49 protein-coding genes are annotated in these 54,835 nt (G+C 40.8%); 40 read left to right on the top strand and 9 right to left on the bottom strand.

The annotated features are described in order from the left end of the window. Positions 1-480: 480 nt before the first annotated feature. On the top strand, positions 481-978 hold the full coding sequence (locus AX663_RS08610) for a sigma factor (RefSeq protein ID WP_060973245.1): 498 nt from the start codon (positions 481-483) through the stop codon (positions 976-978). A 107-nt stretch (positions 979-1,085) separates the two neighbouring features. Here the strand turns inward: AX663_RS08610 and AX663_RS08605 are convergent, their stop codons facing one another. Next, the gene (locus AX663_RS08605) at positions 1,086-1,928 is read right to left on the bottom strand and encodes a mechanosensitive ion channel family protein (protein WP_060973244.1); all 843 of its coding nucleotides are present in this window, start codon (positions 1,926-1,928) and stop codon (positions 1,086-1,088) included. A 142-nt stretch (positions 1,929-2,070) separates the two neighbouring features. Here AX663_RS08605 and tig point away from each other — a divergent pair, with 142 nt between their 5' ends. From tig to AX663_RS08565, 8 genes are all read left to right on the top strand, one after another. Further along, entirely contained in the window at positions 2,071-3,354 is a 1,284-nt protein-coding gene (gene tig / locus AX663_RS08600; RefSeq protein ID WP_002889721.1) for a trigger factor, read from the top strand. Positions 3,355-3,511: 157 nt separating this feature from the next. Then, positions 3,512-4,087, top strand: coding sequence for a DNA-directed RNA polymerase subunit delta (rpoE, locus tag AX663_RS08595; protein ID WP_002885605.1), 576 nt, complete (start codon positions 3,512-3,514; stop codon positions 4,085-4,087). Positions 4,088-4,339: 252 nt separating this feature from the next. After that, positions 4,340-5,944: a CTP synthase gene (locus tag AX663_RS08590; RefSeq protein WP_060973243.1), complete on the top strand. Its 1,605-nt coding sequence runs from the start codon at positions 4,340-4,342 to the stop codon at positions 5,942-5,944. Positions 5,945-6,038: 94 nt separating this feature from the next. Next, positions 6,039-6,509, top strand: a complete 471-nt coding sequence (locus AX663_RS08585) for a DUF3013 family protein (RefSeq protein WP_060973242.1) — start codon at positions 6,039-6,041, stop codon at positions 6,507-6,509. 15 nt (positions 6,510-6,524) lie between these two features. After that, positions 6,525-6,971, top strand: coding sequence for an NUDIX hydrolase (locus tag AX663_RS08580; RefSeq protein WP_060973241.1), 447 nt, complete (start codon positions 6,525-6,527; stop codon positions 6,969-6,971). Continuing rightward, on the top strand, positions 6,972-7,925 hold the full coding sequence (prmA, locus tag AX663_RS08575; RefSeq protein WP_049546098.1) for a 50S ribosomal protein L11 methyltransferase: 954 nt from the start codon (positions 6,972-6,974) through the stop codon (positions 7,923-7,925). Further along, on the top strand, positions 7,926-8,669 hold the full coding sequence (locus AX663_RS08570) for a 16S rRNA (uracil(1498)-N(3))-methyltransferase (RefSeq protein WP_060973240.1): 744 nt from the start codon (positions 7,926-7,928) through the stop codon (positions 8,667-8,669). It begins immediately after the preceding gene. Positions 8,670-8,834: 165 nt separating this feature from the next. Further along, positions 8,835-11,375 carry a bifunctional 2',3'-cyclic-nucleotide 2'-phosphodiesterase/3'-nucleotidase gene (locus tag AX663_RS08565; RefSeq protein WP_060973239.1) on the top strand — a complete coding sequence of 847 codons (2,541 nt, stop codon included), beginning with the start codon at positions 8,835-8,837 and terminating at the stop codon, positions 11,373-11,375. Between the two features lie 41 nt (positions 11,376-11,416). Here AX663_RS08565 and nrdI read toward each other — a convergent pair whose 3' ends face one another. After that, entirely contained in the window at positions 11,417-11,875 is a 459-nt protein-coding gene (gene nrdI, locus AX663_RS08560; RefSeq protein WP_060973238.1) for a class Ib ribonucleoside-diphosphate reductase assembly flavoprotein NrdI, read from the bottom strand. Between the two features lie 167 nt (positions 11,876-12,042). Between nrdI and AX663_RS08555 the strand changes: the two genes are divergently transcribed. The 4 genes from AX663_RS08555 (at position 12,043) to ilvA (ending at position 20,223) form a co-directional block, all read left to right on the top strand. Continuing rightward, positions 12,043-14,262 (top strand): RelA/SpoT family protein, encoded by a 2,220-nt coding sequence (locus AX663_RS08555; RefSeq protein ID WP_060973237.1) that lies wholly within the window; start codon positions 12,043-12,045, stop codon positions 14,260-14,262. 12 nt (positions 14,263-14,274) lie between these two features. After that, positions 14,275-14,718, top strand: coding sequence for a D-aminoacyl-tRNA deacylase (gene dtd / locus AX663_RS08550; protein ID WP_037598894.1), 444 nt, complete (start codon positions 14,275-14,277; stop codon positions 14,716-14,718). A gap of 381 nt (positions 14,719-15,099) precedes the next feature. Next, entirely contained in the window at positions 15,100-18,861 is a 3,762-nt protein-coding gene (locus tag AX663_RS08545; protein ID WP_060973236.1) for a glycoside hydrolase family 66 protein, read from the top strand. A 111-nt stretch (positions 18,862-18,972) separates the two neighbouring features. Further along, a complete protein-coding gene (ilvA, locus tag AX663_RS08540; RefSeq protein WP_048673985.1) occupies positions 18,973-20,223 on the top strand; it encodes a threonine ammonia-lyase IlvA in 1,251 nt (416 codons plus the stop codon). A gap of 126 nt (positions 20,224-20,349) precedes the next feature. Here the strand turns inward: ilvA and def are convergent, their stop codons facing one another. Both def and AX663_RS08530 read right to left on the bottom strand, forming a co-directional pair. Continuing rightward, the gene (gene def, locus AX663_RS08535; RefSeq protein WP_003095026.1) at positions 20,350-20,964 is read right to left on the bottom strand and encodes a peptide deformylase; all 615 of its coding nucleotides are present in this window, start codon (positions 20,962-20,964) and stop codon (positions 20,350-20,352) included. A gap of 93 nt (positions 20,965-21,057) precedes the next feature. Further along, on the bottom strand, positions 21,058-21,696 hold the full coding sequence (locus AX663_RS08530; protein ID WP_037600128.1) for a Crp/Fnr family transcriptional regulator: 639 nt from the start codon (positions 21,694-21,696) through the stop codon (positions 21,058-21,060). Positions 21,697-21,803: 107 nt separating this feature from the next. Here AX663_RS08530 and AX663_RS08525 point away from each other — a divergent pair, with 107 nt between their 5' ends. Further along, the gene (locus AX663_RS08525; protein ID WP_060973235.1) at positions 21,804-22,961 is read left to right on the top strand and encodes an MFS transporter; all 1,158 of its coding nucleotides are present in this window, start codon (positions 21,804-21,806) and stop codon (positions 22,959-22,961) included. A gap of 148 nt (positions 22,962-23,109) precedes the next feature. After that, positions 23,110-23,379 (top strand): 30S ribosomal protein S15, encoded by a 270-nt coding sequence (gene rpsO, locus AX663_RS08520; RefSeq protein WP_008535715.1) that lies wholly within the window; start codon positions 23,110-23,112, stop codon positions 23,377-23,379. A gap of 299 nt (positions 23,380-23,678) precedes the next feature. Here rpsO and AX663_RS08515 read toward each other — a convergent pair whose 3' ends face one another. Further along, positions 23,679-24,269, bottom strand: coding sequence for a VanZ family protein (locus AX663_RS08515; RefSeq protein ID WP_002889749.1), 591 nt, complete (start codon positions 24,267-24,269; stop codon positions 23,679-23,681). 298 nt (positions 24,270-24,567) lie between these two features. On the opposite strand from AX663_RS08515, the gene AX663_RS08510 reads away from it, so the two are divergent. Continuing rightward, positions 24,568-27,135, top strand: a complete 2,568-nt coding sequence (locus AX663_RS08510; RefSeq protein ID WP_060973234.1) for an SEC10/PgrA surface exclusion domain-containing protein — start codon at positions 24,568-24,570, stop codon at positions 27,133-27,135. An 87-nt stretch (positions 27,136-27,222) separates the two neighbouring features. Here the strand turns inward: AX663_RS08510 and AX663_RS08505 are convergent, their stop codons facing one another. Beyond that, positions 27,223-27,963, bottom strand: a complete 741-nt coding sequence (locus AX663_RS08505; RefSeq protein ID WP_002886432.1) for an amino acid ABC transporter ATP-binding protein — start codon at positions 27,961-27,963, stop codon at positions 27,223-27,225. Next, the gene (locus tag AX663_RS08500; RefSeq protein ID WP_060973233.1) at positions 27,963-29,510 is read right to left on the bottom strand and encodes an ABC transporter substrate-binding protein/permease; all 1,548 of its coding nucleotides are present in this window, start codon (positions 29,508-29,510) and stop codon (positions 27,963-27,965) included. The genes AX663_RS08505 and AX663_RS08500 overlap by 1 nt, the downstream gene beginning before the upstream one ends. Before the next feature lie 203 nt (positions 29,511-29,713). Between AX663_RS08500 and AX663_RS08495 the strand changes: the two genes are divergently transcribed. Beyond that, on the top strand, positions 29,714-30,568 hold the full coding sequence (locus AX663_RS08495; RefSeq protein ID WP_037598902.1) for an undecaprenyl-diphosphate phosphatase: 855 nt from the start codon (positions 29,714-29,716) through the stop codon (positions 30,566-30,568). 59 nt (positions 30,569-30,627) lie between these two features. Here the strand turns inward: AX663_RS08495 and AX663_RS08490 are convergent, their stop codons facing one another. Further along, entirely contained in the window at positions 30,628-30,999 is a 372-nt protein-coding gene (locus AX663_RS08490; RefSeq protein ID WP_060973232.1) for a DUF3021 family protein, read from the bottom strand. A 206-nt stretch (positions 31,000-31,205) separates the two neighbouring features. On the opposite strand from AX663_RS08490, the gene mecA reads away from it, so the two are divergent. The 23 genes from mecA to AX663_RS08375 all read left to right on the top strand — a co-directional run bounded on the left by mecA (position 31,206) and on the right by AX663_RS08375 (position 54,289). Next, positions 31,206-31,955 carry an adaptor protein MecA gene (mecA, locus tag AX663_RS08485; RefSeq protein ID WP_060973231.1) on the top strand — a complete coding sequence of 250 codons (750 nt, stop codon included), beginning with the start codon at positions 31,206-31,208 and terminating at the stop codon, positions 31,953-31,955. A gap of 3 nt (positions 31,956-31,958) precedes the next feature. Continuing rightward, a complete protein-coding gene (locus tag AX663_RS08480) occupies positions 31,959-33,116 on the top strand; it encodes a glycosyltransferase family 4 protein (protein WP_002889771.1) in 1,158 nt (385 codons plus the stop codon). A 161-nt stretch (positions 33,117-33,277) separates the two neighbouring features. Further along, positions 33,278-34,048 (top strand): Fe-S cluster assembly ATPase SufC, encoded by a 771-nt coding sequence (sufC, locus tag AX663_RS08475; RefSeq protein ID WP_002883600.1) that lies wholly within the window; start codon positions 33,278-33,280, stop codon positions 34,046-34,048. Positions 34,049-34,084: 36 nt separating this feature from the next. Next, positions 34,085-35,347, top strand: a complete 1,263-nt coding sequence (gene sufD / locus AX663_RS08470; protein WP_048790376.1) for a Fe-S cluster assembly protein SufD — start codon at positions 34,085-34,087, stop codon at positions 35,345-35,347. Positions 35,348-35,400: 53 nt separating this feature from the next. Then, on the top strand, positions 35,401-36,633 hold the full coding sequence (locus AX663_RS08465) for a cysteine desulfurase (RefSeq protein WP_037600142.1): 1,233 nt from the start codon (positions 35,401-35,403) through the stop codon (positions 36,631-36,633). Further along, entirely contained in the window at positions 36,620-37,051 is a 432-nt protein-coding gene (sufU, locus tag AX663_RS08460) for a Fe-S cluster assembly sulfur transfer protein SufU (protein ID WP_002883658.1), read from the top strand. The genes AX663_RS08465 and sufU overlap by 14 nt, the downstream gene beginning before the upstream one ends. Positions 37,052-37,126: 75 nt before the next feature. Next, the gene (gene sufB, locus AX663_RS08455; protein WP_002883666.1) at positions 37,127-38,545 is read left to right on the top strand and encodes a Fe-S cluster assembly protein SufB; all 1,419 of its coding nucleotides are present in this window, start codon (positions 37,127-37,129) and stop codon (positions 38,543-38,545) included. A gap of 173 nt (positions 38,546-38,718) precedes the next feature. Beyond that, the gene (locus AX663_RS08450; protein WP_002886442.1) at positions 38,719-39,078 is read left to right on the top strand and encodes a hypothetical protein; all 360 of its coding nucleotides are present in this window, start codon (positions 38,719-38,721) and stop codon (positions 39,076-39,078) included. Positions 39,079-39,157: 79 nt separating this feature from the next. Continuing rightward, complete coding sequence (gene hslO, locus AX663_RS08445; protein ID WP_002883609.1) at positions 39,158-40,024, top strand: Hsp33 family molecular chaperone HslO; 867 nt, start codon at positions 39,158-39,160, stop codon at positions 40,022-40,024. Beyond that, entirely contained in the window at positions 40,017-40,994 is a 978-nt protein-coding gene (gene dusB, locus AX663_RS08440) for a tRNA dihydrouridine synthase DusB (protein WP_002883588.1), read from the top strand. The genes hslO and dusB overlap by 8 nt, the downstream gene beginning before the upstream one ends. Positions 40,995-41,157: 163 nt before the next feature. After that, a complete protein-coding gene (locus AX663_RS08435; RefSeq protein WP_037600147.1) occupies positions 41,158-41,601 on the top strand; it encodes a zinc-dependent MarR family transcriptional regulator in 444 nt (147 codons plus the stop codon). 1 nt (position 41,602) lies between these two features. Next, a complete protein-coding gene (locus AX663_RS08430; protein WP_037600153.1) occupies positions 41,603-42,310 on the top strand; it encodes a metal ABC transporter ATP-binding protein in 708 nt (235 codons plus the stop codon). Continuing rightward, entirely contained in the window at positions 42,303-43,115 is an 813-nt protein-coding gene (locus AX663_RS08425) for a metal ABC transporter permease (protein ID WP_037600154.1), read from the top strand. The genes AX663_RS08430 and AX663_RS08425 overlap by 8 nt, the downstream gene beginning before the upstream one ends. A 164-nt stretch (positions 43,116-43,279) precedes the next feature. After that, entirely contained in the window at positions 43,280-44,218 is a 939-nt protein-coding gene (locus AX663_RS08420; RefSeq protein ID WP_037600155.1) for an AEC family transporter, read from the top strand. A gap of 154 nt (positions 44,219-44,372) precedes the next feature. Beyond that, positions 44,373-46,559 carry a PTS transporter subunit IIBC gene (locus AX663_RS08415; RefSeq protein WP_037600157.1) on the top strand — a complete coding sequence of 729 codons (2,187 nt, stop codon included), beginning with the start codon at positions 44,373-44,375 and terminating at the stop codon, positions 46,557-46,559. Between the two features lie 97 nt (positions 46,560-46,656). Further along, positions 46,657-47,472 carry an endonuclease/exonuclease/phosphatase family protein gene (locus tag AX663_RS08410; RefSeq protein WP_037600399.1) on the top strand — a complete coding sequence of 272 codons (816 nt, stop codon included), beginning with the start codon at positions 46,657-46,659 and terminating at the stop codon, positions 47,470-47,472. Between the two features lie 103 nt (positions 47,473-47,575). Then, positions 47,576-48,925 carry a glucose-6-phosphate isomerase gene (locus AX663_RS08405; protein WP_022496539.1) on the top strand — a complete coding sequence of 450 codons (1,350 nt, stop codon included), beginning with the start codon at positions 47,576-47,578 and terminating at the stop codon, positions 48,923-48,925. A gap of 184 nt (positions 48,926-49,109) precedes the next feature. After that, positions 49,110-49,910: an SDR family oxidoreductase gene (locus tag AX663_RS08400; protein ID WP_022496540.1), complete on the top strand. Its 801-nt coding sequence runs from the start codon at positions 49,110-49,112 to the stop codon at positions 49,908-49,910. A gap of 62 nt (positions 49,911-49,972) precedes the next feature. After that, a complete protein-coding gene (locus tag AX663_RS08395; RefSeq protein WP_079119902.1) occupies positions 49,973-51,799 on the top strand; it encodes a BglG family transcription antiterminator in 1,827 nt (608 codons plus the stop codon). After that, positions 51,799-52,296: a transcriptional regulator GutM gene (locus AX663_RS08390; protein WP_022496542.1), complete on the top strand. Its 498-nt coding sequence runs from the start codon at positions 51,799-51,801 to the stop codon at positions 52,294-52,296. Before AX663_RS08395 ends, AX663_RS08390 begins: the two co-directional genes overlap by 1 nt. Further along, complete coding sequence (gene srlA, locus AX663_RS08385; protein ID WP_022496543.1) at positions 52,293-52,835, top strand: PTS glucitol/sorbitol transporter subunit IIC; 543 nt, start codon at positions 52,293-52,295, stop codon at positions 52,833-52,835. Before AX663_RS08390 ends, srlA begins: the two co-directional genes overlap by 4 nt. A 16-nt stretch (positions 52,836-52,851) precedes the next feature. Further along, a complete protein-coding gene (srlE, locus tag AX663_RS08380) occupies positions 52,852-53,832 on the top strand; it encodes a PTS glucitol/sorbitol transporter subunit IIB (RefSeq protein WP_022496544.1) in 981 nt (326 codons plus the stop codon). Positions 53,833-53,926: 94 nt separating this feature from the next. Then, on the top strand, positions 53,927-54,289 hold the full coding sequence (locus AX663_RS08375; protein WP_022496545.1) for a PTS glucitol/sorbitol transporter subunit IIA: 363 nt from the start codon (positions 53,927-53,929) through the stop codon (positions 54,287-54,289). 353 nt (positions 54,290-54,642) lie between these two features. Here the strand turns inward: AX663_RS08375 and AX663_RS08365 are convergent. Next, on the bottom strand, positions 54,643-54,835 hold a 193-nt coding region (locus AX663_RS08365), incomplete at its 5' end, for a transposase (RefSeq protein ID WP_197414216.1).

The following is a 54,835-nucleotide window of genomic DNA, read 5'->3' as shown; positions in this document are numbered from 1 at the left end:
TCATGATGTCGTAGGTTCGAGTCCTACTGGCGGAGTATAATTCTCATTGCTAGACTTAGGTCTAGCTTTTTTGTTTTACGAAAACCACTAGCCGTGCTAGTGGTTTCGAAAAGCTTTTAGCCGAAGAGCAAGCCACCGGTTCTCACGGTTTGTTTAAATTTGGATATGAGTGACAGTTTCAAAAACAAGGGAAACCTTAATATTTTACTCTCTATTTCCGATTAATTCTGTGGTATTCTTAATAAATCTTATAAGCTCTAATGATGGTTTGGTCGCTTTTCATTATAGTTCTTATGGGAATTTTTGTGTATACTCAAAAAGCTCTATAATCTCTACAGTGGTTTTACCCACTTCAGAAATTATAGAGTCTATCATTTTTATAGTGACATATATGTCTCTATTTTATTTCTTATGTATCTCTTATAATAGGTTTCGTAATTATTTTAATTGCAAATATTTTATCTATTTATAGGAGGTTTAATGGAACAAGAAGTTTTTGTTCATGCATATGAAGTTGTAAGGCCGATTGTACTTAAGGCTAGTAGACAATATTTCATCCAACTTTGGGACCAAGCTGATATGGAGCAAGAAGCTATGATGACGCTTTATCAGCTTTTAGAAAAGTTTCCTGAATTAAAGTCTGATGATGATAAGTTACGGCGATATTTTAAAACGAAATTTAGAAATAGACTTAATGATGAGGTTAGAAGGCAGGAGTCTGTAAAACGACAAGCTAATCGACAATGTTATATCGAAATTTCAGATATTGCTTTTTGTCTCCCAAATAAAGAGTTAGATGCTGTTGATAGGCTTGTTTATGACGAGCAGCTTAATGCTTTCCGTAATCAGTTGTCTTCGGAAGATTCTACTAAGTTAGACCGTTTGCTAGCTGGGGAGTGTTTTAGAGGTCGAAAAAAGATGATTCGAGAGTTAAAATTTTGGATGGTTGATTTTGATCCTTACAATGAAGATGATTAATTCTTAATATAGAACCTTGACTAGCATTATTGATTAATATGAATAAAAAACACTTCGAAAGTAGATCTATCTTATCTATCTTTTGAAGTGTTTTTAATGTAATGAATTTATTTTACTGCTATAGGGTTTCCAATGAATCTTGGAAGTTCAATCTTTTCTTTGATTAGAGCTTCTTGGTAAAGTTTTAAGAAATCAGCATAGATATGAGTTTGTTGTCCATTTTTCGTAAAAATATCAATACGAAATACTAGTTGTCCAGAAGGAGTTGTGCTTAATCCAATGATATTTGGAGCTCCACAGATTTGAGGATAGTTTTCAATGTTTTCTTGATTTACTTTTTGTATGATGCTTGTCACTTTATTGATATCGGTTGACGGATAGACTGGGATATCAATTTGAGCTCTCATGTCCCCTCGAGATTTGTTAGATACAATTGTGATATTTCTGTTAGGTATAAAATGGAGGGTTCCATCAAATCCTCGAATTTGAGTAGTTCGAATACCTACGGTTGAAACAAGGCCTGTAACGGCTCCTACTTCAACTGCGTCACCGACTTCAAATTGGTTTTCTAACAATATGAAAAAACCATTAACGACATCAGATAGGAAGCCCTGAGCTCCTAGACCAAGAGCAACCCCAGCAAGTCCTGCCCCAGCAAGGAGGCTAGATACTGGGACCCCAAGGATACTAAGAAGACAGTAAACAAGGAAGAAGTATAGCACGTAGTTCATGCAATTGTGTAGTAATCGTTCAATGGTTTTTTGTCGAGCAGGTGTTTGAATTGTCCAAGCTAGAGAGCGTCCCACTGTATGTTTAAAAAGGAAGTTGATAATCTTCTTACTAAGAAGAAAGATGATGAGGAGAATAAGGAGTTTAATCCCTTTCGTAATGAGTACCATTAGGGTCTCTTCAAAATTAAATTGTTGGATGTATCTTTGTAAAATATTCATAGCTCTAGTTTATCAAAATTTTGAAAAAGTAGCAGTTTCTAACGATTTTCTTGTGATTAAATTGGATAAAAAAACTTTTAAAAGGCTTTGAAATATGGTAAACTAAACTGTATCTATAAAAAATTTTAAGGAGAATGACTACATGTCTGTATCATTTGAAAACACAGCCACTAACCGTGGTGTGGTGACATTCACTATCGGTCAAGATAAAATTCAACCAGCTTTGGATCAAGCATTTAACAAGGTTAAAAAGAATTTGAACGCTCCAGGCTTCCGTAAAGGACACATGCCTCGTGCCGTATTTAACCAAAAATTTGGTGAAGAAGCTCTTTACGACGATGCTTTGAATGCAATTCTTCCAGCAGCTTATGAAGCAGCGATTGCTGAACTTGGTCTTGATGTTGTTGCACAACCAAAAATTGATGTAAAATCAATTGAAAAAGGTCAAGATTGGACACTTACTGCAGAAGTTGTTACAAAACCTGAAGTAAAACTTGGTGCATATAAAGATCTTGAAGTTTCAGTTGAAGCTTCTAAAGAAGTTACTGATGAAGAAGTTGATGCTAAGCTTGAAAACGAACGCAAAAACTTGGCTGAATTGGTTGTTAAAGAAGGTGCAGCTGAAAATGGCGACACTGTTGTTATCGACTTTGTTGGTTCAGTAGACGGTGTTGAATTTGATGGTGGTAAAGGTGAAAACCACTCTCTTGAACTTGGTTCAGGTCAATTTATCCCAGGTTTCGAGGACCAATTGGTTGGAGCAAAAGCTGGTGATGAAGTAGAAGTTAAAGTAACTTTCCCAGAAGACTATCAAGCTGCTGACCTTGCAGGTAAAGCTGCTGTATTTGTTACTAAAGTTAACGAAGTTAAAGCTAAAGAAGTTCCAGCTCTTGATGATGAGTTGGCTAAAGATCTTGACGATGAAGTCGAAACTCTTGACGAGTTGAAAGCTAAATACCGTAAAGAACTTGAAGCAGCTAAAGAAATTGCATTTGATGACGCTGTTGAAGGTGCTGCACTTGATTTGGCTGTTGAAAACGCTGAAATCGTTGAATTGCCAGCAGAAATGGTTGAAGACGAAGTTCACCGTGCTATGAACGAATTCATGGGCAACATGCAACGTCAAGGTATCTCTCCTGAAATGTACTTCCAAATCACTGGTACAACTCAAGAAGATCTTCACAAACAATATGAAGCTGACGCTGACAAACGTGTGAAAACTAACCTTGTTATCGAAGCTGTTGCTGCTGCTGAAGGATTCGACGCTACAGAAGAAGAAATCCAAAAAGAAATTAACGATCTTGCAGCTGAGTACAACATGGAAGTATCACAAGTTTCTGCACTTCTTTCACCTGAAATGCTTAAACACGATATCACTATGAAGAAAGCTGTTGAAGTTATCACAAGCACAGCAAAAGTTAAATAATATGACTAAAATCAAGTTTCTGTTGAGACTTGATTTTTTCTTCTATAAATGCTTTGACTATTGACTCTTTTTAGCGTAAAATAAAAGGTAGCGAAAAATTGATTGCTGAGCTATTTCTGATAGAAACTAGCTTGAGTAAGAATGAAGGAGAACCACTTTGGAACTAGACGTATTTGCTGGACAAGAAAAAAGTGAATTATCAATGATTGAAGTGGCCCGTGCTATCTTAGAAACACGTGGTCGTGATAATGAAATGTATTTCAATGATTTGGTCAATGAAATTCAAAATTACTTAGAAAAATCGGATGCTGATATCCGCAATGCTTTGCCATTCTTTTATTCAGATTTGAATACGGATGGAAGTTTCATTCCACTAGGTGATAACAAATGGGGCTTGCGTTCATGGTATGCAATTGATGAAATCGATGAAGAGGTCATCACATTGGAAGATACTGATGAAAATGCACCAAAACGCAAGAACAAGAAAGTTAATGCCTTCATGGATGGTGATGAAGATGCCATCGATTATAATGACGATGATCCAGAAGACGAAAACTTCACACCTGATTCTGATAGTCTTGAATATGACGACGATAGCGAAGATGATGAGAAAGCCGAAGTGGAATCTTATGACTCTGAGTTGAATGAAATTATTCCAGATGATGATTTGGATGATGTTGAGTTGTCAGAAGAAGATGATGACGATGACTATGAGGATGAGTCAAACGACTAAGTTTTCATTGACAAATGGTCTTGGATAGTTTAGACTATTTATCGGGCACCTCTTTTGAAGAGGTCATGATTAAGGCTCCCAGAGTGAAACTCTTGGGGGTCATTTTTGTTTTTAGTCATTTACTGGACTTGTCTAAGGTGAGGTACTTTGTACCGCTCCCATCAGGTACTAGGAAAGGGCTGTCGTGATTATCTGAGTGGGTAATCAATCTACTATCTGTAGTTGTTTTGAATTATATTATAAGGAGTTAACATGACAAAATATATTTTCGTCACTGGTGGTGTGGTATCTTCAATTGGTAAAGGGATTGTAGCTGCAAGTCTTGGACGTTTGCTTAAGAACCGTGGTCTTAAGGTTACGATTCAAAAATTCGATCCTTACATCAATATTGACCCAGGGACAATGAGTCCTTACCAACACGGTGAAGTTTATGTTACTGATGATGGTGCTGAAACTGACCTTGACCTTGGTCACTACGAACGTTTTATTGATATCAATCTTAATAAATACTCTAACGTGACTACTGGTAAGATTTACAGCGAAGTTTTGCGTAAGGAACGTAAAGGGGAGTATCTTGGTGCGACTGTTCAGGTGATTCCGCATATCACCGATGCTTTGAAAGACAAGATTAAGCGTGCAGCGACAACGACTGATTCAGATGTCATTATCACTGAAGTTGGTGGTACGGTTGGGGATATTGAAAGTCTTCCATTCCTTGAAGCTCTTCGTCAAATGAAGGCTGATGTGGGTTCTGATAACGTTATGTATATCCACACAACGCTTCTTCCTTATTTGAAGGCTGCTGGTGAAATGAAGACAAAACCAACGCAACACTCTGTTAAGGAATTGCGTGGTTTGGGTATCCAACCAAATATGTTGGTTATTCGTACAGAACAACCTGCTGGTCAAGGGATTAAGAATAAATTGGCTCAGTTCTGTGATGTTGCACCTGAGGCTGTTATCGAATCACTCGACGTGGAACATATCTATCAAGTGCCACTTAATATGCAGGCTCAAGGTATGGATCAAATCGTTTGTGATCATTTGAAACTAGATGCTCCAGCTGCAGATATGACAGAATGGTCTGCTATGGTTGATAAGGTACTTAATCTTAAGAAGACAACTAAGATTGCCCTTGTTGGTAAGTATGTGGAGCTTCACGATGCTTACTTGTCAGTGGTTGAGGCACTTAAACACTCTGGTTTGGCAAATGATACTGCCATTGATATTGACTGGGTCAATGCTAATGATTTGACTGCCGAAAATGTTGCTTCTCGTTTGGCTGATGCTGATGGTATCATCGTGCCTGGTGGTTTCGGTCAACGTGGTACTGAAGGTAAGATTCAAGCTATTCGTTATGCACGTGAAAATGATGTGCCAATGTTAGGTGTCTGTCTCGGTATGCAATTGACATGTATTGAGTTTGCTCGCCACGTTCTTCACTTGGATGACGCTAATTCAGCTGAGCTTGATCCAAACACAAAATATCCAATTATCGATATTATGCGTGATCAAATTGACATTGAAGACATGGGTGGTACTCTTCGTCTCGGTCTTTACCCATGTAAGTTGAAACCAGGTTCTAAGGCTGCTGCAGCTTATGGCAACCAAGAAGTTGTTCAACGTCGTCACCGTCACCGTTATGAATTTAATACTAAATTCCGTGAACAGTTTGAGGCTGAAGGCTTTGTATTCTCAGGTGTGTCACCAGATAATCGTTTGATGGAAGTTGTAGAACTCCCAGACAAGAAATTCTTTGTGGCAGCGCAATACCACCCAGAATATCATAGCCGTCCAAACCATGCTGAAGAACTTTACAGTGCCTTTGTGACAGCAGCGGTTGAAAATGCTAAATAATTATCTAAGATAGAGTGGGATAGCCTACTCTGTTTTTTATTGGCTCCTTTTATGCTAAAATAAAGGGAATAATAAGAAAGAACGAGGAAAACAAATGGCTAAATTCGGCTTTTTGTCAGTATTAGAAGAAGAACTGGATAAGCACTTGGACTATGATTTTGCGATGGACTGGGATAAAAAGAATCATGCTGTGGAAGTAACGTTCATCCTAGAAGCGCAAAACAATAGTAATGTCGAGACTATTGATGATAAGGGTGAAGTGTCTGATGAAGATGTCATTTTTGAGGATTACGTGCTCTTTTACAATCCAGCAAAATCACGTTTTGATGAAGAGGACTACCTAGTGACAATTCCATATGAACCTAAGAAAGGTCTATCTCGTGAGTTTTTGTCCTATTTTGCGGAGACCTTGAATGAGGTGGCAACAGAAGGATTGAGTGACTTGATGGATTTTCTATCTGATGATGGACCTGAGGAATTCGGTTTGGTTTGGGACAAAGAAGCTTTCGAAAAAGGGAAAACTCAACTTGAAGAGAAGGAATTTTTTGCTTATCCAAGGTATTAAAGGGAGCGAAAAGGGATGGATGCTTATTTAAAAGATCAGTTCGATTTTACAGGTGTTAAGGCTGCCTTACTCGTAGTGCAAAGTATTTTGGTCATTCTCAGAGATAATAAACCAGATATTCCTTGGCCAAATACATGGGAGTTGCCAGGTGGTGGAAGAGAAGGTCAAGAAACGCCTCTTGAATGTCTTCAACGTGAGGTCTGGGAGGAGCTGGGCTTGACTTTGAAAGAGGAATCGATTATTTGGTCGAAAATCTATCCTAGTATGTTGGATAAAGATAGGTCAGCTGTCTTTGTGGTTGGCCAAATTAGCCAAGAGCAGTATCGTGAGATTCGTTTTGGTGACGAGGGACAGGAATTTAAACTAATGCCTATAGAGGATTTTATAAAAGCAGAAGGTGTCATTCCCCAGTTGCAGGAACGCTTTAAAGACTATTTAGTAGGAAAGGAAACAGAGAAATAAATGGACAAATGGCAAGAATTAACGATTGAAGTTAATCGTGAGGTCGAAGAAGCGGCTTCTAATATTTTAATTGAGTCTGGGAGCCAGGGTGTGGCTATTGATGATAGTGCAGATTATTTGGAAAATGCGGACCGTTTTGGGGAACTTTATCCTGAGGTTGAGCAGGTTGAGACGGTTAAAATTACGGCTTATTATCCAGAGTCAGCAGATATCGAGGCCATTACTAAGCAGGTCAATGAGCGTTTGGCTGAGTTGACAGATTTTGGTCTTGAAACAGGAGATATTCACTTGGCTACTCAAGAATTGGTTGAAGAGGATTGGGCTGAGAATTGGAAAAAATACTATGAACCAGCACGAATTACCCATGATTTGACCATCGTACCGTCATGGACGGATTATGAAGCATCAGAGGGGGAAAAGATCATTAAGTTGGATCCTGGTATGGCCTTTGGGACAGGAACACATCCAACAACTAAGATGAGCCTCTTTGCCTTGGAGCAGGTGCTTCGTGGTGGTGAGACGGTGATTGATGTGGGGACTGGTTCAGGTGTCCTCTCGATTGCCAGCTCTCTGCTTGGTGCCAAGGAAATCTACGCTTATGACCTTGATGATGTGGCGGTTCGAGTGGCACAGGAAAACATTGATATGAATCCTGATATGGAAAATATCCACGTTGCTGCGGGAGATCTTTTGAAGGGTGTGACGCAAGAAGCTGATGTTATCGTGGCTAATATTTTGGCGGACATTCTCATTCATCTGACGGAAGATGCCTACCGTTTGGTTAAGGATGAAGGTTATTTGATTATGTCAGGTATTATTTCTGAAAAATGGGATATGGTGCGTGAATCGGCTGAGAAAGCAGGTTTCTTCCTAGAAACTCACATGGTTCAGGGAGAGTGGAATGCTTGTGTCTTCAAAAAGACGGATGATATTTCAGGTGTGATCGGAGGCTAAATGCAACAGTATTTTATAAAGGGGCAGGTTGAAAATCCAGTAATCATCAAAGACAAGGATACTGTGAAGCATATGTTTAACGTTATGCGTTTAACAGAGGATGATCAGGTTGTCTTGGTTTTTGAAGATGGTATCAAGCGTCTTGCGCGTGTGACTGACCGTGAGAATCATGTCTTTGAAGTGATTGAAGACTTAACTGATAATGTCGAGATGCCTGTTTCTGTAACCATTGCCTCAGGTTTTCCCAAGGGAGATAAGCTGGAGTTGGTGACACAAAAGGCAACAGAGCTTGGAGCTCAGGCTATTTGGGCCTTCCCTGCCGACTGGTCTGTGGTTAAGTGGGATGGTAAGAAGCTTGCCAAGAAGGAAGATAAGCTTGCCAAGATTGGTCTAGGAGCTGCAGAACAATCCAAGCGTAATCGTGTTCCAGAAGTCAGATTGTTCGAGAAAAAAGGGGAATTTCTATCAGAATTAGATAATTTTGATAAGATTTTTATCGCCTATGAGGAAACAGCCAAAGCAGGTGAGTTGGCTACTCTAGCTCGTGAGTTGGCTCAGGTAGAGAATGGTCAGAAAATTCTCTTTATCTTCGGACCAGAAGGTGGTATTTCTCCGTCTGAGATTGACGCCTTTGAAGAGGCTGGTGGTATTAAAATTGGCCTTGGACCTCGTATTATGCGGACGGAAACTGCTCCTCTCTATGCTTTGAGTAGTGTCAGTTATGCCTTGGAATTGAATAAGTAAGAGAAAGTTGGCCTTGTTCCAACTTTTTTTGTATTTGATACTTTTCAGCTAAGATTGCATCGTGTCATTAGTTTTGTATGACAAATCGAGCATTTCTAAAAAAGTTGATAATCTTATTTAGATTTAATATAATTGTACTATCTTTATAAAAGGGGAAGATTTTTAATGAAAACGAATCGTTATGTGACTCAATCTGCTGTGGTTTTGGGCCTTTTTGCTCTCTTGACTGTGCCACAAGTCGTAGGGCAAGCTGATGAAGCAACGGCACCAGTACCAACGACCTCAACTGAAACTGTGACAGATAGTGGGACTGCTGCCGTATCTGGACAAGGCACTTCAGGAACAGTTGTTCAAGGAGGGACAGAGACTGTATCTCCTACATCAACAACAGTAGCTGCAAATGCATCTGCAGAGTCATCAGCTAATACCTCGACGGCCCAAGCAAGTCAAGAAGCCAGTGCTGTTTTGACGAATGCCAATCAGGTGACACCAGCGGTGCCAGTACAGGCTGAAACTGTGACAGAGCCTGCTCATGAGGGGCAGACTGTTGATATGCAGATTTTGTCAACAACAGACCTTCATACCAACTTGGTTAACTATGATTATTATCAAGATAAGCCGTCTCAAACAGTTGGTCTGTCTAAAACTGCTGTTCTTATCAAAAAAGCCCGTGAAACTAATCCCAATACGGTATTAGTGGACAGTGGGGATACGATTCAGGGAACTCCTTTTGGGACTTATAAGGCTTTGATTGACCCTGTTGCCCAAGGTGAGACTCACCCTATGTACAAGGCCTTTGAGATGCTGGGTTACGATGCCGAAACACTTGGAAACCACGAGTTTAACTATGGTCTAGAATTTTTGGATCGTATGGTTAAGGCTGCTAAGATTAACATTATCAATGCCAATGTGCGTAATGCTCAGACAGGTGACTACTATTACAACCCTTATAAAATTGTTAACAAGACCTTTACTGATACAGACGGCAAACAGGTAACGCTAAAAATCGGTATTACTGGTGTCCTTCCAACACAGATTTTGGTTTGGGATAAGGCCAACCTTGAAGGTAAGGTAACTGTGGATGATCCAATGGAGGCTGTTAAGGCTATCGTTCCTAAGATGAAGGCTGCAGGAGCTGACTTTATCCTTGTTGCTGCTCACTCTGGTATTGGTGACAATGAATACACTAAGAATGAGGAAAATGAAGGTTACCAAATTGCTGGTATCGAAGGTGTTGATGCTGTTGCGACAGGGCATTCTCATGCGGATTTCCCAAATGGAGATGGTACAAGTTTTTATGCGAAATATCCTGGTGTAGATGATGTCAATGGTCTCATCAATGGGAAACCTGTGGTTATGGCTGGTAAATTCGGAGATCATCTAGGCATCATGGATGTCAAATTGACTTACACGGATGGTAAATGGAAAGTTGTTAACAGTAAGGCCAAGCTTGAAAAGATTGATACTAAGTCAGATGTTGCGGACAAGGACTTAATTAATATGGCTGCTCATGACCATAATGGAACAATCAACTATGTTCGTAAGGAAGTTGGTGAGACTACTGCACCAATTACTAGCTATTTTGCTCAGGTTCAGGACGATCCATCTATTCAAATCGTTAATAATGCACAACTATGGTATGCTAAAAAACAAGTAGCGGGAACAGTAGATGAGAATCTTCCACTCCTCTCAGCTGCAGCACCTTTCAAGGCGGGGACTCGTGGGGATGCGACCTACTATACCGATATTCCAGCAGGACCACTAGCCATTAAGAATGTCGCGGACCTCTACCTCTACGACAATGTTACTGCCCTACTCAAGGTGACTGGTGCACAAATAAAAGAATGGTTGGAAATGTCTGCAGGACAGTTCAATCAGATTGATCCTAATAGCAAAGAGCCACAACAACTCATTAATAGTAGCTATCGCTCATACAATTACGATGTGATTGATGGGGTGACTTATAAGTTTGATTTGACACAACCTAACAAATACGATCGTGAAGGTAAGTTGGTTAACCCAGATGCTAGTCGTGTTCGTGACTTGACTTATCAAGGTAAACCCATTGATTTGAATCAGACTTTCCTTGTTGTGACTAACAACTATCGTGCGACTGGTAATTTCCCTGGTGTTAAGGATGCTGCAGAAAAACGTCTCCTCAATCTTGAGAATCGTCAGGCAATCATTGATTATATCGTTAGTGAGAAAACGATTAACCCAACTGCTGATGGAAATTGGAGTTTCGTTCCTAATATTACGAATGCAGATATCCGTTTTGCCTCATCTGACAATGCGCGTGCCCACCTTGATGGTCAGGATGCCATTAGTTATGTAGGACCATCAACACAAGCAGGATTTGCAGAGTATCGTTTGGTTGTTAAGGAAAAGGCAAATCAAGTTGAGGATACGACTAAGAAAGAATCTGAGAAGTCACCAAAAGGTGTTGAGACAGCAGACCAAACTAAGCGTGTGACACCAAAAGCTACTGCAGTCACCAGCGTGGCTAAACCTGCTTCAGCTATCCAGTTGTCAAACTCTCAAGTTGTTATCTTGCCTCAAGCTCAAGAACAAGAAACTCAAGGTTCAAGTTCAGTTAAGGCCTTGCCAAACACTGGTTCAGACGAATCTATGTCAGCAACTTTAGCTGGTATGGTTCTTATGACCTTGGCTGGATTCTTTGGAATCAAAAAGCAAGAGAAAAATTAAGCAAGATAAAAAGCCCCTATCAGGGCTTTTTTGCTCTAGTTTTAGCGTTGGTTAAAGTTCTTTTGTGCTTCTAGAATAATAGGTGCCAGACGCTCGATATCAGACTGTGTGCCACGAAGCTCAAAGTCTCCCAACATAGGGAAGCCAAAACGTTGACTGTATTGTTTGGCGGTTAGGCAGTACTGGTTATTGAAGTTACGGTTACCAGAACCGATGATACCAAAGCAACGTTTGTGGTTATCATGGGCTGCGATAAAATCTCCCAGTGGATTGGTTAGGATTTCGACATCTCCATTGTCCACGCCATTTCCACCTTCAAGGTAGGTTGGCAAGAGTGTGACAAAGGGTTCATCTACTTGGAAGGTTTCATGATTAAGCTCTTTAATATTGATTTGGCGACATTCAATCCCGTGGTTGAGGGATAGATAGTCAGACATACGTTTGACAAAGCTTTGGGTATTACCGCTTAGACTAATATAAACGAGGGTAAGTTGAGACATAAGCGTCCTCTTTCTATCTATATCTTGTGTTTGTTCAATCATTCTAACACAAGATGTTGTGCTTTTCAAGTTGGCTTCTTGCAGTTAATAATTGCCTATCTAGCTCTTTTTCTTTACTTGTAAAAGTGATAAAATAAAGGTTATTAAAAGAAGCGAAGGAAGAAATCATGGCTAAAGATAAAAATGTAACAGGAGAAGAAATTTTAGACATTTGCTCGGCCTACATGTCAGCAGATGATTTGAAATTAGTTGAAAAAGCCTGGCATTATGCGACAGATGCTCATAGTGGGCAATCTCGTCAGTCAGGAGAACCTTATATTATTCACCCTATTCAAGTGGCAGGTATCCTGGCAGACCTTCATCTTGATGCAGTGACAGTAGCCTGTGGTTTCTTACACGATGTCGTTGAAGACACCGAAAAAACGCTTGATGATTTAGAAATGGATTTTGGTACGGATGTACGAAATATCGTAGACGGTGTTACTAAGCTTGGTAAGGTTGAGTACAAGTCCCACGAGGAGCAATTGGCTGAAAACCACCGTAAGATGCTTATGGCCATGTCTAAGGATATCCGTGTCATCTTGGTTAAATTGGCCGACCGTTTACACAATATGCGTACCCTAAAGCATCTTCGTAAGGATAAGCAAGAGCGCATTTCTCGTGAAACCATGGAAATCTATGCTCCTTTGGCTCACCGTCTGGGTATCAGTCGTATCAAATGGGAATTGGAAGATATGTCCTTCCGTTACCTTAATGAGGTGGAATTCTACAAGATTTCTCACATGATGAAGGAAAAACGTCGTGAGCGTGAGGCACTTGTGGACGAGATTGTCGATAAAATTAAGACCTACACAGCTGAACAAGGACTTGTTGGTGATGTTTATGGTCGTCCAAAGCATATCTACTCTATTTATCGTAAGATGCGCGACAAGAAAAAGCGCTTCGATCAAATTTATGATTTGATTGCCATCCGTTGTGTCATGGAGACGCACAGTGATGTTTATGCCATGTTGGGATATATTCATGAGCTCTGGCGTCCGATGCCTGGCCGTTTCAAAGACTATATTGCCAATCCTAAATCCAATGGTTACCAGTCTATCCATACAACGGTTTATGGACCAAAAGGACCTATTGAAATCCAAATCCGTACCAAGGAAATGCACCAAGTTGCCGAATACGGGGTTGCAGCTCACTGGGCTTACAAGAAAGGGATCAAGGGCAAGGTAGATTCAAAAGAGTCCGCTTTGGGAATGAACTGGATTAAAGATCTTGTTGAACTTCAAGACGCCTCAAATGGTGATGCTATGGGATTTGTAGACTCTGTTAAAGAGGATATCTTCTCAGAGCGTATTTATGTCTTTACGCCGAATGGTGCTGTTCAGGAATTGCCTAAAGATTCAGGACCTATTGACTTTGCCTATGCTATCCATACCCAAGTTGGAGAGAAGGCTACAGGTGCTAAGGTTAATGGCCGTATGGTTCCCTTGACTGCCAAACTTAAGACAGGTGATGTGGTTGAGATTGTCACTAATGCCAATTCTTTTGGTCCTAGTCGTGACTGGATTAAGATGGTCAAGACAACTAAGGCCAGAAATAAAATTCGACAATTCTTTAAGAATCAGGATAAGGAAGCTTCTATCACCAAAGGTCGTGAGCTTTTGATTGCCTACTTCCAAGAGCATGGCTATATTGCCAATAAGTACCTAGACAAGAAACATATTGAGGAAATTCTCCCTCGTATGAGTGTGCGTAGTGAAGAAGCTCTTTATGCCGCTGTTGGCTTTGGCGAAATTAGTGCTGCTGCTGTTTTCAATCGTCTGACAGAAAAAGAACGCCGTGAGGAAGAGCGTGCTAAGGCAAAAGCTGAAGCTGAAGAGCTGATGAACGGTGGCGAGGTTAAGACTGAGAAGAAAGAAGTTCTTAAGGTTAAGAGTGAAAATGGAGTCATCATTCAAGGTGCGTCGGGTCTCCTCATGCGTATCGCTAAGTGCTGTAACCCAGTACCTGGAGATGAGATTGAAGGTTACATCACCAAGGGCCGTGGAATTGCTATTCATCGTTCAGATTGTAATAATATCAAGAGTCAAGAAGGTTATGAACAACGTTTAATCGAAGTAGAGTGGGATGAACGTAATGCCAATAAATCTTATTTGGCTGAGATTGACATCTATGGCCTTAACCGTTCTGGTCTGTTGAATGATGTTCTTCAAATCTTGTCAAATACGACCAAGAGCATTGCTACGGTCAATGCGCAACCGACTAAGGACATGAAGTTTGCCAATATTCACGTTAGCTTTGAAATTGCAAACCTTATTGAATTGACTGGTCTGGTGGATAAGATTAAAATTATCCCTGATGTTTACAGTGTTAAACGTACGAATGGTTAAGGAGTTACTGCGATGAAGATTGTAATTCAGCGCGTGCAAAGTGCCTCTGTGGTTATTGAGGATTCTACGGTTGGTGCTATTAAACAGGGGCTCTTACTCTTGGTCGGAGTTGGTCCAGAGGACACCAAAGAAGACCTAGAGTATGCAGTTCGTAAGATTGTCAATATGCGTATTTTTTCAGATGAAGATGGCAAGATGAATCTTTCTGTTAAGGATATTGGTGGCCAGATTTTGTCGATTTCTCAGTTTACGCTTTTTGCAGATACGAAAAAAGGGAATCGACCAGCATTTACAGGTGCTGCAAAGCCTGACATGGCTAGCCAGCTCTATGACGATTTCAACCAATCCTTGTCAACACATGTTCCTGTAGAAAGAGGACGCTTTGGTGCAGATATGCAGGTTAGTCTGGTCAATGACGGACCTGTGACCATTATTTTAGATACTAAAAATCGATAAACAAACCATTTCTCGCCTTGTGTGAGAGGTGGTTTGTTTACTCTCATCGTATGGGTAATTTAGGTGCTCGATTTTCATTATTTGGGATTTATTTTTGTTATTTTAAGTAGGCTTAACCAAGTGAATATTTAATGAAATTAGAAAATGTTGTTCTCAAATTTCTGAAAAAAACCGACCATTCATGATGAAAAAATTACCGTTTACGAGGATTGCCGGAAATTCCCTTGTCTTACAAAAAAGATTAAGTTAACATTAGTTTCATAAGAAACACTAAGCGATTTTTATGAAACTAAAAAATAACTCGAGTTTACAGCATGCAAATACAAATAGTGATAATTTGAAACGCCGAGGTGATTTAAACTTTTTTAGAGGGATAGAGAGATGTCAAAGAAAGTAGCGTCAAATAAATTACTATCAAGTTTGTTTGTAGCCGGCGGTGTCCTAGGGATGAATCAGGTCGCCAAGGCAGATAACATGGTCAGTTCAGAAGCAACAAAACCAGTCATTACGACTGAAGCAGATAACTTGGTGGTGGTACCAACGGAGGCAGTTGCTCCAGTTGCGACAACAGAAGTAGGTCCATCATCTGCCGCTGTTGCGACAGATACTGCAACAACAGCAACAGCTTCTACAATATTTTCACAAGCTGTGCCAGCAGAGAGTGCTAGCTCAGAAATGCTTGTAGCCAGTGAAGCACTAGCTCCTGAGTCAGCTGCTGTGGAAACCATCACATCATCATCTGATAATGCTACTGAAGCGGGACGCCATTCAACTGCTCAAGTGACACCAGTTACAGAAGTGACAGAGCAAAACTTAAATGGTGATGCTTACTTGACAGATCCAGAAACAACAAAAGCTGCTTATAGCAAGACAGATGGTGATATTAACTATTCTGTTGTTGTGTCTAATCCAACAGCAGAAACTAAGACGATGACTGTCAACTTGACACTTCAACATGCTTCAGAGATCATCGGTCAAGATAACGTTGACCTTACGCTAGCGGCAGGAACCTCAGCTAAGGTTTCAAACTTGACAGTAGCGTCAGAGTGGTTGACAAACAATACAGGTTACTTGGTGACAATCAGTGTCAACGACAAATCAGGTAGTACTTTTTCAAGCAAGCGTGCTGGCTTGTCTGTTGAAGATGATTGGACAGTTTTCCCACGTTACGGTATCGTAGCAGGTTCGCCAACGGATCAAAACAGTATTCTTGTTAAAAATCTTGAAGCCTACCGTAAAGAGCTTGAGCTCATGAAGTCTATGAATATCAACTCATATTTCTTCTATGATGCTTATAGTGAAGCTACAGATCCTTTCCCAGAGGGTGTTGATAGCTTTGTTCAAAAATGGAATACCTGGAGTCATACTCAGGTTGACACTAAGGCTGTTAAAGAATTGGTTGACCAAGTTCATAAGTCAGGTGCTGTTGCCATGCTTTATAACATGATTTCAGCAGATTCAAATCCAAAGAATCCAACCCTTCCACTTGCTGCTTTGGCTTATAACTTCTATGATAGCTTTGGTAAGAAGGGTGAGCCGATGACTTACACTATCGGTGATAACCCAACTCAAGTTTACTATGATCCAGCTAATCCAGATTGGCAAAAATACATTGCGGGTGTCATGAAATCAGCTATGGATCGTATGGGCTTCGATGGTTGGCAAGGTGATACAATTGGTGACAACCGTGTGACTGATTATGAGCACCGTAACAGCTCAGACGAGGCTGACTCATACATGATGTCTGATTCCTATGCGTCATTTATTAATGCTATGAAAGACCTCATTGGTGAAAAGTACTACATCACAATCAATGATGTCAATGGTGGTAATGATGATAAATTAGCCAAGGCACGTCAAGATGTTGTTTATAATGAGCTCTGGACAAACGGTGGTTCAGTTATTCCAGGACGTATGCAGGTTGCCTATGGTGATTTGAAAGCACGTATCGATATGGTACGCAATAAAACTGGTAAATCACTTATCGTTGGTGCCTACATGGAAGAACCAGGTATTGATTATACTGTTCCTGGTGGAAAAGCAACTAACGGTGCTGGTAAAGATGCCCTTGCTGGTAAGCCATTGCAAGCTGATGCGACTCTTCTCGTAGATGCGACAGTAGCTGCAGCCGGTGGTTATCACATGTCCATTGCAGCCCTTGCCAATGCTAATGCAGCCCTTAACGTTCTTCAAAGTGCCTATTACCCAACTCAATACCTCAGTGTGGCTAAGGACACTATTCGTAAGCTTTACAATTACCAACAGTTCATCACTGCTTATGAAAATCTTCTCCGTGGTGAGGGTGTGACTAACAGCACTCAGTCTGTATCTACCAAGAATGCTTCTGGTGAAATCCTTTCTAAAGATGCTCTTGGTGTGACAGGAAATCAAGTTTGGACATTTGCTAAATCAGGAAAAGGTTTCTCAACTGTTCAAATGATTAACATGATGGGCATCAATGCGGGCTGGCATAATGAAGAGGGTTATGCGGACAATAAAACACCGGACGCACAAGAAAATCTCACAGTTCGTCTTAGTCTAGCAGGTAAAACAGCTCAAGAAGCAGCTAAAATTGCTGATCAAGTCTATGTGACATCACCAGATGATTGGGCAACTTCAAGCATGAAGAAGGCACAAGCAAGCCTTGAAACAGATGAAAATGGTCAACCAGTGCTTGTCATTTCAGTTCCTAAACTAACTCTTTGGAACATGCTCTATATCAAGGAAGACACAACAGCAACACCGGTAGAACCAGTTATCTTGAAACCAGTTACTAACCAAGCTGGTAAGAAAGTAGATAATACAGTAACATCTGAAGCAAGCTCAGAAACAGCTAAATCAGAAAATACAACAGTAAATAAAGGTTCAGAGGCTCCAACTGATACGAAACCATCTGTTGAAGCTCCTAAACTAGATGAAACAACTAAACCAGCACCATCAGTTGACGAGTTAGTAAACTCAGCAGCTGTTCCAGTGGCGATAGCTGTGTCAGAGACCGCACATGATAAGAAAGATGACAACTCAGTATCTAATACGGATCAAGGTACAGTAGCATCAGATTCAATCACTACACCAGCTTCAGAGGCTGCAAGCACAGCTGCCTCAACAGTCTCATCAGAAGTATCAGAAAGTGTAACAGTATCATCGGAAGCATCAGAAACTGAAAATAGTTCAGTAGCATCAACTTCAGAGTCAGCAATTTCAACGACGACAGCAATTTCAGAATCACATACAGTAGTTGAACCAGTGGCTTCTTTGACAGAATCAGAGAGTCGGGCAAGCACTAGCCTTGTTTCAGAAACTACTAGCACAATTGTCTCAGTTGCTCCGTCAGAAGTATCAGAAAGCACAACAGTATCATCGAAGGTCTCAGAAACTGATATTATCTCAGCAGCATCAACTTCAGAGACTTCAGCATCTGAATCAGAGAATTCAATCAGCACAGTCGTTTCAGAATCAGAAGTAGTTGAAGAACCAGCTGTTTCATTGACAGAATCAGAAAGTCAAGTGAGCACTTCAGAAGTGACTTCGGCGATTTCAGAAACAGTAAGCACATCAGAGGAAGTCATCCTTGATGGACTATCAGAAAACATCAATAGTTGGAATAGACTCTCTGTAGCTCCTCGCGTCTCAGAAACCTTACCAAGTACTTCTGAAACGATTACAGAAGCAGCATCACTCTTTAGCAACTATGCAAGATATTCAGAAACAGCAAGCTCAGAATCTCACTCTATGGTAGCAGCTTCCTCAGAAGTTTCTATTGAAAAATTAGCAGTATCTATCTTGAAAGATACTGAGGGTGGCTTGTACGATGCTACAACAATCAGAAATATTGTTGAGATGATTGATAGCATTACAACAAATGTCAGCTATACTCGCAGTAGCCGTCAAGACCTTGTCAATACAGCTTCGTCAGATAATACTTACAATGGTAGTCAAGATCTTAACCTTGCAAGTAAGACAACGACGCAAGCAGGTGAAAAAGGAACAACTGAAGATCTTAAGGCTACAATTGCTAAAACAGCAAAATCTCACAAGTGGGGAGAACATGCTGTAGCTATCCTTACAGCTATTGTCCTTGCAGGTGCGGCAACCCTTGCAGCTCTTCGTAACTTCTTGATGTCAAAAAAAGTTGATAAATAAATAAGTAGAACTCTTTGTGTAAACAAGGAGTTTTCTTTATACTGGCTGCTATTTTTTCTGAAAATTGTGATACAATAGAAATAGTTTGAATATTGTGTCAAAGGAGAGCCAATGATTACTGCAAATGATATCGTAAAGGCTAATGAAGTCTTAAAAAACGTGGTGGAACGCACACCACTAGATTTTGATCGCTACTTATCTGAAAAATACGGGGCGACCATTTATATTAAAAAAGAAAATATGCAAAAGGTACGCTCTTTCAAATTGCGAGGAGCCTACTATGCTATTCATCAATTGAGTGATGAGGATAAGGCGCGTGGTGTGGTTTGTGCATCAGCCGGAAACCATGCTCAAGGGGTTGCTTACACTTGTAACGAGATGAGGATTCCGGCAACCATCTTTATGCCAGTAACAACGCCTCTCCAAAAAATTGGTCAAGTCCGTTTCTTTGGTGGCAAGTTTGTAACAATCAAATTGGTGGGAGATACCTTTGATGCTTCTGCTCAAGCAGCACAGGAATATACCAAGTCTGAAGGCATGACTTTCATTGATCCATTCGACGATTATAATGTCCAAGCGGGTCAAGGAACAGTTGCTTATGAAATTTATGAGCAGGCTCAAGAGGAGGGTGTTTCCTTCGATAGTATCTTGGTTCCAGTAGGTGGCGGAGGCCTTATCTCTGGTGTGGCTACTTATATCAAGGATGTGGCACCATCTATGGAAGTTATTGGTGTTGAGGCTAGTGGTGCTCGTAGTATGCGTGCTGCCTTTGACCGTGGTTATCCTATAAAACTCGAAGAAATTGATAAGTTTGCGGATGGGATTGCTGTTCAAAAGGTAGGTGTCAAGACCTATGAAGTTGCACGTAAATATGTTGACCGTCTCTTGGGAGTTGATGAAGGCTTGATTTCAGAAACCCTAATTGATATGTACTCTAAGGTTGGTACCATTGCAGAACCCGCAGGTGCAGCATCAGTAGCAGCTTTGGAAGTGATTAAAGATGAGATTAAAGGAAAAACCATCGTCTGCATCATTTCAGGTGGTAACAATGATATTAACCGTATGCCAGAGATGGAAGAACGTGCGCTTATCTACGATGGCATCAAGCATTACTTTGTGGTTAACTTCCCACAACGTCCTGGTGCCCTTCGTGAATTTGTAAATGATATCTTGGGACCAAATGATGATATCACTCGATTTGAGTACATCAAACGTGCTAATAAAGGAAAAGGTCCAGTTCTCATTGGTATCGCTCTTAGTGACAAGAACGATTATGATGGACTTCTCGATCGTCTTTCAGCCTTTGACCCAAGTTATATCAACCTTCACGGTAACGAAACACTTTACAATATGCTTGTCTGAGGACAGGTTTACATAATGAAAAAAGAATCGACGAAAGTCGGTTCTTTTCTACTTTAACCTAGCTATACGGAGGCACTAAGGCCTTATCTTCAACTTAAAACCTCAGTATTGCTACTGAGGCTTTCTTTATTCGATAATCAAGAGTCCATCTTTAATGGCGAATGGATTGTCTTTATTGATGCGGTCGTAGAACATGATACCGTTAGTATGGTCGATTTCATGTTGAACAACAATTGAGTTGTACCCACGGAGCTTAACACGCTGCTTTTCGCCCTCTTTGTTGTAGTATTCAACAGTTACTCGAGCATGACGAACCACATAACCAGGAACGTCGCGGTCGACTGAGAGGCATCCTTCTCCATCACCCAAAGCAGCATCCTGAACAGAATGGGCAACTACTTTAGGGTTGTACATGATTTCTTGAAGGCTATATGCTTCTTTTGGTGGATTACCTTCAGCGTCTTCAGGGTTTGGAACGAGAACCGCGATAATGCGTTTTGAAATATCCAATTGTGGGGCTGCAAGACCGACTCCCCCACGAAGCCCCATTTTTTCAGCAATAACAGGATCTTGTGAATTACGAAGAAACTGCATCATTTTTTCACCTAGGATAATGTCTTCGTCTGATAGTGGGAAGGTTACATCTTCAGCGACAGCACGCAAGGTTGGGTTTCCTTCGCGAATGATATCATTCATATCAATCATATGGCTGGCGCGGATAATTTTGGTTTGAGCGTCCATTTGTTTACCTCTATTTTCTTTGATTTACTTGTTTATAACTATAGCACAAAAGGGTTGAAAATTAAACCATCAAGGGTTAACGTGAGGCTTTTTCTAATCGATAAAAGCCAGTTTTTCCAAGGTTTGTCGTTGCAAAATACGATAGGTCTTAAAAGCTTCTTTTTCAATAATTCCTTGATCGATAAATTGTTTGATGACTCGTTGCACATGGCGATAGCTAGTCCCAAAACTGGCAGCTAGGATAGATGGTGATAGTTGAAAAACACCCTCTTCCTCAATACTCAACATATGAGTAGCCAGACGCTCTTTGACAGAGTAGCTTGCATTTGTTGAGGCAGTAATACCCTGTTTATGCAATGCCATGGCTAGGTTATGACCAATTTGATAGAGAAAAACGGGATCTTTGAGGAGCTCTTCTTTATTATTTAAAGGGAGCTGAACTGCTTGAACCTCTTCTAAAGCAATGACTGATGACCCTGCTGGTTGATTGGTCATGAGTTCTACATCTCCAAATATTTGTGGTTGGTTAAGCATTTCTAGGATATGTTCTTTACCATTGAAGAGAGAACGCACAATTTTTACCTTTCCTGACAAAATGTAGGTTAGCTCTGTGATAGCTTGCCCTTGGGTACAAATATAATCATTCTTTTGAAAGGTGACTTTCTGTAATTGGTCGAGGTAGGGGGGTGGAAAGACCTGATCAAGTTGAGGTCTTATGTCATGATTACGCATACATCTCCTTTTTTAGGACCTAGGTCCTATTTTTTAAAGTCTCCTTAGATTATAATGAAAAAATAACTATCAGACAAGTAAGGAAAGGATGTTCTAATCCCTATATTATGACACGAATTTTAGAAAAAATGAGCCTACTTGGGCTATCCTTGCTCTTGATTTCGGCCTTTTCGATTTCAACAGCGCTACCACCTATGTTGGACTACTATAGCCCAACCTTTTCTGCCGCGCAAGTGGAGCTTTTAGTATCTGTCCCTTCATTTTCCGTAGTAGCGATGCTCTTACTTAATTCATTTATTGACAAATGGCTAAGTGATAGACAGCTAATTGTGACTGGATTGCTTTTACTTAGTAGTGCTGGCATTTTTCCTTTTTTTGTACAAGCCTATCCTCTTGTCTTACTGTCACGTATTGCTTTTGGGATGGGGATTGGCCTTATCAATGCTAAGGCGATTGCCATCATCAGTCAACGTTTTCAAGGTAAAGAACGGGTTCAGATGTTAGGTATTCGTGGCTCCATGGAGTTGATTGGTGGAGCTTCGTGTTCTCTTTTGGTTGGTCAACTATTGAAAATCCATTGGACCTTTGCCTTTCTCATTTATGGTCTTGGTTTTGTGATTCTGACCATGTACCTCCTTTTTGTGCCAACGATGGATCAGGTGGAGAGGAAGCAGATTACAAAAAGTAAACAAGGTCTAAACAAAAAAGACCTTAGTATGATCCTTGGCATGGCCCTTTTAGCAGGATTTGTCATCTGTATTAATTCTTCGATTAGTTTGCGCGTGCCTCTATTTCAGGTTGCTGGTAAGACCATTGCGAGTGGGCAATCAGCTTTAGTACTTAGTTTAGAGCAGGGAATTGGAATTGTAGCTGGACTAAGTTTCGCTTCTCTTATAGGATATTTTAAGAATCATCTTTTGTATATAGTGATGTTTTTATTGGCGGTTTGTCTCTTTGGGATGTCAGTGGCTAGTAACTTACCGATTTTGATTGTATCCTCAGTTGGTGTTGGTTTCTTCTATAGTACTGTTTTGACAATTATCTTTAACCAACTTTCTGAGCGTATTGCTAGAAATCTGTTGAACAAAGCGACAGCCTATGTCCTCTTGGGGTGTAACCTAGGGTCTGCCCTCTCTCCTTATGTTTTGAAATTATTGGCACTTGTATCTCCAAGTTTTAGTTGGATTTTCCTAGCCTATGCTATAGTAAGTTTCCTACTTTTCCTTGGGTTTTTGATGAAATCAAGAATGACAAAAAAAGTCTAAGATGTAGAAATCTAAACAGCGAATCTTGTGATTGACAAAGATTAGTAGATAAGCTAAAATAGAGAGGTCGTAAAGACAAACCAACTCTTTCTTGGTTTTAGGAGAGCCAATCCTAAGACTCGGATGGAGCAAAAAAAGGAGAAAAAACATGGCAATCTCAAAAGAGAAAAAAAATGAAATCATTGCTCAATACGCACGTCACGAAGGTGACACTGGCTCAGTAGAGGTTCAAGTTGCTGTCCTTACTTGGGAAATCAACCACCTTAACGACCACATTAAACAACACAAAAAAGACCACGCTACTTACCGTGGTTTGATGAAAAAAATTGGTCACCGTCGTAACTTGTTGGCATACCTTCGCCGTACAGACGTTAACCGTTACCGTGAGTTGATCAGCTCACTTGGACTTCGTCGTTAATTCAAGATACAAAGACCGTTAAAAGCACAAAGCAAAAATAGGAAAATTGACGAAGAAACTTTAGTTTTTAGGAGATTTTATCTTTTTTGCCAAGTGCTTAGGCCTTGTTCAATTGAATACACGAAAATGGAACTGCTCTATAATGGGGCAGTTTTTCTTTTTCACTAGGATTTTAGCCCGAGTTCAGAACAGCTTTCTAGATTCAGAGGGCAGTTTTGCTGTATTCATCTAAGAATTTCTTACGATGATAGATCTATAGAGCCAGCAAAAGACCTCCAGATTTAATTCTGGAGGCTTCTCTATCTTAAAATCTTTTTGATAACTGTTTGAAATTGAGGGAGTTGATGGATAGCGGTTCCGACAAGGATACCTAGCATATTTAAGGCGATATCTCCTAAATCAAAGACTCCCAAATGTCCAAAATACTGAATGGATTCGACGGTGAAAAGGGTCAGGAGACAAAGTAGGAGATTACTCAATCGTGAAGAAAAGAGGAGTCCCAGAGGAATGAACATTAATAGGTTCATGATGGGAACGAAGTGGCTCCCCCAGTATAATTCCCGAGCGAAGGAAAGGGGATTAAGTGAGAGACCTTGGGTACCAATGTTTTTCAAGAAAAGTAGGTAGAAGAGAGCAAGAAAGTAAATGAAGTAGAGTAGGAGCAGTGTCTGTTTTTTCAGCTGTCTAGTAAGAAGGAGTTTCAAAAAAGCATAGACAAAGTAACTAAGCAGGACTATGATGACTAGGTTGAGTAAGACTTGGAAGTAGGAGCCATAATGGGCGATGTAATGAACGTACTGTTCGAGATGGCCCCTATAAAACCAATAAGACAAGCACAGTGATAGGCTTCCTAGTAAGATGTTACTCAATGTTTTTAATGTTTTTGCCACTTTGCTCCTCCATTTGCATATGATGAGTACACATTATATCAAAAAAACGTTTAAAGAAAGTTAAGAAACTGTAACGAAGTTTTGGTAAAATGGAAAGATAAGGCAGAATCAAAGACTAAAAAAGGACTTTGAAACAGCAACTCTACTTTTGACTAACAATTTAATGGTTTTTGTAAACAGGCTATGAAAGCTTATAAAATAATTAAATTTAAAAAATTAGGAGTCAGCATCTTGTTTCAGGATTATTAAAATGTTATTATATAGTAGTGAATTTTTAACATAAAAAGGAGTTCGTCTTATGAATAAAAAGGTTTTGGCGACAGCTGGAATTGCAGCACTTGCAGTTTCTGCTACAGTTGCTAAAGCTGATGAGGTAACGACAAACGATCAAGCCTCAACAACAGCATCAGTATCATCGACAGCTACACAAGCTGTCCCAACTCAAGCCCAAGTTGAAGCGGCTAGAGAACAAGCCAGCGCTGCAAATCAAGCAGTATCGCAACAAGAGTCAGTAGTTGCTAATCATGAAGCAGTTGCCAACCAGGCTCAAGCAAATCTAGCGACAGCGGATGCTAACTTGCAAAAGGCACAAACAGCAGCCGATGAAGCAAGCCCAGAAACTATTGCTGCCGCTCAAGGTCAAGTAACTACTGCAGAAAATGCGGCTAAGGAAGCTAAGTCAGCAGTCGAAACAGCTCAATCAGCAGAAAAAACTGCCAAAGATGCAGCAGACAAACAGCAATCTGTCGTTAATACAGATCAAGCTAATGTCAATGCTAAAGCTAGTGAAGTTGCTAATGCTAAAAAATCAGTAGATGCTGCTAAAGCAGCTCTTAATGGTTCTAGCGCTTCTGAGGCAGCTTCTAACCAAGCTAAAGCACAATCAGTTTTTGACGCTGCAACAGTAGCTGAGAAAAAAGCTCAAGAAGAATTGGCAGCCGCTCAGGCAGCTGATAAAGAAAAAGCGACTGCTATTTCAGCTAAAGAAGGTCAATTGACTGCAGATCAAAATGCAGCAAACCAAGCTAAAGCAGCCTATGAGACTGCTCAAACGGTAGCTAATGAAAAAGCAGCTGCCCTTGCAGCCGCTGAAGCAGCTAAGAAAAAAGCAGAATCTTCAACAACTTCAACAGCTAATGTTCGTCAAAAATTCTCAGTGTCACAAGAGTATGTCAATGCTCTTAAGATTCATGAGTCTAAAACAGCGACAGCAGCAGAAATAGCTCAAGCTGAACAAGTCTTGAAGAACGTCAATAAACGTGATCGTGGTAACAATAGTTATCAAGATAATGAAGCGGATAAAAATGTTAAAATTAGTGATTTGAATAACCTTAGTGAAGCTCAAATTACAGATTTGTCATTGTATGCTTCAAGTTTGATTAACCAAATTCGTACAGCTTTTGGTACAACTCAAACATCTGTTTCAAAAGGTAGTGTTCTTGCGGCTGATCGTGTTTCAGATGGTTATGTAGCAGATAACTGGGGTTGGGAAGCTATTACCCATAAACGACATGATAGTGCCGCCCTTGACCGTGCTGGTAAGTCATTTAATAGTGTAAGTATTGGTGAAAACCTTAATACATGGCAAGGTTTGACAGGACCATTTACACTTAACGACATTAAGAAATATGTCTATGAAGCTATGCTCGACTTCATGTTTAATGGTAATGAGTGGAACCATGCTCGTTCTATCTCTGGACTTACAGCAGATGGTGGTGAGTCTTACATTGGTACAGATATCAGTGTTGTTGCCGGTGCCTTTAATGTTCACGTAAACAATGTCAACAAAAATTCTATCGCTTCTGATAGTAGCTTTGACACAACTAAGATTGCTAACCCATATGTAGGTAACTCATCTCAACCATCTTCAAATGCAAATCTAGCAGCTGCAAAAGCAGCTTATGAAGCTGCTAAACAAGCTAACGATCAAGCTCAAAGTGATTTGGCTAGCAAGAAATCTGCTTCTGAGTCAGCAACTCTTAAACTTAAGAATACTCAATCAGAACTTGCAGCTCTTAAAGCGACTGCAAGCAAGTTGGCAGCTGCTCAGAATAACCTTTCTGAAAAACAAGCAGCCCTTGCAACTGCTAAATCAGAATTGGAAAAAGCTAATGCTGCAGTTGAAAATCTTAATGCTAATGCACAAGAAAAAGCAGCAGCACTTAGCAAAGCTCAAGCAACTCTTGATGAAAAACAAGCAGAGCTTCAAACAGCTAAAGATAAACTTGCGGCAAGCTCTGCGACCTTGCAACGTTTGACAAATGCCTACAACGCTGCTAAGCAAGATACTGCTAAGAAACAAGTAGCATTGACACAAGCTAACCAAGCTTTGGCTTCTGCTAAGAACCATGTAGCAGCTCTTACAAATGCTTCAGCTAACCTAGCTAAGGCTAAGGCAGAACGTGCAACGGCCTTTGCTAAATTTACTGCGGCGAAAGGTGCTCTTTCAACTGAACGTGCGAAACTGGTTGAATTGTCAGCTAAGCGTGATAAATTAACGAGCGAATACACGACAGTTCAAACAGCTTTCGATAACTATATGAAAGCTAAGGCAGACAAAGAGCTTCAAACACAATTGGCTAAAGAGTATGCTAACATCATCTCTAAAGGTCTTACACCAGTACCTGTTTACGATGTAGATGGTAAAGTTGTTGCTTTCACAACACAAGAAAAAGCAGCTCAAACGGCGGCTCAAATTCCTGTAAATTATGGTCAAGCAAAAGCAGAGAAACAAGCTCCTGTACAAGAAGCAGACAGCTTGCCAGAAACAGGTGAGTCAACTGCAGTAGGATTCAGCCTTGTAGGTCTCTTTATGACATTATTGGCCTTCCTTGGTTTTGTTGACAGACGTACACGTCGTAACTAATCATAGACAAAAAAACGGCAGATGCCGTTTTTTTATATATTTGAGAATCTAAAAAAAGTTAAGGTCGAAACCTTAACTTTTTTGTTTTTAACCCAAAAAACGTTTGAGGAATTCCTTGGTACGTTCTTCTTTAGGATTTTCAAAGATTTGTTCTGGGCTACCTTGTTCAGCGATTACTCCTTTATCCATAAAGATGACACGGTCTGAAACATCACGTGCGAACTCCATTTCATGGGTAACGATAATCATGGTCAAACCAGTTTCAGATAGCTCCTGCATAGTCTTGAGTACTTCCCCTACCATTTCTGGGTCAAGGGCTGAAGTTGGCTCGTCAAATAGGATGGCTTCTGGATCGACAGAGAGGGCACGGGCAATGGCCACACGTTGTTTTTGTCCCCCTGAGAGTTGTTTTGGTTTAGCTTTCCAGTATTGTTCCCCCATACCAACTTTCTCCAAGTTAGCTTTGGCGATACTCTCAGCTTCTTTACGGTCACGTTTGAGAACGGTTGTTTGAGCTACGATAGCATTTTCCAAAACATTAAGGTTTTCAAAGAGGTTGAAAGATTGGAAAACCATACCGAGTCTTTCACGATAGGTAGTGAGGTCGTAACCTTTCTCAAGGACATTGTCTCCATGATAGAGGATTTCACCACCTGAAGGTGACTCGAGTAGGTTAATAGAGCGAAGGAAGGTTGATTTCCCTGAACCTGAAGAACCAATAATTGAGATGACCTCACCCTTTTTGACGCTGAGGGAGATATCTTTGAGGACTTCATTTTTTCCGTATGATTTTTTGAGGTTTTTAATTTCTAAAATCGTCTCAGTCATTAGTGAACCCCTCCTTGTGTGTAAGTATCTTGATCCAAACGGCGTTCTACATAACGCAAGATGCGTGTCACTGTGAAGGTGAGGACAAAGTAGATTGCTGCGATAACAAAGAATGTTTGGAAGTATTGATAAGTTTGGCTTGCAACAGTGTTACCTGCGAAGTAAAGTTCCACAACAGAGATAACGTTCAAAACAGAGGTATCCTTGATATTGATAACGAACTCATTACCAGTAGCTGGCAAGATGTTACGGATAACCTGTGGAAGAACAATCTTACGCATGGTTTGACCATGCGTAAATCCAAGAGCAGTTGCAGCTTCGAATTGTCCTTTATCAACAGCGAAGATACCACCACGAACGATTTCACTCATGTAGGCTCCGGTATTGATAGAAACGATGAAGACAGCTGCTAGGGTACGGTCAATATTGATACCAAAGGCCTGGGCAGTACCGTAGTAGATGACCATAGATTGTACAATCATTGGCGTACCACGGAAAACTTCGATATAGACATTAAGAACCCAACCGAAGAGTTTTTGGAGCAAGGCTACAAATTTATTAGCAGCTTTAGGAGCTGTGCGGTAAACACCAATCATAAGACCGATGAAAGTACCCACAACTGTACCGATAATTGAGATAAGAAGGGTAATTCCTGTACCACGTAAGAATTGTGGCCAGTTCTTAGCGATGATAGTGCTCATCTGACTAAAGAAGTTTCCTTTTTTAGCCTCATCAGTCTTATCTGCAGGTTGGATGTTAATGATGTGATCCATCAGTTTGACACGTTCCTCTTGACTGATTCCAGCAAGGACCTTATTGACTTGTTCCATTTGCTGGCTGTCTCCTTTACGAAGACCGACGGCCAAGGACACGTCATCATCTGAAACCTGGAAACCGCCATCTTTAAGCGTAATCATCTTATATTTTGAGCTAGCTTCTTCGGCAGTTTTTGCTTCAGGACGCTCTGAAACATAACCATCGATGATACCAGATGCAAGGGCTTGGCGCATAGCACCGAAGTCTCCCATAGCTGTTTGTTTGCTGACGTCTGGGATTTGGTCAATCAAATTATAGAGATAAACTCCTTGTTGAGCTGTGATTTTAGCATCCTTGAAGTCTTTGAGACTCTTAGCCTTGGCATAATCACCATCAGAGCTAACAACCATAACAGGCTCACTTCGGTAGTAGCTATCTGAAAAGTCAATCTCTTGACGACGTTCAGCTGTTGGACTCATACCAGCGATAATCATATCAATCTTGCCGGAAGTGAGGGCAGGAATCAAACCTGTCCAAGCTGTTTTGACCACCAAGGGTTTCTTACCTTGAGCTTTAGCGATTTTTTTAGCGATTTGCACGTCATAACCGTTGGCATACTGTTTAGTACCTTCGATTGGAACGGCTCCGTTTGAGTCATCGTCCTGCGTCCAGTTGAAAGGTGCATAGGCAGCCTCCATACCGACACGGAGATACTCGTCTGCTTGAGCGCTTGATACCCCACCAAAAACGAGGAGGAGCGCTGCAAAGCAGGCTACAATAATTTTTTTCATTGAAACAATGTCTCCTATAAAAATGTCATTCCTTACTATTTTACAGGAAATTGAGACTGATGACAATAAGTTGAGGCTAGAAAAAAACTGTATATCAGGATTGTCTTTAAATACAGTTGCTAATTTGATATAATGGGAAGGACAATTTGGAGCCCTGATCATTTTTGGTGTGATGGGGCTAGCATTTTAAAACGGAGATAATTATGCAAACGGCACAATTTATTATTGAATTACTAAAAGCAGTCTTTCTTGGGATTGTCGAAGGAATCACAGAGTGGCTACCTATTTCATCTACAGGTCACTTGATTTTGGTTAATGAATTCTTGAACTTGAGACAGAGTAAAGATTTCATTGATATGTTTAATATCGTAATCCAACTTGGTGCTATTCTTGCGGTTATGGTCATCTACTTTAAACGCTTGAATCCCTTCCAACCTGGTAAGACAGCACGTGAAGTGCAGTTGACTTGGCAACTTTGGCTTAAGGTGGTCATTGCCTGTATTCCTTCAGCCTTCTTTGGGCTTCTTTTAGATGACTGGATGGAGGCTCATCTCAGTAATTTCTTTGTAGTAGCTATCATGTTGGTGGTCTACGGGATTGCCTTTATTTGGATTGAGGACCGCAATCGACGTGTAGAGCCTAAGGTAACGGATTTGGCACGTATGTCTTACAAGACAGCTTTCTATATTGGTCTTTTCCAAGTCTTGAGTATCATTCCAGGGACAAGCCGTTCAGGTGCTACTATTCTTGGAGGTATCATCGTTGGTACTAGTCGTAGCGTAGCTGCTGACTTCACTTTCTTCCTTGGTATTCCAACCATGTTTGGTTACAGTGGCCTTAAGGCAGTTAAGTACTTCATTGACGGAAATACTTTGACAGGTGGACAAGCAGCTATTCTCTTGGTAGCTAGTGTGACAGCCTTTGTTGTTAGCTTGTTCGTGATTCGCTTCTTAATGAACTATATTAAGAAACATGATTTTACAGTTTTCGGAAAATACCGTATCGTACTTGGTATTATTGTGCTTCTCTATGGAGCTGTTAAACTTATTTTTGGATAATTACTTTTAAGTAAACTGAAAAGGACTTCAATTGGAGTCCTTTTTATCTGGTTTTGAAATCATTTGTGGATAAGTTTTCCAAAGATGAGATAAGCCAGCAACCATAGGACCAGTCCGCAAGTTAAGAAGCTAGCTAGGATTTTCAAGAAGTCCACGACATTGTGCAAGGGATACCATCCGGACAAACAGAGGATTGGAAGGATGGTAACACACATGATAGAGAAGTGGAGCAGTGATTGCTGTTTGAGCGATAAACGGTTATCGTCGTAAATGGGAGCACTTGCTAGTAGGATGGCGACAATTAGCCCCGTAAGAAAGGTAGATTTGTTTACTTGATGAGGTTGCCCCGACAAGTAGAGAAGGAGCGTCAATAAACTCGTTATTCCCCCAGCAATGCTAGCTCGTAGCCACCCTTTTTTGTAGGCAGTCATGGTCATCACCTCCACGTATAGGTTCACTTTTATTATACAACTTTCTGGGGGAGATGACAGGTATTAATGGGGAAATACAAGGTTTTGTTAGCATTGAGAAGTTTTTAGAAATCCTATCCTAAATAAGACGCAAACTTGCTCAGAAATTGCTATCTCTTGGCTTTTCTAGTATAATGAAATAACTACTCGTGCGAGGTTTTTTACATATGGAAATGAAACAAATAAGCGAGACAACTCTAAAAATCATGATTACCATGGAAGATCTTGAAGAACATGGTATGGAATTGAAAGATTTCTTGATTCCCCAGGAAAAAACAGAGGAATTTTTCTACACTGTCATGGATGAGTTGGACTTGCCTGATAACTTTAAAAATAGCGGGATGCTGAGCTTCCGTGTCACGCCACGCAAGGACCGTGTGGATGTCTTTGTGACTAAATCAGATCTTAAGGAAGACCTTGATTTTAACGATTTGTCAGATATGGACGACTACTCAGGGCTTTCTCCAGAAGAGTTCCTCAAGGCTCTTGAAGGTAACTTTATGGACAAGGGGGATATCGAAGCACACCATAAGCTCGAAGAACTTGAGAAGACCTTGGAAGAAGTTGATAAGGCTATGACAGAGCCTACCAAGGAAGTGGCTGAAGAAAATATTCGTGAAGACTATACCCACTATGTCTTGGCTTTCTCTGACTTTGATCAAGTGGTGACCTTTACGCAAGGCTTGAAGGATGTGCCTGTTGAAGGTTCTGAGCTTTATAAACTTGGGGATGTCTACTGTATGACAATCCTTCTTTATTTGGCTGATGAGCCTGATTATTACGCGAACAATATGTATGCGCGTTTTCTTGAATATGCGAATGTGGCAGACCGAACACGTGCCTACCTGCAAGAGCATGCAACAATTTTGATGGAAGAGGACGCCTTACCGGTACTACAAGCAACGAAATGGAGCTAAGACATGCCTTGGACCATTAACTATATATTCGTTTTGATTGGGACCTTTTTGATCGCCATTGTGGCGACTCCTTTGGTACGCTCTTTGGCCTTACGTGTCGGAGCTGTTGACAATCCTAATGCAAGACGTATCAATAAAAAGCCAATGCCTAGTGCTGGTGGTCTAGCTATTTTGTTAGCCTTTGTACTAGCGACCTTGGTCTTTATGCCTATGATTATCCATAAGGATATCTGGCATGTTTCCTACGTCAGGTACATCTTGCCAGTTGTTGTGGGGGGATCTGTCGTAGCTCTGACTGGCTTCATTGATGATATCTTGGAATTAAAGCCTCTACCTAAGATGCTTGGTATTGTTATTGGAGCTGTCATCGTTTGGGCTTTTACAGACTTCCGATTTGATAGCTTTAAGATTCCATTTGGTGGTCCCATGATTCATTTTGGGCCGGTCTTGACCTTGATTTTAACGGTGTTATGGATTGCGGCCATCACCAATGCCATTAATCTGATTGATGGTTTGGATGGCTTAGTTGGAGGAGTTTCTATCATTTCCCTTATGACTATGGGGGTGATTTCTTATTTCTTCCTCTATGACACTGATATTTTCTTAACCATGACCATCTTTGTCTTGGTGGCTGCCATTGTGGGATTTTTCCCTTACAATTATCATCCAGCGATTATCTATCTAGGTGATACAGGGGCGCTCTTTATTGGCTTTATGATTGGTGTCTTGTCATTGCAAGGGTTGAAAAATGCGACAGCGGTGGCTATTTTGTCACCTGTTATTATCCTTGGAGTGCCTATTGTTGACACAGTGGTGGCTATTGTCCGCCGTAAGTTGTCAGGGCGCCCAGCTATGGAAGCTGACAAGATGCATTTGCATCATCGTCTCCTAGCTATGGGCTTTACTCATCGTGGAGCGGTTCTAGTGGTCTATGCCATCGCTATCCTCTTTTCATTGATTGCCCTCTTGTTAAATGTTTCTAGCCGTCTTGGTGGTATTCTCTTGCTCTTGAGTTTACTTCTGGGAATGGAAATTCTGATTGAAGGGCTTGAGATTTGGGGTGTTGGTCGAACACCTCTCTTCAACCTCCTGAAATTTATCGGAAATAGTGATTATCGCCAAGCAACCCTGTTAAAATGGAAGCAAGGGCGAAAAAATTAAACATTTGAAAAGCCAAGTAATGGCTTTTTTGTTATAATGATTCTAATTAAGGAAAATGGAAGTTCTCTTTTTATTTTCCAGAAAATAGCAAGACTATTTTCAAAAAAATAATGCAAATTAGCGAGCAAGTGCTCGCTGTATATATGAAAAAGGAGTATACAATGTCTGTACTTGAAATCAAAAATCTTCATGTTTCTGTTGAAGATAAAGAAATCTTGAAGGGTCTTAATTTGACTCTTAAAACTGGTGAGATTGCTGCTATCATGGGTCCTAACGGAACTGGTAAATCTACCCTTTCAGCTGCTATCATGGGTAACCCAAACTATGAAATCACAGAAGGGGACATCCTTTTTGATGGCGAAAGCATCCTTGATTTGGAAGTTGACGAACGTGCACGCCTAGGTCTTTTCCTTGCTATGCAATACCCAGCTGAAATCCCAGGAATCACAAATGCTGAGTTCATCCGTGCGGCTATGAACGCTGGTAAAGAAGATGACGAAAAGATTTCTGTTCTTGATTTCATCACTAAATTGGATGAAAAGATGGAATTGCTTGGTATGCGTGAAGAAATGGCTGAGCGTTACCTTAATGAAGGTTTCTCAGGTGGTGAGAAAAAGCGTAACGAAATCCTTCAATTGCTCATGTTGGAACCTAAGTTTGCTCTTCTCGATGAGATTGACTCAGGTCTTGATATCGATGCCCTTAAAGTGGTTTCAAAAGGGGTTAACGCTATGCGTGGCGAAGGCTTCGGTGCTATGATTATCACTCACTACCAACGTCTTTTGAACTACATCACTCCAGATGTTGTACACGTAATGATGGAAGGTAAAGTGGTTCTTTCAGGCGGTCCTGAATTGGCTGCTCGTCTTGAGCAAGAAGGTTATGCGAAAATCGCTGAAGAGCTCGGTTACGAGTACCACGAAGAAGCGTAAGTCTGTTACTCGAAATAACTAGAAAAGGAGTAACCTATGTCAAAAGAATCTATTATCGCTTTTTCACAAGCAAAAGCAGAGCCACTTTGGTTGCAAGACCTTCGTCAAGCAGCCTTTGATAAGCTTGAAAGTTTGGCTCTTCCAAAAATTGAGCGTGTTAAATTCCACCGTTGGAATCTCGGTGATGGAACGATTACTGAAAATGAACCATCAGCAAATGTGCCTGATTTTACAGCGCTTGGAAACAACCCTAAATTGGTCCAAGTAGGAACAAATACTGTACTTGAACAATTGCCAGCCGACTTGATTAGCCAAGGTGTGGTCTTTACAGACCTTACGACTGCTCTTGAGGAAATCCCAGAAGTCGTTGAAGCCTTCTTTGGTAAGGCTGTAGCCTATGATGAGGACAAATTGGCAGCTTATAACTATGCCTACTTCAATAGTGCAGCAGTCCTTTATGTACCAGATAATGTTGAAATTGACTTGCCAGTTGAAAGCTATTTTTACCAAGATGGAACTTCAAATGTTCCATTTAACAAACACGTTTTGATCGTGGCGGGTAAAAACAGTAAATTGACTTACCTTGAGCGTTTTGAAACGCTAGGTGAAGCGACTGAAAAAGCTAGTGCCAACATTTCGGTTGAAGTCATTGCTCAAGACGGTGCACAAGTTAAGTTTGCGGCTATTGACCGTTTGGGTGAAAATGTCACAACTTATATTAGTCGTCGTGGTCGTATCGGTCGTGATGCCAGCATTGACTGGGCTCTCGGGATTATGAACGAGGGCAATGTTATTGCTGACTTTGATAGTGACTTGATTGGTAATGGAAGTCATGCCAACCTTAAAGTTATTGGTCTTTCATCAGGTCGTCAGGTTCAAGGGATTGATACTCGTGTGACTAACTATGGTAACAACTCTGTGGGACATATCCTCCAACACGGTGTTATCTTGGAACGTGGTACTTTGACTTTCAATGGTATTGGTCACATTGTCAAAGGTGCTAAGGGTGCTGATGCACAACAAGAAAGCCGTGTGCTTATGCTTTCTGACAAGGCACGTTCAGATGCGAACCCAATCCTCTTGATTGACGAAAATGAAGTTACAGCAGGACATGCTGCTTCAATCGGTCAGGTAGATCCAGAGGATATGTATTACCTCATGAGTCGTGGACTTGATCAAGACACTGCAGAACGTTTGGTTATTCGCGGTTTCTTAGGAGCAGTTATTACTGAAATCCCAGTTAAAGAAGTGCGCGATGAAATGATTTCTGTAACTGATACAAAACTAAACAAACGTTAGGAACTATCGACGCAGATAGTCTAACCTATGATATATCTAGATAGGGAGATAAGATGTCAGCTTTAGATGCCTATAAGATTCGACAAGATTTTGCCATTTTAGATCAGGTAGTTAATGATGAACCTTTGGTATACTTGGATAATGCAGCAACGACCCAGAAGCCCCAAGTAGTTTTGGACACTCTCATGGCCTACTATCATGAGGACAATGCCAATGTTCACCGTGGTGTGCACACTTTGGCTGAGCGTGCAACAGCTGCTTACGAAGCTAGTCGTGAAAAGCTTCGTCAGTTTATCAATGCTAAATCAACCAAAGAGGTCCTCTTTACACGTGGAACGACAACTGGTCTTAACTGGATTGGTCGTTTTGCAGAGCAGGTTCTTGAGCCAGGAGATGAGGTGGTTATTTCAATTATGGAACACCACTCAAATATCATTCCTTGGCAGGAAGCTTGTAAGAAGACGGGGGCAAAACTTGTTTATGCCTACTTGAAAGATGGCCAATTGGATATGGAAGATTTGGCTAACAAGATTACTGAAAAGACAAAATTTGTCAGTCTAGCTCAGGTCTCTAACGTTTTAGGCTGCATCAATCCTGTCAAAGAAATTGCCAAGCTCGCCCACCAAGTTGGTGCCTATATGGTGGTGGATGGTGCCCAATCGGCGCCCCACATGGCCATTGATGTTCAGGATTTGGATTGTGATTTCTTCACCCTTTCTGGACATAAGATGTTAGGTCCAACAGGGATTGGGGTTCTTTATGGCAAGGAAGAGATTCTTAACCAGATGAATCCTATTGAATTCGGTGGTGAGATGATTGATTTTGTTTACGAACAGGAAGCCACTTGGAAGGAATTGCCTTGGAAATTTGAGGCTGGTACACCTAACATTGCGGGGGCTATTGCTCTTGGTGCTGCTGTGGACTACCTCTCTGCTTTAGGTATGGAAAATATTCATGCTTACGAGCAAGAATTAGTAGACTATGTTTTGCCTAAGCTTCAGGCGATTGATGGTCTGACAGTCTACGGTCCAGAAGATCCTAGCCAGCATGCAGGTGTTGTTGCCTTTAATATTGATGGGCTTCACCCTCATGATGTGGCGACCGCTCTTGACTATGAAGGAGTGGCAGTGCGTGCGGGTCACCACTGTGCTCAGCCTTTAATTAATCATTTAGGAATCTCATCAGCTGCCCGAGCTAGCTTCTATATTTATAATACTAAAGAGGATTGCGACAAACTTGTAGAGGCAATTCTTGCGACGAAGGAGTTTTTCAATGGCACTCTCTAGACTAGATAGTTTATATATGGCTGTTGTGGCCGATCACTCTAAGAGCCCTCACCATCATGGTGTCCTACCTGATGTGGAGCAACTTCAACTGAATAATCCGACTTGTGGAGATGTTATCAATCTGTCAGTTAAATTTGATGGTGACGTGATTGAAGACATTGCCTTTGCTGGTGATGGTTGTACCATTTCTACAGCTTCATCAAGTATGATGACGGATGCAGTTATTGGAAAAACCAAGGCAGAGGCTTTGGAACTAGCGGAGATTTTCTCTCTTATGATTCAAGGAGATCATAAAGATGAAGATAAGCTGGGCGAAGCCAAGCTCTTGGCGGGGGTTTCTAAATTTCCACAACGTATCAAATGTGCAACACTCTCTTGGAATGCCCTTAAAAAAGCCATAGAGAGAAGCGAGCTTTAGGAAGTCAGGGAGCAGTTAGTCTCCTTGCCCAAGCAAAAAAGAAAATGAATCAAACCTTTAATAAAGGAAAATACTATGACTGAAACAAATGAAAAAGTAGAACCAAAACCCATTGATTTGGGAGAATATAAATATGGTTTCCATGACGATGTGACACCAGTCTTTTCAACAGGAAAAGGAATCAGTGAAGACGTGGTCCGTGCCATGTCTGCTGAAAAGGGGGAACCTGAGTGGATGCTTGAATTCCGCTTAAAATCATTGGAAACCTTTAACAAAATGGCTATGCAAGAGTGGGGACCAGACCTTTCTGGTATTAACTTTGATGACCTGACTTATTTCCAAAAGGCATCAGACAAACCTGCTCGTGACTGGGAAGATGTTCCTGAGAAAATTAAGGAAACTTTTGAACGTATTGGTATCCCAGAAGCAGAGCGTGCTTATCTTGCTGGAGCCTCAGCTCAGTATGAATCAGAAGTGGTTTACCACAATATGAAAGAAGAGTACGACAAGTTGGGGATTATCTTTACAGATACGGATTCAGCTCTTAAAGAGCATCCAGAACTCTTCAAGAAGTACTTCTCAAAACTAGTTCCGCCAACAGATAATAAATTTGCAGCCCTTAACTCAGCCTTCTGGTCAGGTGGTACCTTTATCTATGTACCTAAAGGCGTTAAGGTGGATATTCCGCTTCAAACCTACTTCCGTATCAATAACGAAGCAACTGCTCAGTTTGAACGTACTCTTATCATCGTTGATGAAGGTGCCAGCGTTCACTATGTTGAAGGATGTACAGCGCCAACTTACACAACTGCCAGCCTTCATGCGGCTATCGTTGAAATCTTTGCACTTGATGGTGCCTACATGCGCTACTCAACTATCCAAAACTGGTCAGATAGCGTCTACAACTTGGTAACTAAACGTGCTACGGCTAAGAAAAACGCAACTGTTGAGTGGATTGATGGTAACCTGGGTGCTGAAGTAACCATGAAGTACCCTTCTGTTTACCTTGATGGCGAAGGTGCACGTGGTACTATGCTTTCAATTGCCTTTGCCAATGCTGGTCAACACCAAGATACAGGGGCTAAGATGATTCACAATGCACCGCATACATCATCATCTATTGTTTCTAAATCAATCGCTCGTAATGGTGGTAAGGTTGACTATCGTGGACAAGTAACCTTCAACAAGGATTCTAAGAAATCGGTATCTCACATCGAATGTGATACCATCTTGATGGATGACTTGTCTAAATCAGACACTATCCCATTCAACGAAATCCACAATTCACAAGTTGCGCTTGAACATGAAGCTAAAGTTTCTAAGATTTCTGAAGAACAGCTCTACTACCTCATGAGCCGCGGACTTTCAGAACAAGAAGCAACTGAAATGATTGTCATGGGATTTGTGGAACCATTTACCAAAGAACTTCCAATGGAATATGCTGTTGAACTTAACCGCTTAATTAGTTATGAAATGGAAGGATCAGTTGGGTAAGAACTCTGATAATCTAAAGGGACCGGATGGTCCTTTTTGTTTTGGTTGAAAAATGAGGAAATGAGCTCTAGCTTAATGTTAGTGAAGCGCAATTGCAATGTTTGGAAAGCGTTTACAACTGATATTTAAAAAGATATAATAGATTTGAACAGCAAGTAATGGAGGGGACTAATATGGGAGTGTATAACAGTGACTGGCTACTCAATCAAATTCGAGGAACAGCTAATGTGGTCAGTAAGGCTTTTAAATTTGAGACTCTGGATATTGATTTAGGTCAGGTGGAGGACGAGCAAGGTCACACGATTGATGGCAATGACTACATTGACGACTTGTTAATCCATGAACAGTACGATCAGGCAACTACCTTCATTCATAGTCAACTCAAGCGTTTGACGACTAATGACTATAACCTCCTTGTCAGTGTCTATATGGAGTATTTGGAGAATTTGCCACCTGTAATAAGGCAGAAACACCATTTTGACGATAGAAAAATAGCAAGTTTGAGGGAAAAACTGTCCGAATTTTCATGGTAATTTGGTAGAGAGTGTGGAAGAGAAACGCCGAGCGTTTACGATTTTTCCACCCTCTTTTTTGTGTTATAATAGAATCACTATGGATAAATTAATTAAAACAATTTCAGAATCAGGTTCTTTCCGTGCTTATGTTCTTGATAGCACAGAAACTGTTAGAACCGCACAAGAAAAACACAATACATTGTCATCATCAACAGTTGCTTTGGGACGTACCCTTATTGCCAACCAAATCTTGGCTGCTAACCAAAAGGGTGAGAGCAAAATTACGGTTAAGGTTATCGGAAATAGCTCTTTTGGGCATATCATCTCTGTAGCTGATACCAAAGGACATGTTAAGGGCTACATCCAAAATCCAGGTGTGGACATCAAGAAAACAGCGACTGGTGAAGTTTTGGTGGGTCCTTTCATGGGACAAGGACAGTTTGTCTCAATCATCGATTATGGAACTGGTAATCCTTACACATCATCAACACCACTTATTTCTGGTGAAATTGGTGAAGACTTTGCCTACTATTTGACAGAATCTGAGCAAACGCCATCTGCTGTTGGTCTTAATGTACTTCTTGACGAAGAGGACAAGGTCAAGGTTGCTGGTGGTTTCATGCTTCAGGTCTTGCCAGGAGCTAGCGAGGAAGAAATCGCTCGTTACGAAAAACGCATCCAAGAGATGCCAGCCATTTCAACGCTTTTGGAGTCTGATGACCATATCGAAGCCCTCTTGAATGCCATTTATGGGGATGAACCTTTCAAACGTTTGTCTGAAGAGGAGCTTAGTTTTGAGTGTGATTGCTCACGTGAACGTTTTGAAAATGCCCTCTTGACGCTTGGTAAGGATGAACTTCAAGCCATGAAAGACGAGGACCATGGGGCTGAAATCGTCTGTCAATTCTGCCAAACAAAGTATGAATTTTCAGAAGCTGACTTGGAGGAACTCATCAATGACTAAACTTAATTCGTCCTTCATGATTGGAAACGTGGAGATTCCTCATCGTACAGTACTAGCTCCTATGGCAGGTGTGACTAACTCGGCTTTCCGTACTATTGCCAAGGAATTTGGTGCAGGTCTCGTGGTTATGGAGATGATCTCTGAAAAAGGGCTCCTATATAATAATGAGAAGACCCTTCACATGCTTCATATCGATGAGAATGAGCATCCAATGTCTATCCAGCTTTTCGGTGGTGATGCTGAGGGCTTGAAGCGTGCAGCGGACTTTATCCAGACTAATACCAAGGCTGATATCGTTGATATCAACATGGGTTGTCCAGTCAATAAGGTCGTCAAAAATGAAGCGGGTGCCAAGTGGCTCAAGGATCCAGACAAGATTTACCACATCGTCAAGGAAGTAACATCAGTACTTGATATTCCTTTGACTGTTAAGATGCGTACAGGTTGGTCAGACAGTGATTTGGCTGTGGAAAATGCTCTTGCGGCTGAGTCTGCAGGTGTTTCTGCCCTTGCTATGCACGGTCGTACTCGTGAGCAGATGTACACAGGTCACTGTGATCACGAGACTTTGGCCCGTGTTGCTAAGGCTATCACTAAGATTCCATTTATCGGAAATGGTGATGTTCGTAGCGTTCAAGATGCCAAACTCATGATTGAAGAACTTGGTGTAGACGCCGTTATGGTGGGTCGTGCAGCTATGAACAATCCTTACATCTTCACGCAAATCAACCACTTCTTTGAAACGGGAGAGGAGTTGCCAGAGCTTCCATTTGATAAGAAATTGGACATCGCTGAAGACCACCTCAAACGTTTGGTAGACCTTAAAGGTGAAAAGATTGCTGTTCGTGAATTCCGCGGTCTTGCACCACACTATCTTCGTGGAACAGCCGGAGCAGCCAAGGTTCGTGGAGAAGTCTCACGTGCCGAGTCTGTGGCTCAGGTCGAAGAAATCTTTGCAACTTTACGATAAATCTATATATGATAAAAACTTAACCAGCTTGGTTAGGTTTTTATTTTACCCTTATTCTTCCTTGATAGTGATGATAGCCCATCACCAATCTTTTTCTTGGTCCTCCCTTGCAAAACCTTGGTATTTTCGATATAATTAACTGGTTAAGTAAATGGAGAAAGCAATGCTAGAACTAGAAGAACAAGTAAATCAATTGATTAATCAGATTTTGCTCAAGGCTGAAAATCAGCATGAGCTCCTTATTGGTCAGTGCCGTAGTCAGGTTAAGTTGACCAACACCCAGGAGCATATTCTCATGCTTTTGTCTGAGGGGCGAAAGACTAATTCTGAGTTGGCTAAGACTCTCAATGTCAGTCAGGCTGCTGTTACCAAGGCGGTAAAAACCTTGGTCAAAGAGGGCATGTTGGAGGCTAAGAAAGACAAGGATGATGGGCGCGTGACCTACTTTGTCTTGACACAAGAAGCTCAACCCATAGCCCGAGAGCATGAGGAACACCACCAAGAGACCTTGGGGGTTTATCGGTCTGTATTGGATCAGTTCGATAATCAAGAGCGTCAGGTTATTGGACGTTTCTTGACAACATTAGCAGAAAAAATCGAGGAATAAGATGCGTTATATTACAGTTGAAGGACTGAGCTTCCAGTATGATGCGGAGCCCGTTCTGGACAATATTCACTATCATTTGGATTCTGGGGAGTTTGTGACCCTGACTGGGGAAAATGGAGCTGCCAAGTCAACGCTTATTAAGGCTACCCTAGGAATTCTCAAGCCTAAGAAAGGGACTGTGACGATTTCTGATATTAACAAAGATGGTAAAAAGCTTCGTATGGCCTATCTTCCACAGCAGATTGCCAGCTTTAATGCAGGTTTTCCAAGCACGGTATACGAGTTTGTTAAGTCTGGCCGTTATCCTCGTCAGGGCTGGTTCCGTCGTTTGACGAAACACGACTTGGAGCATGTTCAACGTGCCCTAGAGTCTGTTGGTATGTGGGAAAATCGTCACAAGCAGATTGGACATCTCTCAGGTGGCCAAAAGCAGCGTGCTGTTATTGCGCGTATCTTTGCTTCAGATCCTGATATCTTTGTTTTGGATGAACCAACGACAGGGATGGATGCAGGAACAGCCAATACCTTCTATGAACTCATGCACCACTCTGCCCATAAGCATGGCAAGTCTGTCTTGATGATTACCCACGACCCAGAGGAAGTCAAGGAGTACACAGACCGTAATATTCATCTGGTTCGTAACCAGAAATTGCCTTGGCGTTGTTTCAACGTCCATGAAAAGGATGGAGAGGAGCACAAACATGATTAGTGAATTATTAGCCTATGATTTTATGCAACGTGCTATTCTCGCCGTGATTGCTATTAGTATCTTTTCGCCAATTTTGGGGCTCTTCTTAATTCTTCGTCGTCAGAGCTTGATGAGTGATACGTTGAGTCACGTGTCCCTAGCTGGGGTGGCTGTTGGGATTTTCTTGGGACAATCAACCACTTGGATGACCCTTGTGGTTGTGGTTATTGCCGCTTTGGTCTTGGAATATCTCAGGGTCAGTTACAAGCATTATATGGAGATTTCAACGGCTATCCTCATGTCAATGGGATTGGCAGTGGCTCTTATTCTTAGTAACAAGGCGGGTAGCAGTAGCATGAGTCTGGATAGCTATCTTTTTGGTTCTATCATCACGATTAGCTCTGAGCAGGTTCATGCCCTCTTTGTGATTGCGGCTATTGTACTGGTCTTGACGCTACTATTTATTCGTCCTATGTATCTTTTGACCTTTGACGAGGACACTGCTCATGTAGATGGCTTGCCAGTACGTCTCATGTCGCTTCTCTTCAATATTGTGACAGGTATAGCGATTGCTCTGATGATTCCAGCAGCAGGATCACTTTTAGTTTCTACCATCATGATTCTTCCAGCAGCTATTGGTATGAAAATAGGTCAAACCTTTAAATCTGTCATTTTTTGGGCTATTGGTATTGGTTTGGTTGGCATGCTCTCTGGTATTTTTATTTCCTATTATTGGGAAACACCTGCTAGTGCCACTATTACCCTTATCTTCATCGCCTTCTTTGGTCTGGTATCAATCTTTGAACCTCTCTTAAAAGCAGAGTAAGTATATAGAAGAAAAGAGCTTGAGAAATCGAGCTCTTTTTGTGATATACTAAAGTGGTTTTTGAGAGAAGTTAAAATAAGAATGGTAGCTTTCTAGGCAGAAATGATGATTATATTTCTCTGGTATCCACTATCATTTGTAATAGTAACAAAAAAGGAGAAAACATGGAAATCTTTCTAACGAGTATATCGGGAATCCTAGTCATTTTGGGTATGATTTTAGTGGGATTCGTAATGGGTGAAAAAGGCTGGTTTGACGACAAGTCACGTGGTCTTATAGCTAAGCTAGTCACTCAAATTGCCCTTCCTTGTTATATGCTCTATACGATTACACAGCGTTTCACAGCGGCAGACCTACTTAAAATGTTGCCGGAATTGCGTTTTCCTACACTTTCTATGGTGATTTTACTCGGGATTGCGACAGCGGTGGCTAGAATTTTTGCAGTGAAAAAGGAGCGTCGTGGTCTCTTTATTTCCATGTTTTTTAATTCGAATACCATTTTTGTGGGGCTCCCTATCAATCAAGCCCTCTTTGGCGACGCTAGTATCCCCTATGTTCTTATCTATTATATGTGCAATACGACCTTTTTCTGGACCTTGGGGACCTACCTCATCCAACGTGATGGGGAAGGAGACGCTGAATTTGATTTAAGAACAAGTCTGAAAAAAATCTTTTCCCCCCCTCTAATGGGCTTCATGTTAGGCCTTCTTATTGTTATCCTCCATATTAAATTACCAAGCTTTTTAGCCAGTGACTTGCAGTATTTAGGTAGTTTGACGACTCCTTTATCTATGATTTTCATCGGTTTGTCAGTATCCAATGCAGGTGTCAAGCAGTTGGTTCTTAAAAAGGACCAGTTACTGATTTTGCTGGGACGCTTTGTGGTTGCTCCTCTCTTAATGGCTACCATCGTATATTGGGCGCCCCTCCCAACTTTGATGAAGCAAGTTTTTATCATCCAGTCGGCTATGCCTGTCATGACCAATGCTCCAGTCGTTGCTAAACTATATGGGGCTGATAGTGATTACGCTGCTGTCATGGTTACTGAGACTACCCTTGCTACCATGATTGTAATTCCAATTTTGATGGTCCTTATGGCTTAAAAATAATCAAGTAACCCCGGTTTTTCTGGGGTTTTTTAAATTTGTAAAAAAATTCAAAAAAAGTTTACGAAAACGCTTTACAAATTGTAAAAAGATGCTATAATAATTACATAAGTTATGCAAACGTTTGCATCAAAACGTAGGAGGAAATGAAATGAATAAGCTAAAAGAAAAATTTGGCTTTGAGTTCTGGCAAAAATTCGGTAAAGCCCTCATGGTTGTTATCGCGGTTATGCCAGCAGCAGGTCTCATGATTTCTATCGGTAAAACGATTGCCATGATTAATCCAAACATGGCACCACTCGTTATTACTGGTGGATTTCTTGAGCAGATTGGTTGGGGGGTTATCGGTAACCTTCACATCTTGTTCGCCCTTGCCATTGGTGGTAGCTGGGCTAAGGAACGTGCAGGCGGTGCCTTTGCGGCAGGTCTTGCCTTTATCTTGATTAACCGTTTGACTGGTTCAATCTTTGGTGTTACTTCAGATATTCTTGCTGATAAGGCTGCTACAGTCCACACCATTTTTGGTCAATCAATCAAGGTATCTGATTACTTCATCAGTGTTTTGGAAGCTCCAGCCCTCAACATGGGTGTGTTCGTAGGTATCATCTCTGGTTTCATCGGAGCTACTGCCTTCAACAAATACTATAACTTCCGTAAATTGCCAGAAGCTTTGTCATTCTTCAATGGTAAACGCTTCGTACCATTCGTAGTTATTCTTCGTTCAGCTATCGCAGCTATCGTCCTTGCTATCGTATGGCCAGTTATCCAATCAGGAATCAACGGCTTCGGTATGTGGATTGCCAACTCAAAAGAAACTGCTCCAATCTTGGCACCGTTCTTGTTCGGTACTTTGGAACGTCTTCTCTTGCCATTTGGTCTCCACCACATGTTGACTATCCCAATTAACTACACTCAATTGGGTGGTACTTACCACGTATTGACTGGTGCCGCTAAAGGTACTGAAGTATTGGGTCAAGACCCACTCTGGCTTGCTTGGGTTACTGACCTTGCAAACCTTAAAGGTGCACACCCAGAACAATACAAACACCTTCTTGAATCTGTTACACCAGCCCGCTTTAAAGTTGGTCAAATGATCGGTTCATTCGGTATCTTGATGGGTATCGTCGTAGCCATCTACCGTAACGTCGATGATGATAAAAAACATCAATACAAAGGGATGTTGACTGCAACTGCACTTGCAACATTCTTGACAGGGGTAACAGAGCCAATCGAGTACATGTTCATGTTCGTGGCTACTCCACTTTACATCGTTTATGCTTTGGTACAAGGATGTGCCTTTGCCATGGCTGATATCGTTAACCTTCGTGTTCACTCATTCGGTTCTATCGAGTTCTTGACACGTACACCACTTGCTATTAACGCTGGTTTGGCGATGGATATCGTTAACTTCATTTGGGTAACTGTACTCTTTGGTGTTATCATGTTCTTCATCGCGAACTTCATGATTAAGAAATTTGACTACGCTACACCAGGACGTAACGGTAACTATGAGCAAGGTGATGATGCTCCATCAGAATCTGCTGGATCAGCAAGTGCTGGAACAAGCTCAGCAAGCTCACAAGTTATCAACATCATCAACCTTCTTGGTGGACGTGCTAACATCGTCGACGTTGACGCATGTATGACTCGTCTCCGTGTTACTGTTAAAGATGCTGATAAAGTCGGAACTGAAGAACAATGGAAAGCTGAAGGAGCTATGGGTCTTGTCATGAAAGGACAAGGGGTTCAAGCTATCTATGGTCCTAAAGCAGACGTATTGAAATCTGATATTCAAGACGTTCTTGATTCAGGTGAAGTTATTCCTGAAACACTTCCAAGTCAAATGACTGCTGTTCAAAAAGCAGAAGCTACCTTCAAAGGTGTGACTGACGAAGTACATTCAGTTGCTGATGGTCAAGTTATCAACATCGAAGATGTTAAAGACCCAGTATTCTCACAAAAAATGATGGGTGACGGTTTCGCTGTAGAACCAGAAAACGGTAAAATCGTTTCACCAGTAGCTGGTAAAGTGACAAGCATCTTCCCAACTAAACACGCTCTTGGTTTGGTAACAGACAATGGTCTTGAAGTTTTGGTTCACATCGGACTTGACACTGTTAGTCTTGAAGGTAAACCATTCGACGTTAAAGTTACTGAAGGTCAAACAGTTGCTGCAGGTGATCTCTTGGTTGAAGCGAACCTTGATGCTATCCGTGAAGCAGGTCGTGAAACATCTACAGTTGTTGTCTTTACAAATGTAGATGCAATCAAATCAGTTAAAGTAGAACATACAGGTAAATTGGCTGCTAACGCTCCAGTTGCAAAAGTAGAACTTTAATTTGCTAAACGATAAACAAGCAGACAGCCCTTGGGCTGTTTTGTTTGTAAATGACCCTATGTCATTTCTAGATGCAAGTCAGAAGAGGGATAAACTTATGAAATTTCTAACTTTAAATACCCACAGTTGGATGGAAGAAGATGCAGAAGGGAAATTCCAAACCTTAAAGGAACAGATTCTTAAAGCTCAGTATGATATTATTTGCTTCCAAGAAGTTAACCAAGAAATAGAGACTTCTGTTGTAGACACGGATGATTACTATCATGCACTTCCATCAGCAACACCAATCCACCAAGATCACTTTGTCCGTCTTCTTGTGGAAAAGTTGGCTGAAGAAGGTCTTCAATACCATTGGACTTGGGCTTATAATCACATTGGTTATGATCACCTTAATGAAGGGGTTGCCGTCTTGTCACGTCAACCATTGACAGCTAGCGAAATCTTGGTTTCAGATGTTGATGATCCAACTGACTACCATACACGCCGTGTAGCAGTTGCTGAAACCACTGTAGATGGCCGAGAAGTGGCTGTTGCTAGTGTTCACCTTTCATGGTGGGACAAAGGTTTCCAAGAAGAGTGGGTACGTATTGAGGAACGTTTCAAAGCTATTGGAAAACCACTCATCCTAGCAGGTGACTTTAACAACCCAGCAGGTCGCGAAGGTTATCAAGCCATTTTGGCTAGCCCACTCAATCTTCAAGATAGTTTTGAAGTAGCTAAAGAAACAACTGGTAGCTATACAGTTGGACCTGGTATCGATGGCTGGAAGGGCAATGAAGAGCCTTTACGTATCGATTATGTCTTTGCAAGCCAAGAGTGGACAGTAAATCGCCTTAGTGTCATTTTTGATGGAAACAATCAACCTCTAGTAAGTGATCACTATGGCCTTGAAGCAGACCTTGCATTTAGATAGTAACTGTAGCCTATCTTGACCTAATAAGGGTAAAAAGTATTGTCAAAAGATAAATAAAAGAGTAGAATAAAGGGTAGAATTGATTTTTTTAAAGGAGAAACTAATGGCTCATATTACATTTGATTATTCAAAAGTATTAGACAAATTTGTTGCACCACATGAAGTGGAATACATGCAAGCACAAGTTACAGCAGCAGATAATGCTCTACGAAACGGAACAGGTCCCGGAGCAGAAATGACAGGCTGGTTGAATCTGCCTGAAGAATATGATAAAGATGAATTTGCTCGTATTCAAAAGGCGGCTGCTAAAATCCAATCTGATAGTGAAGTGTTAATCGTCATCGGTATTGGAGGATCTTATTTAGGGGCACGTGCAGCGATTGATTTCTTGAATAATTCTTTTGTAAATCTACAAAGCAAGGAAGAACGTAAGGCACCTCAAATCCTCTATGCTGGAAACTCTATCTCATCAAGCTATTTGGCTGATTTGGTAGACTATGTATCAGACAAAGATTTCTCTGTCAACGTTATTTCTAAGTCAGGAACAACTACAGAGCCTGCTATTGCTTTCCGTGTCTTCAAAGAACTCTTGGTTAAGAAGTATGGTCAGGAAGAAGCAAATAAACGGATTTATGCAACTACAGACCGCGCTAAAGGTGCAGTTAAGGTTGAAGCAGATGCTAATGGCTGGGATACTTTTGTAGTGCCTGATAGTGTTGGTGGTCGTTTTACAGTATTGACAGCAGTGGGACTCTTGCCAATCGCAGCTGCAGGGGCTGATATCAGCAAGTTGATGGAAGGAGCAAATGCTGCTCGCAAGGCTTATGCTTCTGATAAGTTGGCTGAAAATGAAGCATATCAATATGCAGTTGTACGCAATATCTTGTACCGTAAAGGTTATCTGACAGAAGTTCTAGCTAACTACGAACCATCATTGCAATACTTCTCAGAATGGTGGAAGCAATTGGCTGGTGAGTCAGAAGGTAAAGACCAAAAAGGTATTTACCCAACTTCAGCGAACTTCTCAACAGACCTGCACTCTTTGGGGCAATTTATTCAAGAAGGAACTCGTATCCTCTTTGAAACAGTTATTCGTGTAGATAAGCCTCGCAAAAATGTGTTGATTCCTGAATTAGCAGAAGACTTGGATGGCCTTGGCTATCTGCAAGGAAAAGATGTTGACTTTGTCAATAAGAAAGCAACAGATGGAGTGCTGTTAGCTCATACAGACGGCGGAGTGCCAAATATGTTTGTGACCCTGCCTGAGCAAGATGAGTTCACTTTGGGCTATACTATTTACTTCTTTGAGTTAGCTATTGCTCTTTCTGGCTACCTGAATGGTATCAATCCATTTGACCAACCAGGTGTGGAAGCATACAAGAAGAATATGTTTGCCTTGCTTGGTAAACCAGGCTTTGAAGAGCTTGGTGCTGAGTTGAATGCACGTCTTTGATTCTCATATGCTTTGAGTTCATTTAGAATATAAAAAGATCCACAAGTTCATTTCTAGTGGATTTTTTAGTACAAGCCTCTTAATTAGTTTATTAATTTTTTGAACAGTGTAAAAAAGAGTGTCTTAATTCTTTTATGAAAGCGCTGTATAATTGCCTTGTAAATAAAATTTGAGAGGTATCAAAATGAATGATTGGTTAGACATTAAAGGCAAAACAGTTCTTGTGACGGGTGCGTCATCTGGGATTGGTAAGGCAATAGTCGAAGAATTGTTGGAATTAGGAGTCAATGTAGCGAATTTTGATCTTAGCGACAACGATTTGCGTCACCCGAATCTATTATTTGTAAAAGTTGATGTAACTTCTCGCTCTGAAGTAGAAGCAGGAGTCGCTAAAATAGTTGAAAGATTTGGCAATATTGATGCGGTAGTCAATAATGCGGGGATTAATGTACCTAGATTATTAATCGATGCAGAAAATCCTAAAGGTCCTTACGAGTTGGACGATGAGACGTTCGAAAAAATAACAATGATTAATCAAAAAGGTTTGTATTTGGTTAGTCAGGCAGTAGGACGTATTTTAGTGAAAAATGGAAAAGGTGTAATTGTGAACATGGCTTCAGAAGCAGGCTTGGAAGGTTCTGAAGGACAAAGTGCCTATGCTGCAACAAAAGCAGCAGTCTATAGTTACACTCGTTCATGGGCGAAAGAGCTTGGTAAGCATGGTGTACGTGTGGTTGGAATTGCTCCAGGAATTATGGAAGCTACGGGACTTCGAACTCTTTCTTATGAGGAAGCTCTTGCTTATACCCGTGGAAAGACGGTAGAAGATATTCGAGCTGGTTATGCTTCAACCTCAACGACTCCATTGGGACGGAGTGGGAAACTACGTGAAGTAGCTGATCTTGTAGCGTTCTATATTTCAGACCGTTCTAGCTATATAACAGGTGTCACTACAAATATTGCCGGAGGTAAAACTCGCGGATAAAACAATGAAGGTGGGGAAGAGAGTTGACCTTAGTAAATCGATGGTATAATATTTTAGACAAAATGGTTTCGCAGCCAACTTATTCCTTGGTAGATATGCGCTCAGAACTGGATATTAGTTTGCAAACCTTGCAAAAGAGTATCCAACAATTAAATGATGTTTTGGCTCCTAATATCCAGATTATCTCACAAGATGATCTGTTAATGTTGGAAGTGTATGACTATACAGAGTTGGAAAGGATTTTATCTGGTAGTTTAAAACAGGAGAGTGACTTCAATTCTTCCAGTAAAAGAATTGCCTATTTGCTAAAACGTTTAATTGAGTCAACCTCCCCTCTTCTTATTGACGACTTGGCTGAGGAAGTAGGTGTTAGTAGAAGTACCCTTAATAAGGATTTAAAACAAGTAAAATCTTTGGCAGAGAGTTACTCTATTACTATTTCAGGAAAGCCCAACCGTGGGCTGGAGGTCTTGGGGAGCGAGCTGAATTTGCGCTTGCTCTATATTCACCAAGTGGCTCCTTACTTTGAAGAAAGGACACTCACTGAGGCAACCTCTTCTTTTCTGGAGACGCTAGTCCAGGACTATAAAATCCCTAAAGAAACACAGGAACTCCTTCGAAAGACCATTTCAATTATGGTGGAACGTATTCATACATCTAAGGTGTTGAATTGTCCTATTCCTTATTATAAGAATGATTTAACAGAGACACCTTTGGCTGAGAAATTAATCTATCATATTGAGATGACTTATAAGATTTCCCTCAGTCAGTTTGAAATAGACTTTTTGTGTTTTCCGTTTAATGTCCGTTTTATTGACACTTTAAGCAAGCCGTCTTATCAATCTGAACAGGTTGCAAACATTTTTCAAGGGATTGTCAAGAAAGTCAAAGAAACAATGTTGGTTCACTTTGATGATGAAGAATTATTTGAAGAAATAAAGTCTCATCTAGGCGCTTTAATCAATCGACTGATTTTCCATGTGCAAGCTAATGATATATTTCATGGCGAGGTTCAAACTCAATATCCTTTTGCTTTTGAAATGGCGAAAATTGCTGGAGAAGAACTATCTGCAATTTTGGGTTCAGAATTGGAATTATCTGAAATCGGATATCTGGCTTTGTATTTTGAAATGATTTTAAGAAAGCAAAATTCTGCTGTTAAGGGTTCTCGCAAGCAGATAGCTGTAGTTTGCACAACAGGAAGAGGAACCGCTGCGATGATTATTCAGCAACTCAGACGAGTCCTTGGAAATGATGTAGACATTACTCAGTATTCTGAAGAGGATTTTAATGTGGAATTGAATCAGGACTATTTCGCGATTTTTACGACAGTTCCTCTAAAATATAAAGATTCTAAATCTCCAGTCATTCAAGTTAATCATCTTTTTGATGATCAATGGCTGCAGGAAGAATGGCAGAAAGCCAATGCTTTTCATCAAAAAAATCTAGAAACAGTTAGCTTACGCTTTCTTCGATTAAGCCCCCAAAAAACCTATCAGCAATACTTGCTAAATATGGTTGCAGAGTTAGGGAAACTTCAGATGATTGATAAAGGTTTTATAGAACGGATAATTGATAGGGAGAAAAAGCAATCAACCATTTTTGGTGGAGGAATTGCCTTCCCCCATACAATTAACCAGGGTTATGCAAAGACTATTTTAATGTTTGGAAAACTAGAAGAGCCTTATCAAAAAGGAGATGAATGGATTGAATTTATCTTTCTAGTCGCCATTCCCTCAGAAATTGAAACAAAAATGGAAAGTGAATTACTGGAATTGTATGATGATATTTTTAGAATTGCAGGAGAGCCTTCTCTGAAAGAGGCATTGAGATCGGTAGAAACAGAGACAGAGTTTCTATCATTTTCTAAGAGCAAAGGAGTATTTTAATGAATTCGCTAATAATTTTCGCCGTATTTGTAATGGCAGCTTATATATTTCAAATGTTCCTCGGCTGGCAGCAACTCAAAGACTTCAATAAGACCTATACGATGCTCCGAAAACTGGGTCGCGTAGCGATTGGCAGGAAGTCCGGAAGAATCAAATCCGGTACGATTGTCATGTTCGCGGTTGATGAAAACGGTCGGGTTCTTAAAGCTAGCAAAATGCAAGGAGTCACAATCTTAGCGCGTTTTCAAAATATGGACGATTATGTTGGAGAAGACATCCATTATTTTGACAAGTATAATCCTCTTGTGAGAAAAGAAAATAAGTTGATGCAATCAGCCATAGAAGATGCTAGAAAAGTCTATCTTTTGCATGAGGCAGGTATTGAGAAAGAGACAAGTTCATCTGATTCTTTTTTGGGATTTGGCTTTTATGCGAATTACTTACAATTATCTATTAAACAGTTATTAAAAAAAAATAAGAAAAGGGGTTCCTTATGAATCACATTACAAAATTTGCAGAGAATTTTATGAAACTCTTCCAATTAGGTGGAGAAACCTTTATTAGCTGGATGACAAATATTGTACCGCTTGTCCTAATGCTATTGATTGCAATGAATACCCTTATCGCTTTCTTGGGAGAAGAGAAGGTCAATTCCCTGGCTAAGATTTCTGCCAAAAATCCTGTTAGCCGGTATATGATTTTACCTTTCATTTCAGCCTTTATGCTGGGGAACCCGATGTCAATCAGTATGGGACGTTTTTTACCAGAATATTATAAACCTAGTTTTGTAGCAGCTCAGATGCAGTTCTGCCACACTTCAAATGGTGTATTTCCGCATATCAATCCTGGGGAATTGTTTGTATGGATGGGAATCGCGACAGGGATTCAAACTTTAGGCTTGAGTCAAATGGACTTAGCCATTCGTTACATGCTTGTTGGGATTGTCATGAACTTTGTAGGTGGCTGGGTAACAGATTTTACAACTGCTTATGTTGCGAAACAGCAAGGGGTTACCTTGAGTAAAACATTTGATTGATAGAAAGAGTGAATTTATGTCATATAAGAGTATAAAAGTTGTTAAAGGAAATGGCGGTTTCGGAGGACCTTTGGTCATTACTCCTAGTGAGGCAAAGCATAAATTTATCTATATCACTGGCGGCGGAGAAAAGCCAGATATTGTGGATAAAATTGCTGATTTGACAGGTATGGAAGCTGTTAATGGATTTAAAACATCTATTCCTGATGAGGAAATTGCTTTGGCAATTGTAGATTGTGGCGGAACTCTTCGCTGTGGAATCTATCCTAAGAAGGGGATTCCGACGATCAATATTGTCGCTACAGGTAAAAGCGGACCTCTAGCTCAGTATATTACAGAGGAAATCTATGTATCAGCAGTTGGTCTTGATCAAATTTCCGCTGCTAATGAAGATGAAAAAGCGACAACGGTGGTTACTGAAAAACCAACTTACGATACTAGTAAAAAAATCACAGAACAAAAAGCAGAAACAAGTATTGTAGCAAGAATTGGGATGGGGGCTGGTAAGGTTGTTGCGACTTTCAACCAGGCTGCTCGTGAAGCCATCCAAACAATGCTCAATACTATTATTCCTTTCATGGCCTTTGTTTCTTTACTAATTGGGGTTATTCAGGGTTCTGGTGTTGGAAATTGGCTGGCAAAACTAATGGTTCCTCTAGCTGGGAACATTTGGGGACTCATTTTGATTGGCTTTATCTGTTCCTTGCCATTCTTATCTCCTTTGTTGGGCCCTGGAGCTGTTATCAGTCAGATTATCGGAACCTTAATTGGAGTCGAAATCGGAAAAGGAAATATTCCGCCTCAAATGGCTCTGCCAGCTATATTTGCTATCAACACTCAAAATGGCTGTGATTTCATTCCTGTAGCACTTGGGCTATCTGAGGCGAAAGCTGAAACTGTTGAGGTTGGTGTCCCTTCTGTTCTCTATTCACGTTTTCTCAATGGTGTTCCTCGGGTCTTAGTAGCTTGGGTCGCTAGTATTGGTCTTTATCAGTAGAGCATGGTTAGGTTGTGCACACATATAAAAAATAGTATCTTAAACTTATCTATTAGGAACATGAAAGATTAGAGAAAGGATGGATCGGAATTAGATGAAGAAAATTTTTGAAGCTAAAGTAATTCAAGTGGGACCTGAAGCTCAGAATATGATTCAAGACGCTAATATGCTCATTTTATTTGGAGAAGAAGCTCCGGGAGACTTAGCAGAGTATTGTTTTAAGATTGATAACAAAAATCTGCTAGGTTCAATACTAGAAGGCGGCAAGCTGGTGGTAGATAATCAGGAATATTCGATTACTGCCGTGGGAAATGTAGTAGAAAAAAATTTAACTGGACTGGGCCATATCACTATTTCTTTTGATGGTTCAAAAGAGGGCAGTCTGCCGGGCACTCTCCATGTTGCAGCAGACCAAGCAGTAGTAATTGAGAAAGGTTCTACCATTCAGATTTTCTAAGTAGCTCAAGTAGGATAGAAAATCAAATCCTGTAAACTATCAAAGCAGCAGCCTAAAACTAAACGCAGCCTCCCTTAGGGGAGGTTCGGATTGAAGACAAAGTCCTTAGAAGACACTTTTCTAAGGGCTTTTCTTTTTGTAAAGTTGTATAATAGAGGTAAGAAAAGTTGTGAGGTGCTAGCTATGTTTCACAAAGAAAAACCTGATTATCATCGCTGCCAATATGGCTTCTATACGATAGACGAATTGGTCCCAGAAGATCACTTTCTTCGCCAATTGGAATCAGAGGTTGATTTCGACTTTATGATACTGTCAATAATTTTGTGTAAACACTCAAGTAGAGTTATAGAGTGCTAATCAAATAAGCTTTCAAGTGTGTCAGAACATTGTCCAAACCCTTTATGGATTCGTTGACTTTGCTTGAAATTATAATCTTCAAACAAAGTAACTAAGTAACGTTCCAGAGCCTCCTCGTTAGGAAAAAGAACCTTCTTTTTCGTTTGACGTTTGATTTCTTTGTTAAGAGACTCAATGAGGTTTGTCGAA

This window comes from Streptococcus sp. CCH8-H5 (genome assembly GCF_001556505.1).
Taxonomy (GTDB): domain Bacteria; phylum Bacillota; class Bacilli; order Lactobacillales; family Streptococcaceae; genus Streptococcus.
The sequence above is the reverse complement of the archived record's forward strand: the minus strand, read 5'-3'. Positions and strand labels throughout refer to the sequence as shown.

What these genes read in the sequence shown, in the direction of transcription:
- nrdI (WP_060973238.1), bottom strand. Translation starts at nt 11,875, where the DNA reads ATGTCTCAACTTACCCTCGTTTATATTAGTCTAAGCGGTAATACCCAA.
- AX663_RS08450 (WP_002886442.1), top strand. Translation starts at nt 38,719, where the DNA reads ATGGGAGTGTATAACAGTGACTGGCTACTCAATCAAATTCGAGGAACA.
- AX663_RS08390 (WP_022496542.1), top strand. Translation starts at nt 51,799, where the DNA reads ATGAATTCGCTAATAATTTTCGCCGTATTTGTAATGGCAGCTTATATA.
- AX663_RS08590 (WP_060973243.1), top strand. Translation starts at nt 4,340, where the DNA reads ATGACAAAATATATTTTCGTCACTGGTGGTGTGGTATCTTCAATTGGT.
- AX663_RS08465 (WP_037600142.1), top strand. Translation starts at nt 35,401, where the DNA reads ATGTCAGCTTTAGATGCCTATAAGATTCGACAAGATTTTGCCATTTTA.
- AX663_RS08545 (WP_060973236.1), top strand. Translation starts at nt 15,100, where the DNA reads ATGTCAAAGAAAGTAGCGTCAAATAAATTACTATCAAGTTTGTTTGTA.
- srlA (WP_022496543.1), top strand. Translation starts at nt 52,293, where the DNA reads ATGAATCACATTACAAAATTTGCAGAGAATTTTATGAAACTCTTCCAA.
- dusB (WP_002883588.1), top strand. Translation starts at nt 40,017, where the DNA reads ATGACTAAACTTAATTCGTCCTTCATGATTGGAAACGTGGAGATTCCT.
- AX663_RS08410 (WP_037600399.1), top strand. Translation starts at nt 46,657, where the DNA reads ATGAAATTTCTAACTTTAAATACCCACAGTTGGATGGAAGAAGATGCA.
- AX663_RS08420 (WP_037600155.1), top strand. Translation starts at nt 43,280, where the DNA reads ATGGAAATCTTTCTAACGAGTATATCGGGAATCCTAGTCATTTTGGGT.
- sufU (WP_002883658.1), top strand. Translation starts at nt 36,620, where the DNA reads ATGGCACTCTCTAGACTAGATAGTTTATATATGGCTGTTGTGGCCGAT.
- AX663_RS08415 (WP_037600157.1), top strand. Translation starts at nt 44,373, where the DNA reads ATGAATAAGCTAAAAGAAAAATTTGGCTTTGAGTTCTGGCAAAAATTC.
- AX663_RS08610 (WP_060973245.1), top strand. Translation starts at nt 481, where the DNA reads ATGGAACAAGAAGTTTTTGTTCATGCATATGAAGTTGTAAGGCCGATT.
- mecA (WP_060973231.1), top strand. Translation starts at nt 31,206, where the DNA reads ATGGAAATGAAACAAATAAGCGAGACAACTCTAAAAATCATGATTACC.
- AX663_RS08555 (WP_060973237.1), top strand. Translation starts at nt 12,043, where the DNA reads ATGGCTAAAGATAAAAATGTAACAGGAGAAGAAATTTTAGACATTTGC.
- AX663_RS08400 (WP_022496540.1), top strand. Translation starts at nt 49,110, where the DNA reads ATGAATGATTGGTTAGACATTAAAGGCAAAACAGTTCTTGTGACGGGT.
- AX663_RS08405 (WP_022496539.1), top strand. Translation starts at nt 47,576, where the DNA reads ATGGCTCATATTACATTTGATTATTCAAAAGTATTAGACAAATTTGTT.
- AX663_RS08565 (WP_060973239.1), top strand. Translation starts at nt 8,835, where the DNA reads ATGAAAACGAATCGTTATGTGACTCAATCTGCTGTGGTTTTGGGCCTT.
- AX663_RS08480 (WP_002889771.1), top strand. Translation starts at nt 31,959, where the DNA reads ATGCCTTGGACCATTAACTATATATTCGTTTTGATTGGGACCTTTTTG.
- AX663_RS08525 (WP_060973235.1), top strand. Translation starts at nt 21,804, where the DNA reads ATGACACGAATTTTAGAAAAAATGAGCCTACTTGGGCTATCCTTGCTC.
- AX663_RS08580 (WP_060973241.1), top strand. Translation starts at nt 6,525, where the DNA reads ATGGATGCTTATTTAAAAGATCAGTTCGATTTTACAGGTGTTAAGGCT.
- AX663_RS08500 (WP_060973233.1), bottom strand. Translation starts at nt 29,510, where the DNA reads ATGAAAAAAATTATTGTAGCCTGCTTTGCAGCGCTCCTCCTCGTTTTT.
- AX663_RS08510 (WP_060973234.1), top strand. Translation starts at nt 24,568, where the DNA reads ATGAATAAAAAGGTTTTGGCGACAGCTGGAATTGCAGCACTTGCAGTT.
- AX663_RS08395 (WP_079119902.1), top strand. Translation starts at nt 49,973, where the DNA reads ATGGTTTCGCAGCCAACTTATTCCTTGGTAGATATGCGCTCAGAACTG.
- hslO (WP_002883609.1), top strand. Translation starts at nt 39,158, where the DNA reads ATGGATAAATTAATTAAAACAATTTCAGAATCAGGTTCTTTCCGTGCT.
- tig (WP_002889721.1), top strand. Translation starts at nt 2,071, where the DNA reads ATGTCTGTATCATTTGAAAACACAGCCACTAACCGTGGTGTGGTGACA.
- AX663_RS08430 (WP_037600153.1), top strand. Translation starts at nt 41,603, where the DNA reads ATGCGTTATATTACAGTTGAAGGACTGAGCTTCCAGTATGATGCGGAG.
- AX663_RS08495 (WP_037598902.1), top strand. Translation starts at nt 29,714, where the DNA reads ATGCAAACGGCACAATTTATTATTGAATTACTAAAAGCAGTCTTTCTT.
- AX663_RS08585 (WP_060973242.1), top strand. Translation starts at nt 6,039, where the DNA reads ATGGCTAAATTCGGCTTTTTGTCAGTATTAGAAGAAGAACTGGATAAG.
- rpsO (WP_008535715.1), top strand. Translation starts at nt 23,110, where the DNA reads ATGGCAATCTCAAAAGAGAAAAAAAATGAAATCATTGCTCAATACGCA.
- AX663_RS08425 (WP_037600154.1), top strand. Translation starts at nt 42,303, where the DNA reads ATGATTAGTGAATTATTAGCCTATGATTTTATGCAACGTGCTATTCTC.
- def (WP_003095026.1), bottom strand. Translation starts at nt 20,964, where the DNA reads ATGGACGCTCAAACCAAAATTATCCGCGCCAGCCATATGATTGATATG.
- AX663_RS08570 (WP_060973240.1), top strand. Translation starts at nt 7,926, where the DNA reads ATGCAACAGTATTTTATAAAGGGGCAGGTTGAAAATCCAGTAATCATC.
- sufD (WP_048790376.1), top strand. Translation starts at nt 34,085, where the DNA reads ATGTCAAAAGAATCTATTATCGCTTTTTCACAAGCAAAAGCAGAGCCA.
- sufB (WP_002883666.1), top strand. Translation starts at nt 37,127, where the DNA reads ATGACTGAAACAAATGAAAAAGTAGAACCAAAACCCATTGATTTGGGA.
- prmA (WP_049546098.1), top strand. Translation starts at nt 6,972, where the DNA reads ATGGACAAATGGCAAGAATTAACGATTGAAGTTAATCGTGAGGTCGAA.
- AX663_RS08605 (WP_060973244.1), bottom strand. Translation starts at nt 1,928, where the DNA reads ATGAATATTTTACAAAGATACATCCAACAATTTAATTTTGAAGAGACC.
- srlE (WP_022496544.1), top strand. Translation starts at nt 52,852, where the DNA reads ATGTCATATAAGAGTATAAAAGTTGTTAAAGGAAATGGCGGTTTCGGA.
- sufC (WP_002883600.1), top strand. Translation starts at nt 33,278, where the DNA reads ATGTCTGTACTTGAAATCAAAAATCTTCATGTTTCTGTTGAAGATAAA.
- AX663_RS08505 (WP_002886432.1), bottom strand. Translation starts at nt 27,963, where the DNA reads ATGACTGAGACGATTTTAGAAATTAAAAACCTCAAAAAATCATACGGA.
- AX663_RS08490 (WP_060973232.1), bottom strand. Translation starts at nt 30,999, where the DNA reads ATGACTGCCTACAAAAAAGGGTGGCTACGAGCTAGCATTGCTGGGGGA.
- AX663_RS08375 (WP_022496545.1), top strand. Translation starts at nt 53,927, where the DNA reads ATGAAGAAAATTTTTGAAGCTAAAGTAATTCAAGTGGGACCTGAAGCT.
- ilvA (WP_048673985.1), top strand. Translation starts at nt 18,973, where the DNA reads ATGATTACTGCAAATGATATCGTAAAGGCTAATGAAGTCTTAAAAAAC.
- AX663_RS08530 (WP_037600128.1), bottom strand. Translation starts at nt 21,696, where the DNA reads ATGCGTAATCATGACATAAGACCTCAACTTGATCAGGTCTTTCCACCC.
- AX663_RS08435 (WP_037600147.1), top strand. Translation starts at nt 41,158, where the DNA reads ATGCTAGAACTAGAAGAACAAGTAAATCAATTGATTAATCAGATTTTG.
- dtd (WP_037598894.1), top strand. Translation starts at nt 14,275, where the DNA reads ATGAAGATTGTAATTCAGCGCGTGCAAAGTGCCTCTGTGGTTATTGAG.